This window comes from Cryobacterium sp. M96, from assembly GCF_002929845.1.
In the GTDB taxonomy this organism is placed as follows: Bacteria; Actinomycetota; Actinomycetes; order Actinomycetales; family Microbacteriaceae; genus Cryobacterium; species Cryobacterium sandaracinum.
Genome location: NZ_PJJS01000039.1, coordinates 1 through 56,849 on the forward strand (window position 1 = coordinate 1; position 56,849 = coordinate 56,849).

The following is a 56,849-nucleotide window of genomic DNA, read 5'->3' on the forward strand; positions in this document are numbered from 1 at the left end:
GCTACAATCACCACAGACCCCATACCGGCATCGGCGGCAAATCACCCATCAACCGTGCTCACAACGTCAGTGGGAACAACAAATGTTGGTCCCACCGACGTTGTGAGCGCGATCGGGGGGAACAACACCTAGCCCTCGGTAGGGGCTGGTCTACTAGATGCTGCGGTGGTCGCGTACCGCAAGTTCAAGGGCCTCGAGGCCGGGCGCGAGGGCGGCATCCACCGCCATCGGATCGGTGATATTAAGTTGCTGCATCTCGCGACGACTCTCCGGTGCGGTGTTGATTTCATGTTCGCCAGCCTCGAGCGCAGCGATGAGGTCGGTGATGACGTCCTCGAGCGGTCGACGTCCCCACCCGAGCTCGGCACCGGCGGTCTGTGAGGTCATCATCGCCGTGTCGGTCGCGCCCGGATAGACGGTTGCCACATGCACACCCGTTCCGATCAACTCTCGGCGAAGCGACTCGCCAAACTGCGAAATACCCGATTTCGTTGCAGCATAGATCGAGTAGAACGGCATGCCGACGAGCGCAATCCCGCTTGAGATGTTCACAAGGATGCTGCCGCGTTCTTTCCCGCTGTGCCGAAGCGCGGGAAGCAGGGTCTTGGTCAACAGAATCGGAGCAGTGAGATTCAGATCGATCATCGAGTGGACATCCGCATCGCTTGTCAATTCGAGCCTGCCCGCGCGCACATTTCCGGCGTTATTGACGAGAAGATCAACGATGCTCCACGACGAGACCAAGTCTGCGATCCGCTCAACAGCGCCAGGCTGAGTTAAGTCTTCAACCAGGACCTCAGTGGTTCCGCCTTTGGCGGCCACGAGCCGCGCAGTTTCTGCGAGAGTGTCCAACTGCCGACCGACGAGCAGCAGATGACCCCCACGGCGACCAAATTCGAGGGCGAGTGCCCGACCAATGCCCTGCCCCGCGCCCGTGATGATTCCGTGCCTTTTGGTGAGGTCCAAATTACTGAGATCCATGGACTGGCTACTTTCCGTTGATTGTGACTGGCTGACGGCAGCGGGTATCTCCGACTACTCTCAGACGTACTTCCACCACAACCGGACACCACCGTCTTTTATTCACGATCCAGCGACCGCTTATCCCAATGTCACCGGGGCAACCTGCAGAGTCTCGTTGCTGATCTGACCGAGGCAACCGATAGACAGCCATTGCTCCGGCGGCCGCGTCTTTGGTTGGGGGTCTGACCAGTAATGGAACGGTACCGAGGCTACGTCCGCGATGCTCGGCCGCAGCCCCACCGTCTCATATCCCATGGGTGGCGAGTTCAGGTGGTGAGAGCAACACCCTGAGTTCTGTGGGGTGTTGTCGATGGCTCGACCGTGGTCGCCTTTGAGCGTCCGTTTGTCGTTTTGGGATGGGCTGGACGCGGGGCTATCGGTGGCCGTCGCGGCGCAGGCTGCTGGGGTGTCGCGACCGACTGGGTATCGTTGGTCAAGCCAGCATCAGAAGGTGCTGCCATCACCGGTTCAGGATTTCAGTGTTGCCCGTGCCGGACTCTTATCGTTGCGAGAGCGCGAAGAGATCGGATTCCAGCTCGCCCGCGGTCAAGGGGTGCGCCGCATCGCCGCGGCTCTGGGCCGGGCGCCATCAACGATCAGCCGGGAGGTGGCCAGAAACAAGGTCACTGGCCGCTACGTGCCGTCGCTCGCGCAGGAGCAAACCTGGGCGCGGGCTCGCCGGCCCAGAGCCCAGAAGCTGGACGGGTTAGCGTTACGGGAACAGGTCACCACGATGCTCACCGATCGGTTCAGCCCGGAACAAGTCGCGGGCCGACTGAAAGTCGAGCATCCGGAGAATCCGGAGATGCAGGTGTCACACGAGACGATCTACCAGGCCCTCTACGTGCAGGGCCGCGGATCGTTGCGCCTGGAAGTTGCCACCGCGTTGCGCTCAGGGCGCGTAACACGGCGGCCGCAGAGGCCGGAGGGTCCGCGGCCGCAGAGATTCCGGGAGATGGTGATGATCTCCGACCGCCCGCTGGAGATCGAGGACCGCGCCGTTCCTGGGCACTGGGAGGGCGACCTGATCATCGGCTCGACCTCGTCGAAGTCCGCGATCGGAACACTCGTCGAACGGACCACGGGATACGTGATGCTGCTGCATCTGCCCGGGGATCACACCGCTCGCACGGTGGCCGACGCGATGATCGTCGCGATGAACACTCTCCCGGAACAGCTGCGCCGTTCGACCACCTGGGATCAGGGAGCGGAGATGTCCCGACACCAGGAAATCACGATGGCGACCGGGATGCCGATCTATTTCTGCGATCCGCACTCGCCCTGGCAGCGTGGCAGCAACGAGAACACCAACGGGCTCCTGCGCGAGTACTTTCCGAAGGGTACCGACCTGTCCTTCCACGGGCCCGGGATACTGGAAAACGTTGCCGCGGAGCTCAACCGCCGGCCCCGCAAACGCCATGGCTACCGAACGCCCGCAGAAGTCCTCGCCACGCTAATCTCGAACCCAACAAATCAAACCGGTGTTGCAGACACCACTTGAATCCGCCGGTTTTGAGGCGCGTAGGTTACGAGACACTTCGCCTATAGACCGGATCGCTATGAGGGAGGGCTCCGCGTCCAATTCTCAGAGTCCCGCAAGAGGAACCCGCTACAGGAGGCATCACCGAGGCATGACGAATCGCTATGCCGTGCCGTCCTCAGTGGTGGAATTATCATGTGGCAGGCTCTATGGAATGACTGCTCATGAAATTCCCGCCGCTTCGCCCGACACCGAGGCAGGCGCGGCGTTGTGGGTTGCCTACGCCGCAGCTCGTCCTGATGCCGTGCGAACCTGCCCCGAGTACACCGTGGAGCACTTCGGCGACTCGGTGCGCTTGGCCGACGAACTGCTGCGGGATGTTACTCACGGAGCTAAGCGGGCCACTGCGGAGCTCGCCGCCGCGTTCGCCGCAGACGGCGACAAATTGCCCAGAATCGGCTCGCACTGGATCGCTTGTGACAGCACGGGAGCCCCGCGCATTATCGTGCGCAGCACCGAATTTCGCCTGGGCACGTTCAGCAGCGCCGACGAATCATTCGCATGGGATGAGGGCGAGGACGACCGCTCTCTGGCCAGCTGGCGGAGCCAGCACGCGAAATACTGGACTCGTACTTGCGCCGCGCGAGGCGCCGTCTGGAGCGAGGACGACGAGATCGTATACGAGCGATTCCGCGTTGTGTGGCCGCTCGCCTTGGCCGACTGAAGTGTAAGACATGCCTTCACCTCAACGTGAGTGTGTCCCGCAAACGGTTCGCTCGGACGAGGTGGGAAGAAACTACGCGGCGAGGCGTCAGCTGACTCGCTCTCTGGTACGTCTGAAGATTCACAAACGCCAGTCCTTCGCCCAACAATAGAACGATCGTGACCCCTTCAGGCGGCTTGGACGACGCCGCGTTAGCCGGAGGTCGCTCGAACCACAAGCTCGGCGCCTCCTCCCTGCCTGTAACACATCGAGGCGGCGCTGAGCGCCGCCCGGGCTTCGCACCCGTGCATGTCCAGGCAGTACGCGCATCCATTGATCTGCGACGCGTGAATTTTCACCAGCGCCGGCAGAGCTTCACCCAGGTTTCCCGCGTGGATGTATTTCTCTAGGGCGAACATCGGTTTCTAGGCCTCGGGATCGACATCACCGACGGAGAGGCGTTGCTCAAATGACATTGTCGTTACCTTTCTGTCAGTGTTCATGGTGCTTGTACGTAGAGCGACCGCTATTGCGCATGTCGTCCGATGAAGTCATCGATCAGATGCGCAACGGTGTCCAGCTGCTCATCCAAGGCGAAGTGCCCGGTGTCAAGCAGGTGCAGCTCAGCAGCGGGAAGATCATCGAGGTATGCTCGTGCGCCTGCTTCAGAGAAGAACTGATCGTTGCGCCCCCAAGGCACAAGCATGGGGGGCTGATGTTCGCGCATCCACGCTTGCCACGCTGGATACAACACAACGTTGGACTGGTAGTCATAGAGCAGGTCGAGCATGATCTGGTCTCGCCCGGATTGATCGAGCCAGTGCTGATCCAAAGTCCATGAGTCAGGATCGACGAGCTCTGGGTGCGCGGTCCCTTCGAGATGCTGGGAGCGCGTCGCCGCAGCTGTTAGCGCTCCGCGGATAGCGGTCTCCACCCCCTCTTGATCTGCCCAGTACCGAACCACAGACTGCATATTCGGCCCCAGCCCCGCCTCGTAGGCGTTGCCATTTTGCGCGATGACCCCCTGTATCCAATCCGGATGTCGCGCCGCGATGCGATACCCGATAGGAGCGCCAAAGTCGAAAACGTACATGAAGAACGCGTCAATGTTAAGGGTCACCAGAAACGCTTCGACGACCTCGGCAATGTGATCAAAAGAGTAAACAAAGTCACCGCCGCCGGTGCTCGAGGCAGGAGCGCTGCTGTAACCGAACCCCGGATAATCCGGTGCGATGAGATGCACCCGGTCGCTGAGCCGATCCATCAGGCGCGCGTACTGGTGCGACGCAGCAGGGAACCCATGCAAAAGCACGAGCGTCGGCCCATCCACCGGACCCGCTTCCCGATAGAAGATCTCCAACCCATCGACTGTGACAGTGCGATGCCGCACCCCCGTGAGCTGATCAGTTTCCGTGGTGAATTCGGCCATACTGTCCTCGTTTCGCCTGCTTGTAACTACAATTCAGACTTTCACCCGCGGTACTTCATGTCAACACGCCCACAAAGTGGTGCCATTTCGCTCTCCCAGACGAGATAGAAGATGACCACGTTTACCCCCCAACTCACCTCTACCCGGACTGCGGCGTACACCGTAATCGACCTCACAACTGACACGCGAGCCACCGACCTGATGTAATGTTCGGCTTCACTTCAGCGTCCATCGTCATCATCTGCGCCATGTCCGGGTCAGGATTACTGACCCGACTGGATCGTCGAGCTAGCAGCAACAGTTCACTCGGACTGAGTCGGAGAACGCACCTATCTGACAAGGTCGTGGGGCTGGTCTCGACCTCTTGAGTGCGCACGGTCTTTAATATCTTTGACGTGAACGGTGACACCCAACTCGCGTATCGTCTGCCCATCGACCAAGCCGATCCACTACCACCGATGGCGTCCACTTTAACCCGTGTCTGCCCGTGCCAGGACGGCGGTGTCAGCCACCGTTCCCGCGAATGTCGCCATCTGATCCGTGGTCGTTTTCCAAGACTGCCGACAATCACAGAGGTGCTCACGCTCGCCGTTTGTCTGCATTGGTGGTCACGAATGGCTAGATTTTCGTCAGGGCCTCGCCCTTATGCATCGCCACGTGGTCGGTCGTGTCGCTCGTGATCTCGTACTGCGGATCATCGGGACTGCAGCGGTGAGTGTGCCCTTTGTATTCCACGTCTATCGTATGAATTTTCGCGATGGTGCCGTGCACATGGCCGGCCTCGGAGTTCCAGCGCACGTGATCGCCGACTGAGAATTTTTTTGTCATTGGTATGCCTTCCACTGCCATAATCTTGCTGGATCTTTCGAGCGTATTCGCTGCACCATCTTGCTTCGAATTGGCACCCTCGGGTTTCACCCTTCCGGTGGATACCAGAGGCGGTTACCATCGACTTTCGCGAAGCTGGTGAGGGTGTGGGGCTTGGTCGAGGTCAGGCTCATGATGTCGGCAACCTGCAGACCGCGAGCCAGCAACGCGTCTCCGATCAGTGATCGGTGACAACGCCAGGGCACGGCCTCGGCACACATGATCGCCACCGTCTGCTTCTTCGTCAGCGCCACCAACTCGTCAACGCCGGCAACGAACTCGGGCGTTTGCATGTAGTCGGCGTAGTTGCGGAAGCTTCTGTTACGCCACGCTCCGTTGATAGATGCTTCTGCCGCCGGAGTATGCCGTAACCCGCCTAGCTCGGGAAGTCGCTGATACTCAATACCTGCCTCCGGCATGCTTGTGTCGAGTTCGTGCTCCCCAAATTGTGGGTTGTGACGAGACCCGGGAACGGTGCGAACGTCGATGAGTCGTTCGACACCATTTGCTTTCAACATTCCAACGAACTCATCAACGGGATGAGTGGAATGCCCGATCGTGCACACACAGATTCCAGCCATACTCCCATTGAACCGCACGTGCTGAAGCCCGCATCAGAAATGTCAGATTTATGCGCCCGACACTCGGCTCCGCGATAAAGGGCGCAGCCTCGTATGGTGGCATCGCTCTGTTGCCGTCCTGAAGCCATCGGTAACCTGATCAGTGACGAAGCTTCTTCGTTCCAGCCCGCCGGTTCACGCGGAAAAGGTGTTGTTCCCTTTGACGTTGTGAGCACGGTCGATGGGTGATTTGCCGCCGATGCCGGTATGCGGTCTGTGGTCTGTGGTCTGTGGTCTGTGGTCTGTGGTCTGTGGTCTGTGGTCTGTGGTCTGTGGTCTGTGGTCTGTGGTCTGTGGTGATTGTAGCTATGGATCCAGTCTTGGTAGGTGGGACAGATCGATGCCCGTAGTACTCGTTGAATCAGGGCTCCACGCTCGGCATACAGTGTTTGTTAGCGCTCACTGATGACGAGCTTGGTGAAGCGGCATAGGCGGCGCCCTCGCTGGCGATGCCGACCTTCCCCCGCCGTCGACCAACCGGTCCTCCACTCCGAACAGGTATGCATCGACCATGTTTTCGTGCACTTTTGTTGAGGGCAGCAGCGTGATGTTCACGCTGCTGCCCTGACCGATCAACCGCCGGATCGCCGGGATGCCCTCCGTGATCATCAGATTGGGCCGGTCGGCCGCGGCCCATAACCGCTGCGGTAAGTGCGCCCGTTCCCGCGGTGTTGTGGGCCAAGTCGGGTGCCACCTCCATCAGGTATCGTCGCCAGCATCCGTGCCTTCATACACGCCTCGTAGCAGGTCCGCCGCCTGCCGCAGATCGATGAGGACCAAAAATCTTGTACACGAATTGGGGAGCCAAGGCCGTAGCATCCGCTGACGACTCGGTGTGAGCCCGAGCCAGTGCGTGACTACAGTCGGTTGAGCCGACGATCACCTTCTCGAAGATCGACGGGTTCGAGATGACCGTTCAATCCACCCTCACGCATCATCCGCTCGCACTTGCCGGAAATAAGCCAGCTTCATCGACTGTAGTCGAGCCAAATTACTCTGCCCTGAAGCCCCAATATCGCTGATCGGGCTACGTACCCTGTGGAAGGTGATATCGAAACCTCAGTGTATTTCTCGTCACGGAGAGGTTTCCCCGCTGGAAGGTAACCCGAGGGTGGCCCTAGCCTCGCGGATCATTTGGTGGGTGAAGCCCCACTCGTTGTCGTACCAGGCCATGATCTTAATCAGGGTGCCGTCCACCACCTGCGTCAGATCAAGGTTCACCACGGCGGCGCGTGAATCGCCGATGATGTCGGAGGAGACCATCGGGTCCGCCGAAACGCCGAGGATGCCTTGATACCGGGGCGTCTTCGCCTCCTCGATGAACACAGCGTTGACCTCCTCTACGCTGGTTGGGCGGGAAGTGACAATGACAATGTCGGCAATGGAACCAACCTCGATCGGGGCGCGGATCGCAACCCCGGCGAAGAGCCCGGTCAACTCCGGCAATGCCCGGATTGTCGCCTGTGCAGCACCGGTAGGAGCGGGCACCAAGTTCGCTCCACCCGCCCGCCCACGTCGGAAATTGTCACTCGGAGAGTCGACCAGGCGCTGGGTCGCGGTGTATGCATGAATTGTGGTCATGATCGCACGCTCCACCCCCAGACGCCTTGTCGCGATCTCGATGACCGGTGTGATGCAGTTCGTCGTGCAACTGGCGCAGGAGATGATCTGCGGATGCCCATCCGGCCGGTTCACCCCGTGCACAACCGTCGGGACGGATTCGGACTTCGTCGGGGCAGACAAGATGACGAACGACGCGCCCGCCTGAATATGCTTGGTCAGGTCCTCCGCCCGAGTGAAAGCACCAGTGCACTCCAGCACTAGATCGACTCCGAGCTCCCGCCACGGCAGCGCCGCTGGGTCCCGTTCGGCAAGAACAACCACCCGGTGGCCGTCGATGACAAGTGCATCAGCCTCCACAACAATCTGACGGTGGTACCGGCCGTAGACCGTGTCATACCGCAGCAGGTAGGCAAGATTCTCAATTGACGCCACATCGTTGACCGCAACAAGTTCCAGATTCTCTGAATCGAGCAGAATTTTTAATGCAGCCCGCCCGATTCGACCCAACCCATTGATCGCCACTTTCGGCATCTGAGATCCTCCTGATTTCCAATCATTTTCACGTCGCAGGTTTTGCACGAAAAAATAGATTCCTATTTCATGCTGCGCCTCCCCAACAGCTTTCGTCAACAAGCGAGAGCACATCACCGGGATCACTTGTCGGTGCAGGTACCCGAGTGTTTGATGGAATCACGTCAGTCTCGCGGCTGTATGTGCTCACTCTTGGTGGCGGCTACGTTGGCCCGTACACCGCACGGGGTTGCCAAAGCACCTGTTCTCGGCACCAACGACAATCACCCGGTTACATCCCCGTGAGTGGTGTGGTTTCCGGCTTCTAAGTGTTGCTACGTCAACGTAAAGAGCCACCGGGGAGTTCCAAGGGGTCGTAGCAACACCGTTTGAAGGAGGTGCTGTTAGTGGCGTCGAGGTTGGTCATGAAGGTCCGCGAGAACTTGTTCTGGGATCGGGTTCGGGAAGGCATGTCGGCATCGGCCGCGCGTGAATCTATAGGAATGGGTCGCAAACAGGGATATCGATGGATCAAAGCCGCTGGCGGACGGATACCCATTCCGACGGTTGCGTCTTCGGGACGTTTTCTAGGCCAAGAGGAACGTCTGCGCATCGCGGATCTGAGGTTGGGTGGTGCAGATGTCCGGGCAATCGCGCAGGATCTGGGTCGTGCCGCGTCGTCGATCAGTCGGGAGCTGCGCCGGAACGCACACTCGGCAACGCGCAGCTATCGGTCCTGTGCCGCACAGAAACGATGTGAGATCAGAGCGTGCCGGCCCAAACCCGGCAGGCTCGATGTCCGGCAGCTTGCCGCTGTCGTTGAGGAACGCTTGCGGAAGAGCTGGAGTCCGCAGCAGATCAGCGACGACCTCGCAGCCGCGTTCGCCGGCCAGGACGAACTGCAGGTATCCCACGAGACGATCTATCAAAGCCTCTACGTGCAAAACCGCGGTTACGTCGGAGTCCGCCCGCACCGGCACCTACGACGAGGGCGATCAGCTCGAAAATCGCGAGCCGCACATCTCATTACCCCCGGTCGAATTCGCGACAAGGCGCTGTTGAGTGAACGGCCCGCTGAGGCCAACGACCGAGTGATTCCCGGGCATTGGGAGGGCGATCTCATCGTTGGCTCGGCGTCAGGATCCGCGATCGCGACCCTCGTTGAACGCACGACCCGATTCGTCGTCTTGGTCCACCTGCCCAACGGCCATAGCGCCGCGGCGCTCCATGACGCGCTCATCGGCGCCCTCAACCTCATGCCCGTGATGCTGCGGCGGTCATTGACCTGCGATCAGGAAAGCGAACTGGCACGGCACGTTGAGATCACGAAAGGGACGGGCGTTCCCGTCTTCTTCCTCGATCCGCACTCGCCCTGGCAACGCGGCACGAACGAGAACACCAATGGCCTCCCGCGTCACTACTTCCCCAAAGGCACCGATTTGAACGCGCACAGCGCCCGACGACTCCTCGAAGTCGCCACCGAACTCAACGAACGGCCCCGCAAAACCCTCAACCGAAGCACCCCAGCCGACCTGCTCAGCAGGCTAACCTCGAAGAAAGAAATAACTCCCGTTGCTTCCACTCCTTGAAACCGCCCATGAGTTGCGACACAAATAGGTTTCGAGATACGAAAGCGCAACGGGGTGCTCGGATGCCTCGACCTGTTGGCTCGGCATAAAACGCCGCATGCTCAACGAGCACCGTCGGTGCATCGAGGCTAAGCTCGAGGCGGTTCAGTTCACGGATGTCGTCGACGAGTGGGAGGCGAATGAGCTCTCAACGCCGGGATGGCTATACGGACTTACGCTCGTATGCTGCGATCGGTGACGGACGCACGGTGGCGTTGGTCGCACTGGATGGCGGCATCGATTGGCTTCCCATATCGGCACTCAACTCTACCCCTGTGTTCGCGCGGCTGCTGGACGCACGAGAGGGCGGCAGCATTGAGCTCGCGCCCGCGGGGACCTACACCGTCACGCGCCGGTATGTCCCCGGAACCAATGTGCTGGAGACCACCTTCACAACGGATGCGGGTGTCGCCCGAGTCACGGATGCTCTCGTTAACGGATTCGCCGGCCGGCTTCCGTGGGTGGAGCTGGCGAGGCGTGTCGATGGCATCCGTGGTGCCGTGCGTTTCCGATGGCGCGTTACTCCCGGTACGTGCCTTTCGACTGCATCGCCATGGGTCGACACGACGATTCACGGAAAGGTCATCCGCGTTGGAAGCGTGACGATTGCGGTGCGCGGACTGGCGCATGGACCGCGCGGGGGTGGCAGCCGCGCACTGGCCGGAAGCTTTACGACGGCGGCGAAGTCCCGCCACCTCATCACGGTTGCGGGTACCGCGAACGAACCGGTTCATGTGCCGGTGCCCGAGTTGACTGACGAGAGTGTGAACCGCACGATCGCGAGCTGGCAATTGTGGTCGCGTGACTTCAACTACGACGGGCCATGGGCGGACGCTGTCCAGCGCAGTGCTCTGGCTCTCAAACTACTGATCTACAGCCCGACGGGAGCGATTGCGGCGGCGCCGACGACATCGCTTCCCGAGAACCTCCGTGGCGGTAAGAACTGGGACTACCGCTTCGCGTGGGTGCGGGATACGGCGTATACGGTGCGTTCTCTCGTTCGTTTCGGCCTTCGTGAGGAGACCCACGCGGCGGTCGCATGGCTGCTTCGCACGATCAGGGAGTGCGGCCCGGAGTTGCACATTCTTTACACACTGGACGGCGCTGTTCCCGGTGATGTTGTAACCCTTGACGTGCCGGGGTGGCGCGGAATTGGGCCGGTCACCATTGGTAATCGCGCAGCCAACCAGCTGCAGCTCGGGGTATACGGTGACCTGTTCAATGTCATGCGTGTGTACGTCGAGGCCGGAAATGTGCTCGATGTGGATACGGGCTTACTGCTGGCTTCACTCGCCAACCACGTGGCGGACATCTGGCGACAGTCGGACTCCGGGATATGGGAACTCACCGAGCAGCGCCACTACACCTCGTCGAAGATGGGATGCTGGCAGGCCCTCACCGACGCGACGCGCCTCTGCGAGATGGGCCAGATCCCGGGAGACCCCACACACTGGCGATCCGAATCCGAACTCATCGCAGCGTGGGTACGCGAGAACTGCTGGTCCGAAGCGCAAAAGAGCTTCACGGCCTGGGCGGGCGGCGACGATCTGGATGCATCCGTACTCCTCCACGCGGCCAGCGGGTTCGACCGAAGTTCGCGGATGTCGTCGACGATAGACGCAATTCGTACGGAACTTGGCGATGGTCCACTCACGTATCGCTACACCGGGGCCGCCCACGAGGAGGGAGCATTTGTTGCCTGCTCGTTCTGGTTGGCATCCGCACTCGCATGCGTCGGTCGCAATGACGAGTCCGTTGTGCTCATGGACGAGCTCATTGATTTGGCGAACGATGTGGGTCTCTACTCGGAGATAATCGATCCGAGCGACAACGCCTTTCTAGGTAACCTGCCACAAGGGCTGAGTCACCTCGCACTCCTCAATGCCGCAATCACAATCGAGGAACTCACCCGCGACTGAAGAACGGAGTGGGTTGGCGTCCTTGAGTGTCCGTTTGAATCGCAAATACGCTACCGGACAGCGGATACGCCTCTAACTGTGCTTGCGTCAGGTTTTCGCGCGCGCTTGCAACATACAGCATGGAGAGGTCGGCGCCACCAAATGCAACAGAGGTGAGGTTCAGTGCCGGTATATCGATGGCGAAGACCTCAGCGCCATTCGAGTTGTAGTGCACGACCTTGCCGCCCCCGTACAGCGCGCCCCAGAAATTTCCGTCCGTATCGATCGTGAGGCCGTCGTGCGGTGCGCCGCGGGTGAACACATTCACATCCGTGATGTCGCCGTTCGCGCTGTACGCGCCCGTGTAGATCGTGCCGACACTCGTGTCTGTAAAGAAGATGCGACGACCGTCCAGGGACCATTCCAGCCCGTTCGCGACACCGATACCGCCCCGGAGCAGACGCACGTCCCCATCACCGGAAACCGAGTAGAACGCGCCGACCGGATCGTCATTGAAAAGGTTCATCGACCCAGTGATCCACCGGCCCGCTGGATCAACCTTTCCTTCATTGAGCCGGAGACCAAGGCGACTGTGATGGATCTCTGCGACTGTTCGGATCAAGTGACCCGAGGAATCCGTCACGACGATTCGATCTGCGAGCGACACGATGAAACCCGGGCGTCCTCCTATTTCTGCAACGGAAAATGAGGCCACAGGTGGGGGCAGCGTGATCGTGTCGTCAGCCGAGCCGTCCGCGGACATGCACAGCGGACTTCGGTGGATGAGCCCCGCAGTGATGTCGCACCAGAGCATTGCGGGATGGTCCCCGCGAGCATCCCAGATCAGGCTTTCCCCCAGGATCGCGCCGGTGCTCCTGAATACCTCCGGGTCTCCAACGGCATTGCCCACTTGATCACCACAGCATTGTTGAACGGCGATGTCAAGGAATAGAAAATTGTTGAGTGCGCGGCGTACGGTGAAATCATGGATCTTGGTATCAAGGGAAAAATAGCGCTCGTCTCCGGCGGCGACTCGGGGATCGGCTGGCACACCGCTCACCGACTACTTGCCGAAGGCGTCACGGTAGTCATCACCGATCAGTACCAGGACAAACTGGATGCGGCGGCCGAGCAGCTGAACGCGAAACCGAATCAGCTGTACGCATTCACTGCCGATATCACCAGTGTCGACTCGATCGCGTCCCTTCGAGACAGGGTGCTTGACGCGGTCGGCGACATCGATATCTTGGTGCAGTCAGCAGGTATTACCGGCGCCCAAGGCCTCTTCCATGAGCTGACGGACGAGGGCTGGATGGAAACGCTCCTCGTCGACCTGATGGGCCCGGTGCGGCTCGTCAGCGCCTTCCTGCCGTCACTTCGCAAGGGCGGCTGGGGCCGGCTCGTGTTTCTGGCGTCCGAGGACGGGGTGCAACCATACGACGACGAACTGCCGTACTGCTCGGCGAAAGCCGGCGTCCTCGCGCTTGCCAAAGGCTTGTCTCGCAGCTACGCCATGGAAGGGTTGCTGGTCAACTGTGTGTCACCGGCGTTCATCCATACCCCGATGACGGACGCGATGATGAAGAAGCGGGCACACAAGCTTGGCATTTCGATTCCGGATGCGATCACCACCTTCCTCGATGAAAAGCGCCCATCCATAGAGCTAAAGCGCCGCGGCACACCGGACGAAGTGGCCAGCGTGGTCGCGTTCCTTTGCTCAGATCTCGCTAGCTTCGTCAACGGAGCGAACTACCGCGTCGACTCCGGCTCTGTAGCCACGATCTAAAGCCCCGCCCCACGAAAGGAACATCATGGCGACCGACCAATACTCCCTCATGGATCCGCGCACACGTTACCCCTCCATTTCTCCACCCATCCAGCAACAGCCAGAGCCGGGCATCCAAGCGAACATGGACCCGGTGCCAGACCTCGGAGAGACAAGTTACCGCGGCTCTGGGCGGCTTACCGGACGCAAGGCGCTCATCACTGGTGGAGACTCCGGAATCGGCGGTGCAGTCGCCATCGCATTCGCCCGGGAGGGCGCCGATGTTGCAATCTCCTATCTGCCGGAAGAGGAAGAGGATGCTCGCCACATCGTCGGCCTGATCAAAGAGGCCGGCCGTACTGCTGTCGCATTCCCTGGTGACCTAAAAGACAAAAATTACTGCCGGGAACTGGTCGAAGCTGCCGTCACCGGGCTGGGCGGCCTGGACATCGTCGTGAGCAACGCCGGAAAACAGGTCTTCGTCGAAAAACTGGAAGACATCAGTGACGAGCAATTCGAGGACACCATGCGCACGAATGTGTTCGCGATGTTCTGGATCATCAAGGCAGCCGTACCGCATCTGAAGCCCGGCTCGACCATCATCGCCACGGCATCCTTGGAGGCCTACCACCAGCTACCGTTCCTTCTCGACTATGCGACCACGAAAGGCGCCATCAACAACTTTTCAAAGGCGCTCGCGCAGCAACTCGCGCCCCGCGGCATCCGCGTCAACGCAGTGGCTCCCGGCCCCACCTGGACGGCGTTACAAGTGACGCAGGGGTATCCGCCCGAGAAACTGCCCGAGTACGGCAAGGACAACCCACTCGGCCGCTCCGGACAACCAGCCGAACTCGCGCCCGCCTATGTATTCCTCGCCTCCGGAGAGTCCAGTTTCGTCATCGGAGAAACACTCAACGTCAACGGAGGAATGCCGACACCCTAGAAAGTATCGGGCGCAGCGGTTCAATCGGGGATAGATCAACTAATCGGCCACGTATCTACGTCAGCTTCGGCTCTCGAAAACGGGACCCACGACTGATGGGCGTTCAGATCCTGCGAGGAACACCCTGCTATTAGAGGTCAGACGCGGGTCTCCCACAGATCCGATGTTCTGGCAACGGCAGCTTTTCAGTGAGGTTCGACTAGGACCGTTGCATAACGTTCCCCAGCATCCGACGGCGGTTTCAAATGGTGGAAGCAACAGGGATCTTCCCCATCAGCACCGCCATAAAAATCCGACAGCCCCAACCGTCGGCTCTGGCTGCTTGACCATCATCATGGACGCCATATCATTTTCTACTGCCGGATACGTCGGCCGAGTTTCGGGCCCTGGTGACCAGTCTTGGCATGCGCTCCTCGATGGGTCGCACGGGCGTGTGCTGGGACAACAGCATGGCCAAGAGTTTTTTCTCGACGCTCAAGAACGAGCGCGTCTACCGCACCGCATACGCGACGAAATCACAAGCTCGAAGCTCCGTTATCCGGTATATTGCAGGCTTTTACAACAGCCGACTCCGCTACTCCGCGCTGGGATATCGCCGGCCTTATAACGTCCTCGATAAATCTGCTCACATTGGGCGAGCAGAAGAGCCGCTCGGTCAAGGTCGACTTCGCCCGCGACGCTCTCGAGGATCTGCACGGCCACGTCGAACGCCTCAGTTAGAATCTGCGCCCGGTGACAGCCGTTCTCGACGTCACCCTTGTGCAGCGACAGCTCAGCGATGCCAAGGGCTGCCGCCGAGTCGTGAGCATCGAATCCACCGAGCGCGATGCGTACACGGAAGTCAACGGCTGTTCCCGCCCGCGCGACATCCACTCCGGGAAGGGGCGGCAGGATCACGCTACTCGCCGCGAGCTCGATAAGGCCCAGCGCGTCGGACACTGCACGCGCCCCGTCAGCTCCGATCTTGAGAGCTAACAGGATAGGCGAGATCCCGTCGATGTACGCGCGGACGGGCGAGCCGGAATCCCCCAGGTGCTCCGTGAGGCTCATGCGTCGTGCCGCGGAGACAGTGGCCACTCGGGAACGCTCAGCCGACGCCACGATAGGCGCAGGTCCTGGGGCGGCGTCGAAACAGCCATGTACCAAAGCTACCGTCCGCACCCCGAAGGCGAGGGCGTGGAGGGGTTGAGGCCGGGAGTAACCAGAACGTGCGCAGGTATCGGTAGTAGAACAACGCCCCTGCTGGGTGCCCGGCCGTGTTGAAGGAACCGACCTCCAGGCCGCTCTCCAGGCAACTGCGAGTCACTTACGGTGCCGACATCAGGGACCTGCGGTGGGCAGCAGTCGCCGGATAGCTCGCCCGTGAAGACTGCTGGACCATCTCCACCAACTTGATCAGCCTCCACTGGCCGATGACCCTGTGGTCAATCGGTATCACTGATCCATAGCTTCGTCGGCAGTCTTATTGGCCGACCCTAAGCCTCGGAGACACTGGACGTCCATTGCGTATCCAAAACGACGGGACGCGCAACCGAGTTTTGCGCGGAGCTCAAACCTAGACCGGAGTCTAGAGCGGAGGCGGGTGTAACTCGACAAGGCGAAAGACCTTTGCAATATCAATAAAATACTGATCAGCGGTTATTTTAAAGTAGGGCGGCTGGGACTTGAACCCAGGACCGACGGATTATGAGTCCGCTGCTCTAACCAGCTGAGCTACCGCCCCAATCGACGCAACTGCTCTGACGAGTGTGCGACCGATTCTGTGGTGATCGGGTGGTTCACCGGGTTCAACGATACAGGCTCGAAAGGCGGGCTCGCCCGCCTACTCCGCGCCGCGGGCGGCCGCGTCGGAAGTGACCGCGTCGATAACCGGTTCCCCGCGATACAGGCACTCAAACGTGTTCAGGGTGCGGTTGATGTCGTGCACACCGATGAGCCGGAGGGAACTGTTTTTGAGCGCGTTCAGGTCGTCGGGTGCGGCCGTCAGAACTGTCGTGAGCTTGTCGGCGAGGTCCTGAGCGTTTCCGGGCTCGAACAGGTAGCCGTTCTGGCCATCGTGCACGAGGTGTGGGAGCGCCATGGCGTTGGCGGCCACGATCGGCAATCCAGACGCCATCGCCTCCATAGTCGCGATGCTCTGCAACTCCGCGATCGACGGCATCGCGAACACCGTCGAGCGGGTGTAGGCGGTCGCCAGTTCGGCATCCGTCACATAACCCGTGAACGTGACCCGACCACTGAGTCCGAGCGCCTGCGACAGATGTTCAAGGTTGCGCTTCTGGTCGCCGCCACCGACGATCTCCACCTTCACATTGAGGTCGGGCGAGAGCAGGACCACGGCCTGCAGCAGCACGTCGATCTGTTTCTCGCCGGTCACGCGGCCAACGAAAAGGATGCGGTTCTCGGTGCGTGGCGCGAAAGTCGGCGAGTAGTTGTGGGCGTCGATGCCACATGAGATCGCCAGCACGCCCTCGAGGCCGGTGTAGCGCTCCAGGAACTGGGCGGCTCGCAGGGTCGGTGTGGTGACCGCTTCCGCCCGGCCGTAGGTACGCCTCGCAGCCCGCCAGGCGGCCTTGATGAGGCGATCGTGCAGGCCCTTTGGGACAAGGGTGAATTCCAGCATGTTCTCTGGCATGAAGTGGTTCGTGCCGATGATGCGGATGCCGCGCTTCGCTGCCTCGATCGTGACGGCACGACCCACGTTGATGTGGGACTGGAAATGGACGACATCCGGCTTGACCGTATCAAGGATTTTCCGGGTCTCTCGCGGAATGAACCACGGCAGGGCGTACCGCAGCCAATCGTGCGGGTACCAGCGCCAGCTCTGCAGACGGTGCACGACCATCGGCTGGCCTTCATGCACCTCGGTCCACGTGCCGAACTTGCGTGACGCGGCTGGAGCCATGATGTGCACTTCGTGCCCGCGGCCCACCATCCCGGCGGCAAGACGCTCGGCGAACCGGGCCGCGCCGTTCACGTCGGGGGCAAAGGTGTCCGCCGCGATCAGGATGCGGAGAGGCTTCTTCGCCGGCTCGCGGGGGCACGACTCGCTCGGCAAATCGGTCAAATCTGACAAAAGACAATGTCCCAACGTAAGTGAGCCGGAGTTCGTCATCCGGCGAGAAATCATGTTTTCGACGGCGCGTACGCTGACGAAGTCTTCTAGAACCCTATTCTAATCCGGTGCTGCAACAGCCATACCGGGGGCGGCGCGCCCACGCGGACGCCCAACGGAGTGCTTGGAGCGCCGTCAGTCGTCGGCGAGAGGGTGATACCGGGCCAACAGGAAGACCCCGACGATGGCGACGACACCCGCGACGAGGAAGGCGACAGCCGCCCACGGCGGAGCCTGTTCGATCTCGCCCAGAACGACGATGCCGATGCCGACGGCGATCAGCGGATCGATCACGGTGAGTCCGGCGATGACCAGGTCCGGCGGGCCGGACGCGTAAGCGTTTTGCACGAAGTAGGCGCCGAGCACCGCCGCCAGCAAAAGCCCGATGACGCAGGTCAGGGTCAGCCACTCGAAGTTGCCGTTCTGGGTTCGGTTGATGACGACCTTGGCCAGCGTCGCGACGAACCCGTAGAGCACCCCGGCGCCGACAATGTAGAACATCGCCTTGAACTGGGTACGCAGCTTGAGGAACGCGACGCCGAAGAGGGACAACACGACGCCGAGCACGATCAGGATCGTGATCAGGTTGCCGTCGGTGACTGGTTTGTCCACGGCGGTGAACGCGGCCACTGTGACGAAAAGGGCCACGCCGCCGACGCACATCGCGATCGCGATCTTCGACGCGCGGTTTACGGGGACCCGGGTGATGCGGGAGTTCAGGATGGACGTGATCACGAGGGCGACAGCGCCGAGCGGTTGAACCATGATGATGGGGGCGAAGGCCAGACTGGAGAGCTGGAAAACGATCGCCAGCCCGAGCATTATCGTGCCGAAGACCCAGGAAGGCCGACCGAGCAGCAGCATCAACTGGCGCGGGTTGAGTCCCCCGGTGACCTCAGCCGTTTTGGCCTCGACCTTCGTGACGCCGCGATGCTGGAATTGAGCTCCCAGCGACAGGAATACGGCACCCACCAGAGCGAGTGGAATCCCTATTGCCTGACGTGGATTGATTGCGATTTCCGCAGCCAGGTCGGTCAGGTCGGGGTTCACTCAAACGAGCCTATCGAGAACCAGCCCGTTATCCTTGAAGAATGGCCGTTCGTTCGATAGCAATTTCAGGAGATCCCGTTCTCCACTTCCCCGCCCTTCCCGTCACTGATTTCGACGATGATCTGCATGAACTCGTGCGGGACATGTTCGAGACAATGGATGCCGCGCCCGGCGTCGGTCTGGCGGCGCCGCAGGTGGGAGTGCCGCTCCGGCTCTTCACCTACAACTACCTCGATGACGACGGCCACCTGTGGCGTGGCGCGGCCATCAACCCGGAACTGTGGATCACCCCGGTTCCCTCGGGCGAGGCCGACGAGAACGAGGACGTCGAGGGCTGCCTGTCTTATCCGGGCGAACGCTTCCCGCTGCTACGCTCCCCCTCCGCCAGCCTGCGCGCGGTGGACCTTGAGCAGAAGCCCTTCGAGATTCACGCCGAAGACTGGCTGGCCCGCATCTTCCAGCACGAGTACGACCACCTCGACGGCACCCTGTACGTGGATCGCCTCGAGCACTTCTACGCCAAGATCGCCTTCAAGGTGACCCGCAAGCGTGGCTGGGGCACGCCCGGGCTCAGCTGGATGCCCGGCGTCGACAACCTTGAAGATTGACCAGGTAGGCCCGGCCTGATCCGCTGGCCCGGCGAAAGAATCAGCTGCGGTCGAGGTCCACTCCGTGGATGCCGTTGTGGAAGCGCAATGACGGGAAGATGGCCGTGACCGTGAACCCGACGCCGGGCACGGTCCCGGCGTTGAAGATGCCACCGAACATCGCGGTGCGCTCGCGCATCTGGGTGATGCCTGCCCCGGCTACGTTCGCACTCAGCGCCTTGAGGTCGTCGTCGATCGTGTACTTCGTGCGCGCGGCGAAGTCGGCGGCGTCGGCACTGTCCCGGCGAGCCACCGCACGGATGCCGTCATCCGCGACCAGCAGCTGCAGCCCGTCCTGAGTCCACGAGATCGTGACCCGAGCCTCCGTGCCTCGTCCTCCATGAGTGAGGGTGTTGGCCAGCGCGCTCTGCAGGATACGGATGACGGCCAGCTCGGCGCCCGGCTTGAGCGGGAACCGCTCGCCTGACTCGGTGAAGACCACGGTGACGCCCGCGTCACGCATGACTCGGAACAGGTCCTTCGCCGACTGCAGGCCCGGCTGGGCGGCGGAGACAGATTCACCCTCGCGCACGATCGTCAGCACGCGGCGCATGTCGGCCAGCGCCACCCGGCCATCGTCGACCAATGCCGTCGCCACCCGCACGGCGCTGGACGGGTCGCTCTCGGCCGTGTAGCGGGCACCTTCGGCACGGGTGATCAGCCGCGCGACGGACAGCACGGCCACGTCCTGAAGATCCCGGATGATGCCGAGCCGGCCCTGTTGTTCGGCAAGAGACAGTTGCAGGTCAATGCGTAGCCGTTCGGCCGCCGTGCGGTCGAAGACCACGCGCCGGGCCCGGACAAGGGTGACCAGCCAGAGGGCGAGCAGCCCGACGACGAGCACGGCCAGAACGGTGCTCACGGTGAGCCAGGACTCCACGGATGCCGCCTTTTCTGCGACCGCGTCGCACGGAAGTGAACGGGATACAAAAAAGGCCACCAGGGGTGGAGCCCTTGGTGGCCTTTCGCTCCCCGACTTGGACTCGAACCAAGAACCTGCGCATTAACAGTGCGCTGCTCTGCCAATTGAGCTATCGAGGAATGTCGCTTGAACAGCTCTATTACTTTATCAAAAGTTGGTGATCTGCCAAATCGGCGTCAACCGTCAGTAGCCGATTTGAGGGTCAACGACCCCGACGTACCGCCCATCCGCAAGGAAGGCACCCACATTCAGGCGAATCCGCTCGGCCAGGAGCGGGGCGGTCATCTCGGGCGTGTCGGCCGAATGCGGCGTGATCAAGCACCGCGCCTCGGCCCAGAGCGGATGCCCCTGCGGCAACGGCTCCGGATCCGTCACGTCGAGGGCCGCGCCGGCGATGGTTCCTGCGGCCAGCGCTGCCACCAGAGCGTCCGTGTCGACGAGCGGGCCGCGGGCGATGTTGACGAGCACGGTCTCGGGCCGCATCAGCTCGAGTTCGGCCCGGCCGATCAGGTGGCGGGTGCCGCCCGTGAGCGCAGCCGCCACGACGACGACGTCGCTGGTCTGGAGAACGCCGGAGAGGGCGTCCGTCACCACCGTCTGAGCCGCACCGGGCACCGGCTCGGTGCTGCGGCGCACCACTGTGACGTGGGTGCCGAACGGCGCGAGCAGGCGGATCAGCTCACGGGCGATCCCACCAGCGCCGATGATGGTCACGTTGAGGCCGTAGAGCGAGCGCCCCTCGGACAGCGTGCTCCAGCCCTCGGCCCGAGCGCGCTTCGGCAGCACCCGCAACAGCGCCAGGGTGAGAGCCAGGGCGTGTTCGGCGACGGGCTGCGCGTACGCGCCCTTCGCGCTGGTCCAGAGAAGGTCCGGGCGGTCCAGGCCGGCAAGCACCCCACTGAAGGCGTCGACGCCCGCCCAGGGGAGCTGCACCCACCCGATGCCGGGATACGCGTGCAGGGTGGCGCGCAGCTCGTCGGCCCGGCCGTAGTCCAGCCAGATCAGTCCGCGGGTCTCGCCGGAGAGCTCCGTCACGGTTCCCCCGGCAGCCTCGACCGCCCGGGAGAAGGCCGGTTCCGGCCGCGGCAGGATGGTGATCGGACCGGGGGCCGGTCGTCGGTGCGCCGGAAGGGGCGTGACCTCGTCGGTGAGAACGGCCTGGTGTTGCACGGATTCAGTTTTCGATGACATGTTCGTCGGATTCACTCTCGTAATCGTAGTTGTCGTCGTCGTTCTCCTCGTCCGGCGCCTCCCCCATCAGAGCCGCAGCCAGGCCGGCGACATACGGATGCCACGGGTCGTCGAACACCTCGTCGATCGTGCCCAGCCCCACCAGCACGCCCTGGTGCAGCACGGCGATTCGGTCTGCGACCCGGCGAAGCACGCTGAGATCGGAACTGATCACCAGCGCCGAGAAGGCCCGCTCGCGCTGCAGCTCGCCGATCAGGTCGACCACGGCGTCCCGGACGGTGGCATCGACGCCGGCCGTCGGCTCGTCCGCGATCAGGACCGACGGCCCGAATACCAGCGCCCGGGCCAGCGCCACCCGCTGACGCTGACCATTGCTCAGCTCGTAGGGGAATTTGGTGAGCACCGACAACGGAAGCCGCACCGCGTCGACCATGGTCGCCACTTGCTCGTCGAGGATGTGCCGGTCGTAGCGCCGGTCTCGGTCGAGCACGGGCACGGCCACGATCTCCGCCACCGTCAGAGTCGAGGGCAGCGTGTCGGCGGCATCCTGGGCGAGGTGCCCCACCCCGAAGGTGAGCCGGGCCAGCTTGCGCCGACGGATGCCGCGGAGCCGGTACCCGAGCACCGTCGCCTCTCCCCCGGTGATCTCTGGTCGAACGTCGCCGGTGCCTCCGCCGCCGTGGCTGAACGCGGCGCCCGACAGAACCCGGGCCAGCGTGCTCTTGCCCGAACCGCTCTGCCCGAGAAGTCCGAGCACCTCGCCGACCCCGACCTGCAGGGTAAGGCCACGCACGGCCGTGAATGCGCCGCTGGCACCGTGCGGCGGGTACTCGACCGTCAGGTCACTGGTGGAGATCGGACTTGTCGGACTTGTCGGACTTGTCGGTGCGGCGCCGCGGATCATGTGTCTATCCTGCCTCACGCAGTCGGCGCAGTCCCTCCCGGCGCAGGGCCTGCTCGGCCGGGTCCGGCACGGGCAGGGAGGCCAGGAGCCGCTGGGTGTAGGGATCCTTGGGTGCACCGAGAACCTCGGCGCTGGTGCCCTCCTCGACAAGTTTTCCTCGGTACAGCACCGCGATCCGGTCCGCGACGAGGTCGACGACAGCCAGGTCATGACTGATGAACAGCGCGGCAAAGCCGAACTCCCGCTGGAGTTCGGCGAACAGCTCCAGCACCCGCGCCTGCACGGAGACGTCGAGAGCGCTGGTGGGCTCGTCGGCGATCAGCAGGGGCGGCTCCAGGGCGAGCGCCCGCGCCAGGCTCGCGCGCTGGCGCTGGCCGCCGCTCAGCTCGTGCGGGTAACGGTCGCCGTAGGCACGCGGCAGCTGCACGGCCTCGAGGAGCTCGTTGACCCGCGGGCGAGCATGGGCGGCGTTCTTCGCCCGACCGTGCACCACCAGCGGTTCAGCGACGCAGTCGGCGATGGTCAGCAGCGGGTTGAAACTCGACGCCGGGTCTTGGAAGACGAACCCGATGTCGCTGCGGAACTTCCGGAACGCACGCTCCTTGAACCCGTTCATCTCGTGGCCCATCACGGTCAGAGAGCCACCGGTCACCCGGGTCAGGCCGGCGATGGCCCGCCCGATCGTGGTCTTGCCAGAACCGCTCTCCCCCACCAGACCGAGAACCTCACCGGGCCGGATCAGGAAGCTCACGCCGTCGACGGCGGTGAAACCGGACCGGCCGAGCCGGCCGGGGTATTCGATTCGGAGCTGGTCGGCGACGACGACCGGCGCCTGCTGCTCCCAGCCGGCCGCGCGGGCCGTGGCACGGGCGGCGGCGTGCACGACCCCCTGGCCCACGTGAGGCACGGCGGCGAGCAGCTTCTTCGTGTAGTCGTTCTGCGGCGAGCGGAAGAGGGTTTGAGCATCCGCCTCTTCGACGACCTTGCCCTGGTACATCACCGCAACCCGGTCGGCGAGGTCTGCGACCACGCCCATGTTGTGGGTGATGAGCACGATCGCCGTGCCGAATTCATCGCGGCAGCGGCGCAGTAAGTCCAGGATCTCGGCCTGCACGGTCACGTCGAGCGCCGTGGTCGGCTCGTCGGCGACGATCAGGCCGGGGTCGAGCACCAGGGCCATGGCGATCACGACGCGCTGCTTCTGGCCGCCGGAGAACTGGTGCGGGTAGTAGTCGACGCGGGTTTCCGCGTCGGGGATACCGACCCGCCCGAGGATCTCGATGGCCTTCTTACGGGCTTCCTTGCGACTGAACTGGCCGTGCGCGCGGATGCCCTCCATGATTTGCCAACCCACCGTGAAGACGGGGTTCAGCGCGGTCGAGGGTTCTTGGAACACCATGGAGACGTCGGTGCCGCGAACCTGCCGCAGCTGGGCTGTGCTGAGCGCGATGACGTTGCTCTCGCTCGAGCCGTCCTTGCTGCTGAGGATGACGGCCCCGGAGGCGGTCGCCGTCTCCGGCAGCAGCCCGAGGATGGTCTTGGCGGTGACGGTCTTGCCGCTCCCGCTCTCGCCGACGATGGCCAGGACCTCGCCGGGAGCGACCCGCAGGGTGACGCCGTCAACGGCCCGAACGGCTCCGGCGTCGGTCGCGAACGAAATGCCCAGATCGGTGATGGTGAGCACGTCGGTCATGGTCGGTCCTCGAGTCCTTCGGTGGGATGGGTTGCGGTGCCTTCCAGTCCGCCGAGCCCGCCGGGGCCGGCGACGAGGGTGCCACCGGGAACGACCGAGGTCTGCGCGACGATCCCGGCCGACTGGCCGACTGCGCGGCGTCCGCGCAGGCGGGGATCGGCCAGGTCGTTGAGGCTTTCGCCGACCAGCGTAATGCCGAGCACGACGAGCACGATGGCCAGGCCGGGGAACAGTGACGTCCACCAGATGCCGCTGGTGACGTCCGAGAGGGCCTTGTTGAGGTCGTAGCCCCACTCGGAGGCGGCCGTCGGTTCAATGCCGAACCCGAGAAAGCCGAGGCCCGCGAGGGTCAGGATGGCCTCCGACGAGTTCAGGGTGAAGATCAGCGGAAGGGTGCGGGTGGCATTGCGGAACACGTGCCGGAACATGATCCGGCCGCTGCCGGCACCCAGCACGCGTGCGGATTCCACGTAGGCCTCCGCCTTGATCCGCACCGTTTCGGCGCGGATCACTCGGAAGTACTGCGGGATGAAGACCACGGTGATCGAGATCGCCGCCGCCAGCACACCGCCGATCAGGTTGGACTTGCCCCCGGAGATGACGATCGACATCACGATGGCGAGAAGCAGCGATGGGAACGCGTAGACGGCGTCGGAGACGACCACCAGGATCCGGTCGAGCCAGCCGCCGAAATAGCCCGACACCAGTCCGAGGAACACCCCGGCGAAGATCGACAGCAGGACGGCCACAATGATCACGAACAGGGCGGTCTGGGCACCCCACAGCACTCGGGAGAGCACGTCGTAGCCGCTGACGGTGGTGCCCAGCGGATGCGCGCCCCCGGGCGGCTGCTGGGCTCCGAAGGCGCCGTCGGCGTCGCGCAGTTGGCTGAAGCCGTAGGGCGCGAGCACGGGGGCGAAAATGGCGGTCAGCACAAAGAGAGTGGTGATCACCAGGCCGGCGACCAGCATCCCGCGCTGGAGTCCGATGCTCTGCCTGAGCTGGTGCACGACGGGGAGGCGGGACCAGACGCTGCGCTTCTGCCGGGCGGAGATCACGGTGGCGTCACTCATCTCAGTACCTCACTCTCGGGTCGATCAGTGCGGCGATGATATCGACGACGAAGTTGGAGAGGGCGACGATCACGGCGAGCAGGGCGACGATCCCCTGCACGGCCACGAAGTCCCGGGCCTTGAGGAACTCGGAGAGCATGAAGCCCAGGCCCTTCCATTCGAAGGTGGTCTCGGTCAGCACGGCGCCGCCGAGCAGCAGGGCGATCTGGAGGCCGATCACGGTGATGATCGGGATCAGGGCCGGCCGGTAGGCGTGCTTCCGCACCAGGCGGAACTCGCTCACCCCACGCGAGCGAGCGGCGTCGACGTAATCGGTGCCGAGGGTTCCGATCACGTTGGTGCGCACGAGGCGGAGGAAGACCCCCGCAGTGAGCAGCCCGAGCGTCAGCGCGGGGAGCACGGCATGCTCGAGAACGTCCCCGAGCACGGTCGGGTCCCCGGTCAGGATGGCGTCGATCGTGTACAGGCCGGTCTGGTTCGGCAACAGCTGCATCTGCAGCTCGGAACCGGTCGAGGCCCGCCCGGAGACGGGAAGCACGTCGAGGTAGACGGCGAAGACGAGTTTGAACAACAGCCCGGAGAAGAACACCGGCGTGGCGTAGCAGAGGATCGCGAAAACCCGGAGGAAGGCGTCCGCGGATTTGTCCCGCCAATAGGCGGCGACCATGCCCAGGGGAATCCCGACGATGAACGCGACGACGAGGGCGTAGAACACGAGCTCGAACGTGGCCAGCCCATAGGTGACCAGGATTTCGGAGACGGGACGGTTGGTGCTGATGGTCGTGCCGAAGTTGCCGGTGAACACCTGGCCCAGGTACTCGATGTACTGCACGAAGATGGGCCGGTCGTAGCCGGCGGCCTGGATGCGCTCGGCCAGCTGTTCGGGCCCGAGACGCCCGCCGAGAGCGGCCGTGATCGGGTCACCGGTCGTGCGCATCAGCCAGAAGACCATGGACACGAGGATGAAGATGGTGGGAAAGATCAGCAGAAAACGGATCAGGATGTACCGGCCGATCCCGCCGTCAGTTGCGGGACGTTTCTTGCGTCCCGTCGCGCGGGGCGACGGGGGGCGCGTGGTCACAGTGGTCATTCCTGCCTAACGATAGGACTGTGCGATTAGAACGTGACGGGGGCACCCAGCGCGCAAGCGGCTGGATGCCCCCGGGTTTCAAATTAGAAAATGCTAACCGGTTGACGAACTAACCTTTGACCAGTGCCGCGTAACGGAACTTGAACGACGCGTCGAGCGTGTCGCTGGTTCCGGTCACATCGGGGCCGGTGACGGCAACCTGGGCGCCCTGGAGCAGCGGCACGGTCGACAGCTGCGCGGCGACCTTGTCCTGGATCTCCTCGATCAGCTTCGTGCGCTCGGCGGGATCGGCGGTGACGGCCTGCTTCAGGATCAGGGCGTCGACCACCGTGTCGCTGTAGTGGTTCTTGAGGAAGCCGCCTTCGAGGAAGAACGGGGTCAGGTAGTTGTCGGCGTCAGAGTAGTCCGGGAACCAACCGAGCTGGTAGATGGGGTAGACATCCGTCGTGCGGTCCTTCGAGTACTGAACCCACTCGGTGGTCTGCAGGTCGACGGTGAAGAGGCCCGAGGCTTCCAGCTGGTCTTTGACCAGGGCGTACTCGTCGCCGGACGACGGGCCGTAGTGGTCGTTACTGTACTGGAGGTTGAGCTTTACCGGACCGGTCACGCCGGCGGACTTGAGGGTTGCCGCGGCCTTGTCGACGTCGGGGGCACCCTCACCGTCGCCGTAGAGGCCCTTGAGGGACTCGGTGGCACCGGTCAGTCCGGCGGGAACGTAGGAGTACACCGGGGTGTACGTGCCCTTGTAGACCTGCTCGGCGATTTCGTCGCGGTCGACCAGGTCGGCCACGGCCTGGCGCACGGCAAGGGCCTTGGCCGGGTCGGCCTCGGCGGTCTTGGCGCCGAACGGCTGGGTGTCGAAGTTGAAGACGATGTAGCGGAGTTCGCCGCCGGGTCCGTCGACGACCTTGACCTTGTCGTTGCCGCGCAGGTCCTCGATGTCGGTGGCCGACAGGCTACGGAACGCCACGTCGATATCACCCTGCTGCACTTCGAGCTTCAGATTGGAGGCGTCGGCGTAGTACTTCACGTTGACGACGTCGGTCTTGGCCGCGCCCAGGAGACCCTCGTAGTCCGAGTTGGCCTTGTAGCCGACCAGGTTGTTGAAGTCGTAGCTGGTGATGACGTACTGGCCGGCGAACGCGTTGGCGTCGACGATGTCCTGGTCCGGCGTGAGCTTCGTGGCCGAGAAGGTGTCCTCGTCGACGATGGGGCCAGCCGGGCTGGACAGGATCTGCGGGAAGATCTGGTCGTCCGCCTGCTTGAGGGTGAAGACAACCGTGGTGTCATCGGGGGCCGCGACGCTGTCCAGGTTGTAGAGCAGCGAGGAGGGGCCGTTGTCGTCCGCGATCGCCAGCTGGCGGTCGAAGGTGAACTTGACGTCGGAGGAGGTGAGTTCGTTGCCGTTGGCCCACTTCAGACCGGGCTTGAGGGTGACCGTGTACTCGTTGGGGCTGGTGAACGCGGCGGCCGTGGCGATGTCGGGCTCGACGTCCGGACTGCCGTAGGGCGTGTTCATCAAGAATGGGAAGACCTGGTTCTGCACCGCGAACGAGCCGTTGTCGTAGGAACCGGCCGGGTCGAGCGACGTGATCTTGTCGGTCGTGCCGATCGTGATGGCTTCGCCACCCGAGCTGGTCTCGTCGTCGGTTCCGCCGGCGGAGCAGCCCGCCAGGGTCAACGCGGCGACCGCGACAACCGCGGCGGCACTGAGCCCTCTCGCGCGTGAAGTGGATGAGAATGCCATAGCCGTGAGCCTCTTCCTCTAGAAAACCGATGCCGGGCGCAGGAATCGTGCACGGCCAGCATTGCTGTAGGAAAAGAAATAGCACAGAATGCGCGGTGTCCCGGCGCAATACGATGCATCTTTATCGAGCTGCAACCAAGGAGGAGCCGGGCGAGACGAGCCCGGTCTAATCCTCCCGGAGGTTGCGGCGCTCGGCCTCGACTCGCACCAGCTCCCGCTGGAGTGCCACATAGACGTCGCGATTGGTCGCATCCGCGCGCTGGAGCCGACCGAGCAGTTCGGCTTTCTGGCGAAGCAGGTCCCGGTCGATCAGGGCCACGGTGATGTCGCGCACGTAGCGGCCGATTTCGCGTTCGGACCGTTCGGGCAGGGAAGCCATCGCCAACTCCTTGACCAGGTTTTCCAGCGTGGCCGGGACCTCGGCGACGATGCGGTCGAGCCAGTCGACGGCGTCGTGGTGGGGCGCGGTGGCCGCGATGGCGTCGCGCACCACTGCCAGGGAGGTGTTCACGAAGTTCGTGGCCGCGGCGCGCTGGATCAGATCCACCCCGACGACGGTAGGGCGCTGCAGCATGGCCATCAGGCCGTCGCGTTCCAGCCGGGTGACGGGGTCGGTCGCCAGCTCGATCATGGAGAACGGCTGCTCCCGGGGCACCGGCTCGTTCTCCCCCGGCCGAGCTCCCGGAGTGGCCGTACCGATGCTCCGGGAGCGCGACAGGGCGGCGGAGACGGCCTTGCCGACCTCGCCGAGCTCCATGCCGAGCATGCGCGCCAGCTCGTGCGTGTAACCGGGTCGCAGGGTCGGGTCACGGATGTCGCCGACGATCGGCGCCGCGGCGCGAAGCGCGGCGACGCGACCCTCCACCGTGTCGAGGTTGTATTGGCCGAGCAACTGCCGGATCATGAATTCGAACATGGGCTTTTTCGAGTCGATCAGTCGGCGCACGGCGTCATCGCCGCGGTGCAGTCGCAGGTCGCACGGGTCCAGTCCCTCGGGCGCGACGGCCACGTACGTCTGGGCGGAGAAACGCTGCTCCTCGCTGAATGCGCGCACGGCGGCCTTCTGGCCGGCGGCATCCGGATCGAACGTGAACACGACCTCGCCGACCCCGCTGTCGTCGCCGAGCACGCGACGCAGCACCTTGATGTGATCGACCCCGAAGGATGTGCCGCAGGTGGCGACCGCGGTCGTCACCCCGGCAAGGTGGCAGGCCATGACGTCGGTGTAGCCCTCCACGACGACGACCTGGTGGCCTCGGGAAATGTCGCGTTTGGCGAGGTCAAGCCCGTAGAGCACCTGGGACTTGTGGTAGATCGGCGTTTCGGGGGTATTCAGATATTTGGGTCCCTTGTCGTCGTCGAGGAGCCGACGCGCCCCGAAGCCGATGGTCTGCCCGGTGATGTCCCGGATCGGCCAGACCAGGCGGCCGCGGAACCGGTCGTACACGCCGCGGTCGCCGCTGGAAACGAGACCGGACAGCGTGAGTTCCTCGGTGGAGAACCCCCTGGCGCGCAGGTGGTTGGTGAGCTCGTCCCAGCTTTTCGGGGCGAAGCCGACCCCGAACCGGGCGGCCGCGAGGGAGTCGAAGCCGCGTTCGCCGAGGAAAGTACGCCCGACCAGGGCGCCGGGGCTGCCGAGGCGTTCCACGAAGAAGTCGGCCGCGGCCTGGTTGGCGGCGTACAGGCGGGCCCGATTGGTGTGGTCGGGAGCCTCGCCGGCGCCGCCCTCGTAGTGCAACTCGATACCGACCCGGCCGGCGAGCCGTTCGACGGCCTCACTGAAACTGACGTGGTCCATTTTCTGCAGAAAGGAGTAGACGTCGCCGCTCTCGCCGCAACCGAAGCAGTGGTAGAAACCGACCTGTGGGCGCACGTGGAAGCTTGGGCTGCGCTCGTCGTGAAAGGGGCACAGCCCCTTCATCGATCCCACGCCGGCGGACTTGAGACTCACGTAGTCGCCGACGATGTCGGCGATGTTGGTGCGGGCCTTGACCTCTTCGATGTCGTTTTGTCGAATCAGGCCTGCCATAGCTGAATGTTAGTCCTGCCCGTGTCGGTGTTCGGTGTGGTGTCGTCGTTCTGTGCGGTGCTGCCCGTGCTGTCCGTGCTGTTGTTCGCGCGGGTCAGTGCTTTACCAGGCGTTCGTACCAGGCCAGCGCGGACTGGTCGGTAAGGCTGGCGACCTGGTCGACGACGACGCGTTTGCGGGCTGCGGCGTCGGCGGCTGCGTGCCAGTCCTCCCGGTATCCCGCGTCGAGGTGTTCGTCCCCCGTCGCGTGCAGCGTGCGCGCCAACAGGGTGAGCACCTGCCTCTGCTCCACATAGATGGGCTTGCGGGTCTGTCGCGTCATCACGAAGGTCGCCACGATGCCCTTGAGCACGGCGATCTCCGCCTCGACCTCCCGCGGCACGACCACGTGTGCGCCGAACCGAATCAGGTCGCCCCCCGGGTTGGCGTCGCGGGTGGCGCGCACGGCGGCACCGCTGAAGCGGCCGATCAGCTGGCTGGTCAAGTTCTTCAGCAGGCCTTGGTCGCGGCGGCTGCCCGACCAGGTCTCAAGCCAGGCGTTGAGCGAGTCCAGCCGGTCGAAGGCGTCGGCCAGGTCCTCCTCGGAGAGACCATCGCCGGTCCACTCGGTCATCGTGGCCAGAAGCGACTCGTGGTTGGTCCGGCTGCCGAGCTGGCCGACGTCGATGTAGCCGTTGACGACGGCGTCCTCGAAATCGTGCACGGAATACGCGATGTCGTCGGAGAGGTCCATCACCTGCGCCTCGATGCAGCGCCGGCGCTCCGCGGCGCCGGAGCGCATCCACTCGAAGGCCTCCCTGTCGTCCGGGTAGAAGCCGTACTTGGCGCGGCCGCTCGGATCGGCGACCGACGAGTCGGCCGGCCAGGGGTATTTGCAGCTCGCGTCGAGGCTCGCCCGGGTGAGATTGAGCCCATAGCTGCGGCCGTGACGGCCGAAGACCTTGGGTTCGAGTCGGGTGAGCAGGCGGAGCGTCTGCGCGTTACCCTCGAAGCCGCCGATGTCTGCGGACCAGGTGTTGAGGGCCTTCTCGCCGTTGTGGCCGAAGGGCGGATGGCCGATGTCGTGCGCCAGGCAGGCGGTGTCGACGATGTCCGGGTCGAGGCCCAGCCGCAGAGCGAGTTCGCGCCCGACCTGGGCGACCTCGAGAGAATGGGTGAGTCGGTTGCGCGCGAAATCGAGACCGGCGGCCGGGCTCAGCACCTGGGTCTTCGCGGCCAACCGGCGCAGAGCGCTCGAGTGCAAAAGCCGGGCCCGGTCGCGAGCGAAATCGCTGCGCCTGGAGCCGTGCTCCTCAGGCAGCCAGCGTTCCTCGTCGTGCCTGCTGTATCCGGTCTCATTAGCCACCGCTTGTGTCCCCTTCACCTTCGGTCAGATTGGCGCGTTCCGCCGACACCAGCTCCTGGGAGTCGAGCCAGTGTTCAGGAAGTGAGGTTTTCTTCGGGCTGCCGGCCCGACCCCGGGGCCCCTCGGCGCCCTCGCCGGGGTAGTCCTGATCGCCGTCGAGGGTGCCCAGCAGATCGTCGAGCTGCGCGAGCGAGACGACCGAGGCCAGGCTCGCCCGCAGGTCGCCGCCGACCGGGTAGCCCTTGAAATACCAGGCCACATGCTTGCGGATGTCCCGGCAGGCTCGCTCCTCGCTCTCGAAGAATTCGGTCAAGAGCACCGCGTGGCGGCGGAAGGCGTCGGCGACCTGGCCCAGGTTGGGCTGGATCCTGGCAGCCGCCGCGCCGAACTCGCCGCCGCGGAAAGCCGCGGCGAGGTCACCAAACAGCCAGGGGCGGCCCAGGCAGCCACGCCCGACGACGACGCCGTCACAGCCGGTCTCCGCGACCATGCGCAGGGCGTCCTCGGCGGACCAGATGTCACCGTTGCCGAGCACGGGCACGCTGGTGACGGTTTTCTTGAGGGTCGCGATGGCGGACCAGTCGGCCTGGCCGGAGTAGTACTCGGCGGCCGTGCGGGCATGCAGGGCGATGGCCGCGACACCGGCGCCCTCGGCCGCCTTGCCGGCCTCCAGATAGGTCAGATGATCGGAGTCGATGCCCTTGCGCATCTTGACGGTGACCGGCACGTCACCGGCCGCGGTGACGGCACCCTCGACGATCTGACGGAAGAGCCCGAGCTTCCAGGGCAGGGCGGCGCCGCCGCCCTTGCGGGTGACCTTGGGAACCGGGCAGCCGAAGTTGAGGTCGATGTGGTCGGCCCGGTCCTCGGCCACAAGCAGGGTGACCGCCTCGGCGACGGTCTTCGGGTCCACGCCGTACAGCTGGATTGAGCGGGTCTTTTCGCTCTCGTGATGGTTGATCAGTCGCATCGACTCCGGCGTGCGTTCGACCAGCGCACGGGAGGTTATCATCTCGCTGACATAGAGGCCTGCGCCGTATTCACGGCACAGACGACGAAACGCCGTGTTGGTAATCCCTGCCATGGGCGCGAGAACGACGGGCACGTCGAGCGTGAGCGGGCCGATCGTGAGGTTCGCCGGGCTGGTCTGGGTTACGGAAGTCATCCGTTCAATTCTCCCCCACGCCGGGACGCCTACCTGACGACCCGGCTAGACGCCGCAGGAGCCGCCGCCGCAGCATCCGCCGGCCGCGGCTTGGCCGAGAAGTTCGATCGTGGGAACGGACGCGGCCTCGGCGGGGGCGACCGGGGCGGTGGTGTCTGGTGCGTCGCTCATTTGTTCTTCTCCTCGGATTTTTCGGTGTGCGCCTGGCGGAGGGCCTGGGCGAAGGTGTCGGGGTCCTGGGCGCCGGAGATCCCGTATTTGCCGTCGATGACGAAGAAGGGCACCCCCTGGATGCCGTAGGCGCTGGCCTGAGCGACGTCGGCCTTGACATCCGCGAGGAAGTCGTGGGCGGTCAGGGCGCGGATGACGTCGTCACGGTCCAGGCCGATTTCGGCGGCGAGGTCTGCGAGGTCGGCGATCCGGCCGACGTGGCGGCCGTCGACGAAGTAGGCCTTAAGCAGTCGTTCTTTCATGTCGAGCTGGCGGCCGTGCGCCTTCGCGTAGTGCAGCAGCTCGTGCGAGATGACAGTGTTGGTCTGATGCACGGAGTCGTAGTCGTAGTGCAGCCCGACGCTCTCGGCAATGCCGGTGACGTGCTCGAGCATCTGCTCGACCTCGGCGACCGGCAGGCCCTTGCGCTGACTGAGGTAGTCGACGGGGCTGCCATCGAAGTCGACCGGGGTATCCGGGGCGAGTTCAAAGCTGTGATACTCAACCTCGACGTTCCCGTCGAACAGGGCCGCCCCGGCCTCGAACTTGCGCTTTCCGATGTAGCACCAGGGGCACTGAACGTCGGACCAGATGTCTACTTTAATGGCTTCACTCACTGTGAGGTCAACCGATGGAGCCCCACGTTGTATTCCCGGCCTAGACGGTCGGCGCGTCCACGGCGCCGCCGTAGCGGCGGTTACGGGCCGCGTAGAGCTCGATCGCCCGCCACAGGTCCCCACGGCCGAAGTCCGGCCAGAGGGTGTCCAAAAACACCATCTCCGCGTAGGCGCTCTGCCAGAGCAGAAAGTTGCTGGTGCGCTGCTCCCCCGAACTGCGCAGGAACAGGTCCACGTCGGGGAGGTCCGCGGTGTACAGGTACCGCTGGATCGACTTCTCGGTGATCCCGGCGGGCTTCAGCCTGCCTGCGGCCACGTCCTCAGCCAAGGCGCGCACGGCATCCGCGATCTCGGTGCGCCCGCCGTAGTTCACGCACATGGTGAGGGTGAGCACGTCGTTCCCGGTGGTCAGCCGTTCGGCGAACTGCAGTTCCTTGATGACGGATGCCCACAGCCGGGGCTTGCGTCCGGCCCACCGCACGCGCACCCCCCATTCGTTGAGCTGATCGCGCCGGCGGTGCAGGACGTCCCGGTTGAATCCCATCAGGAAGCGAACCTCGTCGGGTGACCGCTTCCAGTTCTCGGTGGAGAACGCGTAGACGCTCAGGTGTTTGACGCCGATCTGGATGGCCCCGGCGACGACGTCGAGAAGCGCAGCCTCCCCCGCCTTGTGGCCTTCCACCCGAGGCAGCCCGCGCGCGTTCGCCCACCGGCCGTTGCCGTCCATCACGACCGCCACGTGCTCGGGAACGGCCTGCTTCGGCAGGGCGGGCGGGTACAGGCCCGTCCAGTCCAAGGGTTTGAACGGCACCGCATCCTTGTGGGTCAGGGGCTTCTGGCCGAAGGGATTGAGGAAGGGCGCAGGGGTCATCGACTCACGTGTTCCAACGATCGAAGGCCGCGCCCGAGGTGCCACTGCGTGTAGGCGGCGACAACCCCGGTGGCCTGGGCTCTGGTCTGGGGAGGGGTGGATTTGGTGTGCTCCCAGTCGCCGGTCAGGAGGGAGCCGAGCAGGGTGATGGTGGCCGGATCGAGCCTCGGCGAACCAGGGGCTGCGCAATCGTCGCAGACGATCCCGCCAGCCTGCACAACCATCGCTGAGTGGGCTCCCCGGGCTCCGCACCGTGCGCAGTCCTGGAAACTGGGTGCCCAGCCGGCCATCGACAGTGCTCGGAGCAGATAGGAGTCGAGGGTAAGGCCGGCGCCGTGCTCACGGCGGGAGAGCGACCGGAGGGCACCCACGAGCAGCAGGTACTGCTGCAGCGAACCCTCCGCCTCGGTGAGCTTGTCGGCGGTTTCGACCATGGCGCTGGCCGCCGTGTAGCTCGGGTAGTCGGCCGTGATCAGGGCTCCGTAAGAAGCGATGGACTCCGCCTGCGTGATGACGTCGAGGCTCCGCCCCTCCCAAAGCTGCACGTCGGCGACCATGAACGGTTCGAGCCGGGCCCCGAATTTCGACGCGGTGCGGCGCACACCCTTGGCTACCGCGCGCACCTTCCCGTGCTGGCGCGTGAGCATGGTGACGATGCGGTCGGCTTCGCCCAGTTTCTGGGTGCGCAGCACGACGACATCATCACGGTAGACAGGCACCCCTGAATTCTCCCACCTGGCGGGAGCGCGGGGTCGTCAAGCGCGCCGATACCCACCGTTTCAGTGGTTTCATTAGGGGTGCCCTCCACCTCATTCTTCATCCCGCTCTGGCTCGACCTCACGGCCGTGGCCATCGGAGCCGTGCAGGGCGCCATGTTCGCCGGTCGCTTCACCGACCGCCGCTTCGACCTGCTCGGCATCGCGCTGATCGGCGTCACCGTGGGGCTCGGCGGCGGTTTGCTCCGCGATATCCTGCTGGGCGGCGTGCCGGCCGCGCTGCAGAGTAACTGGTACCTGCCGGTGTGCGCGGGGGCGGCTCTGCTCGGCATGCTGCTGCAGAGCCTGTTCAACCGGCTCGGCCCGTTCATCATCGCCCTCGACGCCGTGACCATCGGGCTGTTCGGCGCCCTCGGCACGAGCAAGGCACTCGCCGTCGGCCTGCCGGAGATCCCCGCCCTGTTCGTCGGGGTCGTCACGGCGGTGGGTGGGTCGGCCCTGCGGGACATGATGCTGAACGTGCCGATCGCCGTGATGCACGTCGGCTCGTTCTACGCCGTCGCGGCCGGGGTCGGCAGCGGCCTGCTCGTGGTGCTCTTCATGCTGCAGGTGCCCATCACCATCGCCGGGATCGCCTGCGTCGTGGTGACGACGGTCATCCGGATCCTCGCCGCGCGATACGGCTGGAGCCTGCCGCAGCAGCGCGCGATCGGCAGTTGGCCCCGGTGGCGGCGCGACAATATCGTCGCCTTCCGGCGGCGCAGGAACCGCGGCGCCTGAGGCCCCGAACGGGCCCGAAACTGGTCCACAAACGACGGATTCCGCTCTCGCCTTTCATTGCGTCCCGGGTCAGACTGGTAAGAAGATCTCACGTCGTTTGGAGGAACCTCATGAACATGATGAAGGGCAACGTGCCCGATTCGATGCCGGATTTGATGCCGGTCCTGTCCCGAGGCAAGCACAGAAACCCACGTTCCGGCGCCTGTTTCATGGAGTTCGCCTCCTATCTCGCCGGAGTGGCCTGGAGTGACCACCCTGCCTGCACTCATCCGTTACTCGCCTCCGTCGCTCGGATGGTGAACGACTGCACGTCGGACACCGCCCGGGCCCGGCTGGTCCCGCTGATCCCGTCGGTGATCGGTCTGCGCGGGGACAACGCACGGGTGCGCTTGCTGATCGCTCTGCGGGCGGCCACATCCGCGCTCCCGGTCACGAGTGCAGACCACCAACGGGCCCTTGCCGTGGGGATCCTCAACTGCGAACGGTACCTGACCGAGGCCAACGGCACCATTCCCGACGACGTCGCCCTGCGCATCCGCAATTCGTTTGACGCGGCACCGGCGACCGAACGGTGGGCGCGAGACTTCATCGCCTCGATGGGATCCTGGTCTCGGAGCAAGTTCACGGACCGCACGGCGGAGACCATCATCCGGGTGTCCGTGCAGGGCATCGCGGAAGCGTGCGTTCCCGACCCGGACGGCCAGCTCTACGACCTGCTCGCCGGCGCGATCGACGACTGCACGATGGTGCTGACCCCTGCGCCCAAGGCACGACCGGCCAGGGCGACTGCCGACCCGACTCACGTGGCTCCGACGCACCGGGCGAAGACGAAGGACACGGCGCGGGTCTAGAGCCGGACTGACAGCACGCAGCCGAGAACCATCGCTCCGGCCGAGCGCCTCCCCCGGGGAAGGCACTCGGCCGGGCTGACGATTTTCTGCTCACGCGCCGACTGAGTTCACGTGCCGGCTGAGTTCACGTGCCGGCTGAGTTCACGTGCCGGCTGAGGCTACCCGGGGTCAGGCGGTCGCGTCCGCCAGAGACCGCTTGCCGGCCTCGGCGCGGATGCCGCGGTTGACCGCCGACACCACCGACTTGAGCGAGGCGGTCGAGATGTCCGCGTCGATGCCGACGCCCCAGAACCGCGTGCCGTTGACGTCGAGTTCGACGTAGGCCGCGGCGAGGGCGTCGCCGCCTGCCGACATGGCGTGCTCGACGAAGTCGTAGAGGGTGATGGCGATGCCGCGTTCGGCCATCACGCCGAGGAACGCCGCGATCGGGCCGTTGCCCGCGCCGACCGCGCTGGACACGGTCGTGTCGTCGCGCAGGTCAACGGACAGTTCGACCGAACCGGAGAGGTCGCTCGAGGTGCGCGTGGCGTGCAGCTCGAACCGACCCCACTTGGCGTCGGGCGTGGTGTGGCTGGCCGGCAGGTACTCGTCGTTGAAGATCTCCCAGATCTGCTCACTGGTGACCTCGCCGCCCTCCTGGTCGGTCTTGGACTGCACGACGCCGGAGAATTCGATCTGCAGCTTGCGCGGCAGGTCCAGGGCGTGGTCGGTCTTGAGCAGGTAGGCCACGCCGCCCTTGCCGGACTGGGAGTTGACCCGGATCACGGCTTCGTAGCTGCGTCCGAGGTCCTTCGGGTCGATCGGCAGGTATGGGACCGCCCAGAGCAGGTCGTCGACGCCGCAGTCCTGCGTGGCGGCATCCACTGCCATGGCCTCGAAGCCCTTCTTGATGGCGTCCTGGTGCGAGCCGCTGAACGCGGTGAAGACCAGGTCGCCGGCCCAGGGGCTGCGCTCGGGCACAGGCAGCTGGTTGCAGTACTCCGCGGTGCGCTTGACCTCGTCGATGTTGCTGAAGTCGATCTGCGGGTCGATGCCCTGGGTGAACAGGTTGACGCCCAACGCCACCAGGTCGACGTTGCCCGTGCGCTCCCCGTTGCCGAACAGGCAGCCTTCGATGCGGTCGGCCCCGGCCAGGTAGCCCAATTCCGCGGCCGCGATGGCTGTGCCGCGGTCGTTGTGCGGGTGCAGGGAGATGAGCACGTTCTCGCGGTGGGCGAGGTGGCGGGACATCCACTCGATGGAGTCGGCGTAGACGTTGGGTGTGGCCATCTCGACGGTCGCGGGCAGGTTGATGATGACCTTGCGCTCCGGCGTGGGCTCGAGGACCTCCAGCACCCGGTTGCAGACGTCGACGGCGAATCCCAGCTCGGTACCGGTGTAGCTCTCCGGGGAGTACTCGTAGTAGACCGTGGTGCCGGGGACGGATGCCTCGGCGGCGCGGCAGAGACGCGCGCCGGCCAACGCGATGTCGATGATGCCCTGCTTGTCTTCGCGGAACACGACCTTGCGCTGCAGCACGCTGGTGGAGTTGTAGAGGTGGACGATGGCCTGCCTGGCGCCCGCGATCGACTCGTAGGTGCGCCGGATCAGGTGCTCGCGCGCCTGGGTGAGCACCTGGATGGTCACGTCGTCTGGAATGGCATTTCCGTCGATCAGGCTGCGCACGAAGTCGAAGTCGGTCTGGCTGGCCGACGGGAAGCCGACCTCGATCTCCTTGTAGCCCATCCGCACGAGCATGTCGAACATGATGCGCTTGCGCTCGGGGCTCATCGGATCGATCAGCGCCTGGTTGCCATCCCGCAGGTCGACGGCGCACCAGCGCGGGGCCGCGGTGATGTGCTTGTCCGGCCAGGTGCGGTCGGGCAGCTCGATCGTGAACTGCTCCTGATACGGGCGATACTTGTGAATCGGCATCTGGGATGCGGTCTGATTGTTTTTCATGATCTGGGATCTCCTCGCGAATGGTGGGTAGCCAACGACGAACTCCGCGACGAGGGAGGCCTCAGATTAGGACTCGTCGCGGCAGCGAAGAAGCAGCTCACCGAAAAACATAAGTGCAGGCTACCACCCTCGGCAGCACCCTCGGCAGCGGATCGGGTCACGCCACCCGATCGCATCCGGCGTTGCACGAATTCGACGGAGAATTTCGGGAAATGGCAGGTTTCCGGCTGTCCGTGGCCGATACAGGCAAAATCTCCGTCGAATTCGTTCGGGGTGCTGGCGGTTCGGGGTGCTGGCGGAGTGCCGGCTAGAAACCGAGGCGGCCCAGCTGTTTCGGGTCGCGCTGCCACTCCTTGGCGACCTTGACCCGGAGCGAGAGGAAGACCCGCTTTCCCACCAGCGGTTCGATCTGTTTGCGGGCGCGCACACCAACATCCTTCAACCGGCTGCCGGATTTGCCGATGATGATGCCCTTCTGGCTGTCGCGCTCGACGAACAGGTTCGCGTAGATCTCGACCAGTTCCTGGTCGTCGCGTTCGATGATGTCGTCAATCGTCACGGCGATCGAGTGCGGCAGCTCGTCGGTGACGCCCTCGAGCGCCGCCTCCCGGATGTACTCCGAGATGCGAGACTCGAGGCTCTCGTCGGTGACCGCGTCGGCCGGGTAGAGCGGGGCATCCGACAAGGGCAGCAGGCGCAGCAGCTCTGCGCTGAGGATATCGAGCTGGATGCGGCTGGTCGCCGAGATCGGCACGATCGCCTCCCAGTCACGCAGCTGTGACACGGCGAGGAGCTGGTTGGCGACACTGGTTTTGGAGGACATGTCGATCTTGGTCACGATGGCCACCTTGCGGGCCCGCGGAAAGTTGTCCAGCTGCTCGTTGATGAACCGGTCGCCCGGGCCGATCGGCTCGTTGGCCGGAATGCAGAGGCCCACCACGTCCACGCCGGACAGCGTCGACTGCACGAGGCTGTTCAGTCGTTCGCCCAGCAGGGTGCGCGGCTTGTGGATACCCGGGGTGTCGACCAGAATCAGCTGACCGTTCTTCTGGTGCACGATGCCGCGGATGGCGCGCCGGGTGGTCTGCGGCTTCGACGACGTGATCGCGACCTTCTCCCCGACCAGCGCGTTCGTCAGCGTGGATTTGCCCACGTTGGGGCGTCCCACGAACGACACGAACCCCGCTCGGAATCCTTCTACTTCAGTCATGACCGTTCACTCTCTCATCGTCCGACACTCCGAGGAATGCGTTCTGCGCGTCTATCAGCGCTTGGTCTCGTTCAACCAGCACGGTGCTGATTCGTTTGCGGCGGCCTTCGGTGCGTTCGGCGGTGAGGACCAACCCGCTCGCCCTGGCGACCGAGCCCGCCACCGGCAAGCGCCCGAGGGCCTTGGCCAGCAGGCCACCCACCGAATCAACCTCGTCGTCGTCCAGTTCCAGGTCGAACAGTTCACCGAGCTCGTCGACCGGAAGCCGCGCGCTCACCCGGAAGCGACCGTCGCCGAGTACCTCGACCTCCACAACGTCGCGGTCGTACTCGTCGGAGATGTCTCCCACGAGTTCCTCGATCAGGTCTTCAAGGGTAACCAGTCCGGCGATGCCACCATACTCGTCGACCACCATCGCGAGGTGGTTTGACTCGAGCTGCATCTGGCGGAGCAGCGCGTCGGCTTTCTTCGACTCGGGCACGAAGACGGCCGGTCGCTCGAGCTCCCGCACCGTGAGGCTCTCCGCGTTCGGCGGCCGCTCGTAGACGAGCCGGGCCACATCGCGCAGGTACAGGATGCCCGTGACGTCATCCACTTCGCCGTCGATGACCGGCACCCGGGAGAAGCCCTTACTCAGGAACAGGCCCATCGCCGCGCCCATCGATGAGTCCGCTTCGATGGTGACCATGTCGGTGCGCGGAATCATCACCTCGCGCACGACGGTCTCGTTGAACTCGAAGATCGAGTGGATCAGTTCCCGGTCGTCCTCCTCGAGTACATCGAGCTCGGTGGCCTCGTCGACCATGCTGAGCAGCTGGTCCTCCGACGTGAACGTGGCCAGCCGGGTGCGCCCGGGGGTGACCCGGTTGCCGAGGGCGACAAGCGCGTTGGCGATGGGGCCGAGGAGCACCCGGAGGAAGTGCACCAGCGGGGCGGTCGCGGAGAGCAACTCCACGGGGTGGGCCCGGCCCACGCTGCGCGGGCTGGCGCCGACGAGCACGAAGGAGACCGCGGTCATCAGCAGGGAGGACAGTAGCAGTGCCAGCCACAGCTCCTCGATCGTGGTCGCGAAGACGAGGGTCACCAGCACGGCCGCCGTGGTCTCGGCGATGATCCGTACAAAATTGATCGTGTTCAGGTGCGCCCCGGTGTCGGCGGCGATCGCCGTCAGGGAGCGCTTGGCACGGGACTTCTCGGCCAGGTCAAGAATGTCGGCCCGGGATTGGCTCGTGACGGCGGAGTCCACCGCGGCCATCAGGCCGCCGAAGGCGACCAACAGGATGGCCGCCGTGAGAAACCACCCGATCATCGGTCGCGGAGGCGTTCCTGCAGGGCGAAGCCGATCAGGATGTCTCGCTGGATGCCGAACATTTCCTTCTCCTCGGCGGGTTCCACGTGGTCGAATCCGAGCAGGTGCAGCACGCCGTGCGTGGTGAGCAGCAGGAGTTCCTCGAGGGCGCTGTGCCCGGCTGTCTCGGCCTGGCCCTGGGCCACCTGCGGGCAGAGCACGATATCGCCGAGCAGCCCCGGCGGGGTCTCGGCGTCTTCGGTGCCCGGGCGCAATTCGTCCATCGGGAAGCTGAGCACGTCGGTGGGGCCCGGCTCATCCATCCATTGCACGTGCAGCTGCTCCATCGCACCCTCGTCGACGAGGACGATCGCCAGTTCGGCGTCAGAGTGCACGTGCATGGAGTCCAGAGCGTAGGCGGCCAGACGCAGGATGGCGGCCTCATCGACCGGGATAGTCGATTCGTTGTTGATTTCGATGCTCAAGAGGATCTCCGTTTCGGAAGGCGGTCGCGGGGAGTGTTGGGGCGGCCGGGTCCGCGACCTGCGAATTCCCGCGCCTGATCGCTTTCGTAGCGCTCGGCCTGCTTCTGCGCGTCGTATGCGGTCCAGGCGTCGACGATCCGGCCGACCAGGGAGTGCCGCACGACGTCGGCACTGCTCAGACGCACGAAACGGATGTCGTCGACCCCGTCGAGCACCCGGCTCACCAAGCGCAGCCCGCTCGAGCCCGCCGGAAGGTCAATCTGAGTGATGTCCCCGGTCACGACCATTTTCGAGCCGAACCCCAACCGGGTGAGGAACATCTTCATCTGTTCGGCAGTGGTGTTCTGCGCCTCATCGAGCACGACAAAGGAGGAGTTGAGCGTGCGGCCGCGCATATAGGCGAGCGGGGCCACCTCGATGGTTCCGGCTGCGAGCAGTTTGGGCACGAGTTCCGGGTCCATCATCTCGTTCAGGGCGTCGTACAGGGGGCGCAGGTACGGGTCGATCTTCTCGGTGAGGCTGCCCGGCAGGAAGCCGAGTCGTTCCCCGGCCTCGACGGCCGGGCGGGTGAGGATGATCCGTTCGACCTCCTTGCGCTGCAGCGCCTGCACGGCCTTGGCCATTGCCAGGTAGGTCTTGCCGGTTCCGGCCGGCCCGATCCCGAACACGATGGTGTCGGTGTCGATGGCGTCCACGTATTCCTTCTGCCCGATGGTCTTGGGGCGGATGCTCTTGCCGCGGGAGCTGAGGATGGCCGGGCCCAGACGTTCGGAAGGGCTCGTGGAGCTGTCCGTGTCGAGCATCCGTGAGGAGGTGCTCACCTCGGACTCGGCGAGGTCACGCCCGCCGCGCACCATGAGCAGGAGCTCCTCGATCAGGCGACGCGCCGCCTCGACGTGCTCGGTCTCACCGATCAGGGTGACCTCGTTGCCGCGCACGTGCACGCTGACGCCGGGGTGTTCCTTCTCGACGGCGGCGAGCAGACGGTCGTCGGCGCCGAGCAGGCGCACCATGGCAATGCCGTCGACCGTGATGTGCACCTCGGCCTGGCCCGGCCCGGGCTCACCGGAAACCAAGCGTTCCCTCCCCGAGGGTTCCGCCGGCGGCCTGCGGAGCGAGCAGGTGAGCGTGGACGTGGAAAACGGTCTGCCCGACGCTGGCGCCGGTATTGAACACGAGCCGAAACTGGCCGTTGGACAGCCGGGCCGCCACAGCATCCGCCACCTCGATGAGTTCGGTCAGCAGCCCGGGGTCGCCGGCCGCGAGCTCGACCACGTTGCTGTACTCGGATGTTTTCGGCGTGATGACGACATGCACGGGCGCCTGCGGGGCGATATCGGTGAAGGCGATGATCCGTTCGGTTTCGGCGACGATGGTCGCCGGGACCTCGCGCGCGGCGATGCGAGTGAAGATGGACGGTTCTTGGCCGGTGGAAGACATGTCTCTATCTTAAGCTCACGCGCTACCAGCGGCCGAGCGTCACGTTCAGGATGGAGAGGGCGGCCGGGCCGGCGGTGGAGGTGCGCAGCACATTGTCGCCCAGGCGCACCCGGGTGGCGCCTGCCTGCTCGAGCAGGGTCAGCTCGGCCGGGGAGATGCCGCCCTCGGGTCCGACGACGAGCAGGATATCCCGGTCGTCGGTCGGCGCCGCCTGCGAGGTCAGCCGTTCGCTCGCGGTGGGCTCCAGCAGCAGCATCCGGGTAGTGCCGGCCAGCTCGGCCAGCATTTTGGTGCTCGCCGGTTCCCCGACCGTGGGCAGCCACGCGCGAATCGACTGTTTCGAGGCCTCGCGCACGATGCTGGACCAGCGATCCCGGCCCTTCTTGATTTTGGCTCCCTCCCAGCGCGTCACGGAGCGGGATGCGGCCCACGGGATCACCCCGTCGATGCCGAGCTCCGTGGCCGCCTGCACAGCCAATTCGTCCCGGTCTCCCTTGGCGAGAGCCTGGACCAGACGGATGCGCGGCGTCAGCAGCGCGGTCACGGTCACCGTCTCAACGCGCAGGGTCAGCAGCCTCGCATCTGCGTCAACGACGGTGGCGGCGAGCATGAGCCCGGCCCCGTTCCCGATCTGCAGGCGCTCGCCCGGGCGCACCCGGCTGACGGTGACCGCGTGCCGGGCCTCGGCGCCGCCGATGCCGATGACCGCCCCCGGCACGCAATCGGCGGCGTGGAGCGCCTCATCGATGAAGAAGTGTGCCATCGACGCCTAGCCGCGAAACCGATCGCGCAGCTTGGCGAAAAGTCCCTGCTGAAAGGCGCTGAGGGCAGGAACCGGCGCCTTGTGGCGGGCCGCAAAGGCCTCGATCAGCTCCCGCTCCTTGTGGTCGAGACGGGTCGGCGTGACCACGTGCACGCCGACCTTCAGGTCGCCGCGTCCGTTCCCGCGCAGACGGGTTACGCCGCGGTCCTTGACCGTGATGATCTCGGCGCTCTGCGTGCCCGGCCTGAGCTCGACCTCGATGTCGCCGTCGAGCGCCTTGACGGTCGCGGATCTGCCGAGGATGGCATCCGTCATCGGCACCTCGAGGGTGCAGAGCAGGTCGTCGCCGTCACGGCTGAACACGTCGTGGTGGCGCACCTTCATCTCAAGGTAGAGGTCGCCGTTGGGACCGCCGGCCGGACCAGCCTCGCCGCTGCCGGGCATCTGCAGGCGCAGGCCCGTGTCGACCCCCGCCGGGATGTCGACGGGGACCGTGCGACGCGCTCGCACGCGGCCCTGGCCCTGGCAGGTGACGCAGGGAGTGGCGATGATCGTGCCGTAGCCGCGGCAGGAACCGCAGGGGCTGCTCGTCATGACATTGCCGAGCAGCGACCGCACGGCGCGCTGGATGGTGCCGGTGCCGTGGCAGATGTCGCAGGTGACGGGCGCGGTGCCCGGCTGGCAGCACGTGCCGCTGCAGGTCGCGCACATGATGGCCGTGTCGACCTCGAGCTCCCGGTGCGTGCCGAAGATGATCTCATCGAGGTCGAGGTCGACCCGGATCAGGGCATCCTGGCCGCGCTCTCGGCGCGACCGAGGCCCGCGGCTGGATCCCCCGCCGCCGAAGAAGGTCTCGAAAATGTCGCCGAAGTTGCCGAAGTTGCCGTCGAAACCGGCGCCTCCGCCGCCGCCCGAGCGGCCGTTGCCGCCACGGTCGTAGTTGTCGCGTTGCTTGACGTCGCTGAGCACGTCGTAGGCGTGCGTGACGGATTTGAAGCGCTCGGATGCATCCGCGCCCGGGTTCACGTCGGGGTGCAGCTGCCGGGCCAGCCTGCGGTAGGCCTTCTTGATCTCGTCGGTCGAGGCGTCGCGGGCAACGCCGAGTACTTCGTAATGGTCAGCCAAAGCTGGCTCTCCTAGGTCTGTTCTGAAATGTGGTGTTCCGCCGGCTTCTGGGCCGAGGGGAACTGGTCAATTCTCGCCGAGAAGGCGTGAAAGGTAGCGGGCGACCGCACGGACGGCCGCCATGTTGTTCGAGTAGTCCATCCGAGTGGGGCCGAGTACGCCGAGGCGCGCCAGATTGCCGCCCTGCGAGGAGTAGCCGCTGGTGAGCACGGATGTCTCGGCCAGACCGAACGGGGCATTCTCCCGGCCGATACTGACGGACACGCCGTGCTGGTCAGAGGCCATCTCGCCGAACAGCCGCAGAAGCACGACCTGTTCCTCGATGGCCTCGAGCACCGGGAAAATGCTGCCGGTGAAGTCTTCCTCAGTGCGCACGAGGTTGGCGGCGCCGGCCATCACGAGCCGGTCCTGCCTGTTCGCGCCGACCTGGTCCCGCAGGGTGCCGGTGATCAGATCCACCGCCTCCTGCTGCTCGATCGGGCCGAGGCCGGAGCCGGCGGTGAGAGAGCTGCCGGTAAGGGTGCTGGCGGCCTCGCTCATGCCGAGCCCGACCAGGGCAGAATTCAACCGGGTGCGCAGTTCGATCAGAACGGGTTCAGCCAGGGGCCGGGGCAGGTCGACGACGCGTTGCTCGACCCGTCCGGCATCCGTGATCAGAACCGACAGGAGGCGAGTCTCGGACAGGGGCACCAGTTCGATGTGGCGCACCTTCGCGCGGGACAGCGACGGATACTGCACCAGGGCGACCTGATGGGTGAGCTGCGAGAGCAGCCGCACGCTGCGGGCCAGCACCTCGTCAAGGTCGGCCGACTGACCGAGGAACGTCTCGATGGCTTGGCGCTGCGCCGCCGAGAGCGGGCGCAGATCGGCGAGATGGTCGACGAACAGGCGGTAGCCCTTATCGGTGGGGATGCGGCCCGACGAGGTGTGCGGAGCCGCGATCAACTCTTCCTCTTCGAGCAAGGCCATGTCGTTGCGGATCGTGGCCGCCGAGACCCCGAAGGAATGCCGGTCGACGATAGATTTGGAACCGACGGGTTCGCGGGAGGCTACATAGTCCTGAACGATCACACGCAGGACTTCGAGACTGCGATCGGACACCATAGCGCTCGCCTCCTCCCAGCGTCGCGAGTGCAGCATCGATTGGCACTCGCGGTATGTGACTGCCAATCATACCGCGACCGGCTGGGCTTACCCATTGCTCCCCAATGTTGGGGCGCAGTAACTTAGGCATGTAGCACCTCTTCCCCGGTGCACTGAAAGGCATGATCATGAGTAATTTCACTGGTCCCGGACCCGATGATCCGTACCAGGGCCAACGGCCGCCGCAACCGCCCTACCAGCCTGCCGCCCCGGGACCGTCGGCACCCCTGACGGAGGCGGATGACCGCCAATGGGCGTCCCTCGCACATCTGGGCGGGATCCTCATGTTCGTGCCGTCCCTGGTGCTGTGGCTGCTCTTCAAGGACCGCGGACCTCTGACCAACGTCGAGGCGAAGGAAGCGCTCAACTTTCAGATCACGCTTCTGATCGGCTACTTCGCGATCAACTTTATTGCGACGGTCATCGGCTTTCTCACATTCGGCATCGGCGGCGTCATCGGCGGTCTCGCCGGGGTGCTGTACATCCTCGGTGTTGTCTTCTCGGTGCTCGGCTACCTCCAGGCGAAGGACGGCAACCACTACCGGTACCCGTTCGCCCTGCGCCTGATCAAGTAGCCCGGCGCACTCGGTTTTTCTTCAGAAGGAGCACCAATGACCAATTCCACCCCACCACCGCCGCCCAACCCGAACCAGGCTCCCACCCCGATGAACCCGGCCGACGAGAAACTGTGGGCCACCCTCGTGCACGTCGGCGGCATTCTGTTCTATTTCGTGCCGGCCCTGATCGGCTACATCGTGCTCAAGGACCGCGGCCCGTTCATCCGGGCACACACCGCGACCGCACTGAACTTCCAGCTCACGCTCCTGATCGCCTACGCGGTCGGCGGCGTCCTGACGATCATCCTCGTCGGCTACCTCGTTCTCCTGGCTGCCTCCGTTCTGATGGTCGTGTTCGGCATCTTGGCCGCCTTGGCCGCAAACCGGGGCGAGTACTACACGTATCCGCTGTCGATCAAGTTCGTGAACTGAGTTCAGTCGGCGAGCAGGCGGCGCACGACGGCATCCGCCAGGAGGCGTCCTCTGAGGGTCAGTTCGATCGAGCCGAAGAGGGCTGCTTTCGCGTCGATGAGTTCGTCGGCGATGAGTCCCGCCACCTCGTGGCGCCTGAGCGGGCTGAGCGAGTCGATGGGGATACCCTCGCGGATTCGGGTGAGCAAGAGCACCCGCTCCACCTCCTGAGTGGCCGCATCGAGGGTCTCCCGCCCGGCGGCCGGTGAGTCGCCGGCGCGAATCCGATCGCCGTAGGCCGACGGATGCTTGACGTTCCACCAGCGCACCCCACCGATGTGGCTGTGGGCTCCGGGCCCCACACCCCACCAGTCCTGGCTGCGCCAGTAGGCGAGGTTGTGGCGCGAGCGGTGCGCGTCATCCGTCGCCCAGTTGCTGACCTCATACCAGCCGTAGCCTGCCGAGGACAGTAGGTCGTCGGCCAGCTCATAGAACTCGGCCTGAACGTCGTCATCGACAGGGGCCAGTTCGCCGCGCTTGATCTGGCGGGCCAGCTTGGTGCCCTCCTCGACGATAAGCGAGTAGGCGCTGACGTGGGTGGGAGCCTGCCGGATGGCGTGCTCGAGGCTGGTGCGCCAATCGACGAGGGTCTCCCCCGGTGTGCCGTAGATCAGGTCGAGGGACACGTCGAGGCCGGCCTCGCGCGCCCACTGCACCACAAGCGGCACCCGCTCGGGGTCGTGGGTGCGCTCGAGGGTGGCCAGCACGCTCGGTACCGCGGACTGCATGCCGAAGGATACCCGGGTGAAGCCGGACTCGGCGAGGCGGCCGAGGTAGGCGGCGTCGACGGAGTCGGGGTTCGCCTCGGTGGTCACCTCGGCGCCGGGTGCGATCCCCCAGGTGGAGCGCACGGCCTCCAGCATCCGCACCAGGTCGTCGGCCGGGAGCAGGGTGGGGGTGCCGCCGCCGAAGAAGACGGTCGCCGCCTGGCGGGCCGGCACGCCCGACTGAGTCAGGATCCGGCCGGCCGACTGGACCTCGGTGATCGCCTGGCCGGCATAGTCATGCTGGTTTGCGCCGCGCAACTCGGTGGCGGTATAGGTGTTGAAGTCGCAGTAGCCGCAGCGGACCCGGCAGAACGGCACGTGCAGGTAGACGCCGAAATCGCGCTGGGCTGCTCCCACGGCGGCCGAGGCCGGCAGCAGTCCGTCGCTGGGTGCGGAGTCGCCGAGGGGAAGGGCACTGCCCATGCGGTTAGACCGCGCCGATCGGATGCAGCGCGCGTAGGTACCGAGCGGTGATTTTGGCCTGTTGCCGCCGCACGAACGGCCAGCCCAGCCGGTAGAACCAGTTGCCGGGGCGGGAGAAGGCGCGGATGGTCAGCCAGACCGAGTCGTCCTCGCGTCTGTCGACGATGAACGATTCCTCGCCGCTGGCCGGGTGCCCGGCCATGGTGCCGTATGCGAAGCCGAGGCGGTCGGGTTCATCGATCACGTAGACCACGCGCACGGGGGCGTCGATGGTGAAGGGGCCTAACTTGCTCGTGAGGTGCGCGGACATGCCGTTGACGATGTAGGGCGTGCCGTCCTCGGCGAAGACGGCCTCGTCCGGCTCGGGCTTCTGGTCGCGGGCGGCCTGGCCGTCGGCGTCGAAGACGAGTCCCGTGTACTGCTGGCCGGTGCCGTCCAGCAGGTCGGTGACGGTCATTCCGCTCCCCCGCTGCACGCCCCAGGTCATCAGCGACTTCGAGGCCAGCTGGAAGCGCTCCTCACCGCTGCCAAGGCGCACGGTGCGCTCGAGGGGCCGGTAGCCCTTGGGTGGGAACCGGAGCAAGTCCGGGGCGAGGGTGCCGCCGATGGACGCGTAGGTGACGGCGGTATCGGTGAAGGTGGCGCGGCGCATCCGTCTACTTCTTCTTCGGGGGCTCGTCACCGGACAGGGCGGCGATGAACGCCTCCTGGGGAACCTCGACCCGGCCGACCATCTTCATGCGCTTCTTGCCCTCCTTCTGCTTCTCCAGCAGCTTGCGCTTGCGGGAGATGTCGCCGCCGTAGCACTTGGCGAGAACATCCTTGCGGATGGCACTGATGGACTCGCGGGCGATGATGCGGGCGCCGATCGCGGCCTGGATGGGCACGTCGAACTGCTGGCGCGGGATGAGCTTGCGCAGCCTTCCCGTCATCAGCACGCCGTAGTCGTAGGCCTTGTCGCGGTGCACAATCGCGCTGAACGCGTCGACCTGTTCGCCCTGCAGCAGGATGTCGACCTTGACCAGGTCGGCCTCCTGAGAGCCGATGGGTTCGTAGTCGAGCGAGCCGTAGCCGGCGGTGCGGCTCTTGAGATTGTCGAAGAAGTCGAACACGATCTCACCGAGCGGCATCGTGTAGCGGATCTCGACCCGGTCCTCGCCGAGGTAGTCCATGCCGAGCAGGGTGCCGCGGCGGCTCTGGCAGAGCTCCATGATCACGCCGACGTAGTCCTTGGGTGCGAGGATGGCCGCCTTCACGATCGGCTCCTCGACCTTGGCGATCTTCCCGTTCGGGAACTCGCTCGGGTTGGTGACCGTGACAGACTTCTTGTCGTCGGTGGTGACCTCGTAGATCACACTGGGCGCCGTGGTGATCAGGTCGAGGCCGAACTCCCGGTCGAGCCGCTCGGTGATGATTTCCAGGTGCAGCAGCCCGAGGAAACCACAGCGGAAACCGAAACCGAGGGCGACGGATGTCTCGGGCTCGTACACGAGGGACGCGTCGGAGAGTTTGAGCTTGTCGAGGGCCTCCCGGAGGGCCGGGTAGTCGCTGCCGTCGATCGGGTAGAGGCCCGAGAAGACCATGGGCTTCGGCTCGGTGTAGCCCGGAAGGGCGACGGTGGCGGGGCGGAGCGCGGTGGTCACCGTGTCGCCGACCTTCGACTGGCGCACATCCTTCACGCCCGTGATCAGGTAGCCGACCTCGCCGACGCCGAGGCCCTTGCTGGTGGTGGGCTCGGGCGAGGTGACGCCGATCTCGAGGATCTCGTGCGTGGCACGGGTCGACATCATCTGGATCTTCTCGCGCGGGCCCAGCTTGCCGTCGATCATGCGCACATAGGTGACGACGCCACGGTAGCTGTCGTAGACCGAGTCGAAGATCATCGCGCGGGCCGGGGCGGCCGGGTCGCCGACCGGGGCCGGGATGAGGCGGGTGGCGCGGTCGAGGAGTTCGGCGACACCGACACCGGTCTTGCCGGAAACCCGGAGCACGTCGTCGGGACTGCCACCGATCAGGCTGGCGAGCTCCTTCGCGTATTTGTCGGGGTCGGCAGCCGGCAGGTCGATCTTGTTCAGCACCGGGATGATGGTGAGGTCGTTCTCCAGCGCCAGGTAGAGGTTGGCGAGGGTCTGCGCCTCGATCCCCTGGGCGGCGTCGACGAGGAGGATTGCTCCCTCGCACGCGGCCAGGCTGCGAGACACCTCGTAGGTGAAGTCCACGTGGCCGGGGGTGTCGATCATGTTCAGGGCGTAGGTCTGCCCGTCGAGTTCCCACGGCATACGAACGGCCTGGCTTTTGATGGTGATGCCGCGCTCGCGCTCGATGTCCATCCGGTCAAGGTATTGGGCGCGCATCGAACGGTCATCGACGACGCCGGTGATCTGCAGCATCCGGTCGGCCAACGTGGACTTGCCGTGGTCGATGTGGGCGATGATGCAGAAATTGCGGATGAACTCGGGCGGGGTGGCGGCCGGTTCAAGCGCCGTGAGGGGTCTCGGTGACATGGTCTTGCAATTCTCCCATAGGTGGCTGGGTCCCGGTTTCGCCGTTGCCGCGCATCGTTCCAGGCTTGCGCGCGGGAACGGCCGCGCCCGGCGGCTCGCAGCGAACCACTGCCGTGAACCACTGCCGTGAACCACTGCCGTGGCTCTTCGGCGGGTAGTGTGGCCAATTCAGGAGATCCGACCGGGCGAGGCCGGACATCCGCACCGGTTCCGCACTGGTCCGCGGTGGCCCGGCCACCCGTGCGACGGATGTCCTGAGTTGGCCACAGACGCAGCGCCCGGCCGAGCACTCACCCACGGAAGAGCCAGAAGTGATTGACGCGAACCGGGTGCTGTCACTGCTGATCTGGTGCGGCTACTCCCTGATGTCTATCATCGGTATCGTCGTCACCCTCTCGTGCGGCTGCTCACCAGGAGGAATGAATGACACCCGCCGTCCCGGTTCTTTTCGTGCACGGGATCCGCACGTCGGGCACCATGTGGCGACGACAGCTGTCCATGCTGGGCGAGGCCGGGCATCCGGCACTCGCGATCGATCTGCCGGGGCACGGCGCCCGCATGGACGAAACGTTCACCGTGGCGGGCGCCCTGGCCGCCATCGACGAGGGCGTCGCTGCTCTGGGCGGCCGGGTGCTGCTGGTCGGCCTCTCCCTCGGCGGCTACTACGCCATCGAGTACGCCGCGCGCCACCCGCAGAAGGTGGCCGGGCTGGTCGCCGCGGGAAGCTGCGCGCTCCCGGCCGGCTGGCTGCTGGACGCCTACCGGGGCCTGGCCCGGCTGATCCGCCGACTGCCCGACCAGGGACTGTGGCTCCACACCACACTCGTGCGGGTGCTCCTCCCATCGGCAGGGGCCGCCGACACGCTCGCCGGCGGTGTGCCGCTGACGGTGATGGATGCCGGGCTCGGCGCCACCGGCAGCCTCCGCCCGCTGGACAGCCTGGCTCGCTATCCCGGCCCGGTGTGGCTGGTCAACGGTTCTCTGGATCAGTTCCGGCTGCATGAGCGCCGCTTCCTCGCCGCCTGCCGGGACGGGCGCCTCGTGATCGTCCCCCGGGCGTCGCACCTCGTCAGCCTGGCCCAACCGGAACGCTTCGCCGCGGTGCTGAGCGGCATCCTCACGGAGGTTGCGATCGACTGGCCCGGGCCGATTGTCGACCTGAACGAATAACTGGTATCGTTGCCTGTTGGCTTGCGTGTTGGGTCCCACCCCACACGATAATTGCCGTACGGCGCCCTCTACCGCCAAGCGGCCCATCCGAAAAAGAATCTAACGAAAGCGTATAAACGTGGCAAACATCAAGTCGCAGATCAAGCGTATCGGCACCAACAAAAAGGCCCAGGAGCGCAACAAGTCGGTCAAGAGCGAGTTCAAGCGCGCTGTCCGCGCGACGCGCCTGGCGATCGCCTCGGGCGACAAGGACAAGGCTGTTGCCAGCCTCGCCGTTGCCTCGAAAAAGCTCGACAAGGCCGTCAGCAAGGGCGTCATCCACCAGAACCAGGCCGCGAACAAGAAGTCCGCGATCGCGAAGTCGGTCAACGCCCTCGTCTAGTCTGCGCCCGACCGGGATCAGGATCGTTCACCGGCCCTGACCGGCGTACACAACAGCCCCTGCCATCTCGGCGGGGGCTTTCGTGTATCCGGGCAGAGGCTCGAACCGTCGGGGACCGGTCACCTGAAATTCATCACGGCCGGGCCCGGTCAGGCGCAGCAGCATCGCCCTGACGGCGGTCCTGGCAGCCGTCGCCTATCTGCCGCTCGCCGCGCTGATCGTGTCGTGCGCGCCGAGTCCGCCCAGGCCCACACCTCTCAGTTCGGGCATCAGTCGGCGCGCACCACAGTGAGCGACCCCTCCCTGGCGCGGAGCTCACCGTCGAGGGTAAAGAGGCGCGCGAAAGCCGGGTCTGGTCAGCTCTCACCGCGGCGGGCGATCACACCGATGAGCCGCTCGAGAGCGAAGACGGGGTCGCGCTCGGCACCCTTCACTGCGGCATCCGTTTCGGCCAGCGCCACGACGCAGCGGGCGAGACCCTCGTCGGACCAGCTGCGCAGGTCACGTTGGGCCCGCTCGACCTGCCAGGGGGCGAGGCCGAACTGGGAGGCAAGCTGGGCCGAGCCGCCGCGCACCCCGCAGAGCTTCGCCATGGTGCGGATCTTCATGGCGAACGCGGCCACCACCGGGACCGGGTCGGCGCCGGAGGACAGGGCGTGGCGCAGGATGACGAGCGCCTCCCCCTGATGCCCGGCGATGGCGGCATCGGCTACCTTGAACGCGTTGGCCTCGACCCTACCGCCGTAGTAGCGGTCCACGGTCGTCTCGGTCACTTCGGTGCCGACATCGGCGATGAGCTGCTGGCAGGCCGCGGAGAGTTCGGCCAGATCGCCGGAGAACGCGGCGACCAGGGACCGCAGCGCGCTGGGAGTGACCCGCTTGCCGGCCGTCTTGAATTCCGCGGAGGCGAAGTCGTGCCGGTCGGAGTCTTTCTTCAGCTCGGTGCAGACGACCTCGATGGCGCCGCCGACGCCCGAACGGATGGTGTCGAGCAGCTTCTTGCCGCGCACGCCGCCGCCGTGCCGGAGCACGACGTAGGTGTCCTCGGCCGGGTTCTGCAGGTAGTCCAGGGCCTCCGCGAGGAACGTGTCGCTGCACTTCTCGACGGAGCTGACGCGGATCAGCCGCGGTTCGCCGAAGAGGGACGGGCTGGCCATGGTGAGCAGTTCGCCGGGCGCATAGCTGTCGGCCTGCACGTCGCTGATCTCCAGGCTGGGGTCTTCGAGTTTGAGGAAGTCCCGCAGCTGGCGGATCGCGCGTTCGGCCAGGAACACTTCGGTTCCGGAGACCAGGATGATCGGCGCCGGCCGCACCTGGTGCCAGGCCAGCTGCGGGATGGCGGCCGACTTCGGCACAGCGCGGGGCGCGGTCCGGCCGGATGAAGCTGTGCGTGCGGCCACTCGGGGTTCCTTCGATTGAGGCTGTGCGGAATCCATTAAGACTATCCGGGGTCGGTGTCCGGCACGGTCTCGTTCCGCACGGTCTCGCTCCAGACCGTCAGCGCACCACCACCTGGCCCCGGAGCGATCACCAGCAGTCCCTGCTGATCGGTGCGGAGGGGCAGTGTGCCCGCGGCCGCAAGAATGTCCAGGACCGTGTCGGTGGGATGGCCGTAGCCGTTCTCCCTGCCTACCGAAATCAGCCCCACCGTTGCCCGAAGATCGGCATAGAGCTCCGGGCTTTGGTCTGCCGACCCGTGGTGGGCGACCTTGACGACATCCACCTCGCCCGGGCTGGAGCTGCGCCTGAGCGCGTCCTGGGATTCCTCGCCGAGATCCCCGAGGAACAGGGAACGGATGCCGCGACCGTCGAATCCGATCGTCACGCTCCCCTCGTTTCCGGTCTGCATCACCGCTGAGCCCCGCACCGGCCAGAGGATCTCCCAGCGCAGCTCCCCGAGGGTGCCCGTGTCGCCGCGGGCAGCGCCCCGCAGTTCGGCACCGCCCGCGGCGAGGGCATCGTGCAGTCGCTCATCGTCGGCGTTCTCCGGGATGCCGACCAGCGCCGTGTCGACGCGGCCGATCACGGCGGCGACCCCGCCGATGTGGTCCAGGTCGTAGTGGGTCAGCACGAGGATGTCGATTCGGTCGATCCCCAGCGTGTCGAGGCAGTCGGCGAGCAGGGCCGGGTCGGGCCCCACGTCGACGAGCGCGTACCGGTCGCGGTCGCGCACGACGACCGCATCACCCTGCCCGATGTCGCAGGCCGCGATCTGCCAGTCCGCGGGGAAGGCCACGGCCCGGCCGACGCCTGCCCCGATCAGGCTGCCCGCGTAGCTTCCGGCGGCGAGAACCAGCACCGCGATCGCCGCGATCGGCCAGCGCGCCCGAACCTGCCCCCGGCCCCGCATCACCAGCGCCACCGCGGCCACCGTCAGTAGAACGGTCACGAGAACACCGAGCGGGCCGCCCAGCCAGGGTAGGCGGCTGCCGGGCAGCTCTGCGGATGTTCGGGCGATCGACGCGATCCAGGCGGCCGGCAGCCAGGCCAGGTAGAGCACTCCCCCGGCGACACCGGGCAGCCAGGGCAAGAGCAGGCACGCGATCAGACCGATGACGGTGGCGGCCGGGGCTGCCGGACCGGCCAGCAGATTCGCGGGCACCCCGTAGAGCGGGAGGGTGGGAGTGAGCAGAACGAGCACCGGCTGACAGGCCAACTGCGCGGCCAGCGGGATGGCGATCACGGCGGCGAGCCAGGTGGGCAGCCACCGATGCAGCATTCGGGTCAGCGGCCCGGCCAGCACGAGTAGGCCGGCCGTGGCCAGAACCGACAAAGCGAACCCGTAACTGCGGGCCAGCCATGGGTCGGCCGCCAGCAGTAGGATCACGACGAGTGCGAGCAACGGCACACCTCGGCCCGGCCGACCGGAGGCAATCCCGAGCAGCAGGATCGTCGCCATCAGAGCGGCACGCAGCACACTGGGTTCGGGCGTCACGAGCACCACGAACCCGAGCAGGGTGAGGAGCGAGATCGCGATCCGGATGCCGCGGCGCAGTCCCAGAAACCCGGTCAGCAGCATGACGCCCGCGATCACCACGGCGCAGTTCGCTCCAGACACGGCCGTGAGGTGGCTGAGCGAACTCGTCTTCATGGCCGCGTCGAGGTCTGCCTCAACCGAGCTCGTGTCACCAATGGCCAGGCCGGGCAGCAGGTCACCGCCGTCGCCGGGCAGATCGCCCGCGGCGGTCGTGAACAGGGTGCGCAGTTCCCCGGCCCAGCCGAGCCACCAGGGTGGTGTCACGAGGAGCTCGGGCGGACCACGCCCAAACACCAGGGCGGATGCCGCATCCCCGGCCGCCGTGAGCCGAAGGGTGGCGTCCAGCCGCACGACACTGCCGATCTGAAGCGCGGTCGTCTGTCCGCTCGCAGTCTCCGCGAACACGACCACCGGAACCGACAGACCCCGCCCAGCACCCTTCCGGGCGACCTCGCCCTGGTCGATCCCGGTCAGGGTGCCGCGGAAGCGCACCCGGGCGGACGCTCCGGAGTCAGAGCCAGCCGGGCCGAAGAGTGCGGGAGCACCGAACGACTGGGTCTGCACCGGGATTGACGCCACCGTGAGGAGCACGGTCACTGACTCCTGCCGGGCGGCGCTCTCCCGCACGGTTTCCGGCAGCCGCCCGGGCGCAGCGACCGTGACCGCGGATGCCATCAGCGCGGCCGCAGCGCAACAGACCAGGCCGACACCCCAGGCCGACACCCCCCGGGCGCGGAGCAGTCGACGCGCCACAACCAGACCCACGCCCAGTGCGGCGGCCCATAACGCGGCCTGAGCGCCGGGTGCCCACCCGGGGAAGGCGATGAGCAACCAGGCCGCCAGCCAGGCGGTCGCCGCGGGGAAAACCAAGCGCAGGTCGAGCCCGGTCATGCCGTGATCCGGGCGGCGAGCTACGATGTCGCGCGTAAAATCCATACCGGGAGGCTAGGTGCGCCCGCGGCTCCCCCCGGTGGCCACCGGAATCTGTGCCCGGTTGACGCGGGACCGGGGGTGTGGAGGCGTGCCCGGTGACCTCGCCACCGGTCCGCGGCGACGGAGCGGCTCGTGAAAAACGACACGCTTCAGCCCGCGAGCAGGCCGCCGACAGCGCCCATTGCCGCCAGTCGGTCAGTTTTCAAGCACCGGATACGCTCGCCGCACCGATGCGTCAGGACTTCAGGCACCCTCCGTTCACGGCCACTCTCACACGGTGATCAGGGCTTTGAGCCCCTCGAACGTCTTCTCACCGATACCGGTGACATTGCGCAGGTCCTCGACGGCCGCGAACGGCCCGTTGGCGTCGCGGAAGTCCAGAATGCGCTGGGCCATGGCCGGGCCGATGCGCGGCAGGGTGTCGAGGTCGGCCAGGCTGGCCGTGTTGAGGTTGACCAGGACCGCCGGGCCGCCGCCACCTGGGTCGGATGCGCCGCCGAGGGATGCACCGCTGCCCGGCGGCGGTCCCTCGGGGACTTCGCCGAGCTGGGGCAGGTAGAGCTGCTCGCCGTCGCTGACCTTGCGAGCGAGATTGGTGCCGGCCGGATCGGCGGTCTCGGTCAGCCCGCCGGCGGCGGCCACGGCATCCATCACCCGGGCGCCGGTGGAGAGTTCGAAGAGACCGGGACGCCGCACGGCGCCGAGCACATGAACGAAGATGAGGGCACCGGATGCCGAGGCTGCCCCCGAGGAACTCGGGTCCGGGCCGCTGTCGGCTCCACCGGAACCCGAACCCGCGGTCGGGTGCGCCGGGGACACCACCTG

52 protein-coding genes, 2 tRNA genes and 2 pseudogenes (1 of these 56 running past the window's edge) are annotated in these 56,849 nt (G+C 65.3%); 14 read left to right on the forward strand and 42 right to left on the reverse strand.

Annotated elements, in window-relative coordinates:
- Positions 1-153 precede the first annotated feature (153 nt).
- The gene (locus CXY79_RS04515) at positions 154-981 is read right to left on the reverse strand and encodes an SDR family oxidoreductase (protein ID WP_198412294.1); all 828 of its coding nucleotides are present in this window, start codon (positions 979-981) and stop codon (positions 154-156) included.
- Positions 982-1,402: 421 nt separating this feature from the next.
- On the opposite strand from CXY79_RS04515, the gene CXY79_RS04520 reads away from it, so the two are divergent.
- Positions 1,403-2,524 carry an IS30 family transposase gene (locus tag CXY79_RS04520; protein ID WP_369827932.1) on the forward strand — a complete coding sequence of 374 codons (1,122 nt, stop codon included), beginning with the start codon at positions 1,403-1,405 and terminating at the stop codon, positions 2,522-2,524.
- 193 nt (positions 2,525-2,717) lie between these two features.
- Positions 2,718-3,227 (forward strand): ASCH domain-containing protein, encoded by a 510-nt coding sequence (locus CXY79_RS04525; RefSeq protein WP_104099964.1) that lies wholly within the window; start codon positions 2,718-2,720, stop codon positions 3,225-3,227.
- A 191-nt stretch (positions 3,228-3,418) separates the two neighbouring features.
- Here the strand turns inward: CXY79_RS04525 and CXY79_RS16885 are convergent, their stop codons facing one another.
- The 6 genes and pseudogenes from CXY79_RS16885 to CXY79_RS04560 all read right to left on the reverse strand — a co-directional run bounded on the left by CXY79_RS16885 (position 3,419) and on the right by CXY79_RS04560 (position 8,216).
- Positions 3,419-3,625: a carboxymuconolactone decarboxylase family protein gene (locus CXY79_RS16885; protein WP_104099965.1), complete on the reverse strand. Its 207-nt coding sequence runs from the start codon at positions 3,623-3,625 to the stop codon at positions 3,419-3,421.
- Positions 3,626-3,732: 107 nt separating this feature from the next.
- Positions 3,733-4,635, reverse strand: a complete 903-nt coding sequence (locus tag CXY79_RS04535) for an alpha/beta fold hydrolase (protein ID WP_104099966.1) — start codon at positions 4,633-4,635, stop codon at positions 3,733-3,735.
- A gap of 618 nt (positions 4,636-5,253) precedes the next feature.
- Positions 5,254-5,463: a DUF2945 domain-containing protein gene (locus CXY79_RS04540; RefSeq protein WP_104099967.1), complete on the reverse strand. Its 210-nt coding sequence runs from the start codon at positions 5,461-5,463 to the stop codon at positions 5,254-5,256.
- 86 nt (positions 5,464-5,549) lie between these two features.
- On the reverse strand, positions 5,550-6,083 hold the full coding sequence (locus CXY79_RS04545) for a DUF488 family protein (protein WP_104099968.1): 534 nt from the start codon (positions 6,081-6,083) through the stop codon (positions 5,550-5,552).
- A 174-nt stretch (positions 6,084-6,257) separates the two neighbouring features.
- Positions 6,258-6,451, reverse strand: a pseudogene (locus tag CXY79_RS04550) (hypothetical protein); the annotation flags it as partial.
- Positions 6,452-7,196: 745 nt separating this feature from the next.
- Complete coding sequence (locus CXY79_RS04560) at positions 7,197-8,216, reverse strand: type I glyceraldehyde-3-phosphate dehydrogenase (protein WP_104099970.1); 1,020 nt, start codon at positions 8,214-8,216, stop codon at positions 7,197-7,199.
- 368 nt (positions 8,217-8,584) lie between these two features.
- Here CXY79_RS04560 and CXY79_RS04565 point away from each other — a divergent pair, with 368 nt between their 5' ends.
- Positions 8,585-9,784, forward strand: a complete 1,200-nt coding sequence (locus CXY79_RS04565) for an IS30 family transposase (RefSeq protein ID WP_369827933.1) — start codon at positions 8,585-8,587, stop codon at positions 9,782-9,784.
- Positions 9,785-9,963: 179 nt separating this feature from the next.
- Positions 9,964-11,742: a glycoside hydrolase family 15 protein gene (locus tag CXY79_RS04570; protein ID WP_104099971.1), complete on the forward strand. Its 1,779-nt coding sequence runs from the start codon at positions 9,964-9,966 to the stop codon at positions 11,740-11,742.
- On the opposite strand, the gene CXY79_RS04575 is transcribed toward CXY79_RS04570, so the two are convergent.
- The gene (locus tag CXY79_RS04575; protein ID WP_233191244.1) at positions 11,729-12,772 is read right to left on the reverse strand and encodes an SMP-30/gluconolactonase/LRE family protein; all 1,044 of its coding nucleotides are present in this window, start codon (positions 12,770-12,772) and stop codon (positions 11,729-11,731) included. The two genes, CXY79_RS04570 and CXY79_RS04575, sit on opposite strands and share 14 nt — an antisense overlap.
- On the opposite strand from CXY79_RS04575, the gene CXY79_RS04580 reads away from it, so the two are divergent.
- From CXY79_RS04580 to CXY79_RS04590, 3 genes and pseudogenes are all read left to right on the forward strand, one after another.
- Positions 12,707-13,507 carry an SDR family NAD(P)-dependent oxidoreductase gene (locus CXY79_RS04580; RefSeq protein WP_104099972.1) on the forward strand — a complete coding sequence of 267 codons (801 nt, stop codon included), beginning with the start codon at positions 12,707-12,709 and terminating at the stop codon, positions 13,505-13,507. The two genes, CXY79_RS04575 and CXY79_RS04580, sit on opposite strands and share 66 nt — an antisense overlap.
- Before the next feature lie 25 nt (positions 13,508-13,532).
- The gene (locus CXY79_RS04585; protein WP_104099973.1) at positions 13,533-14,429 is read left to right on the forward strand and encodes an SDR family oxidoreductase; all 897 of its coding nucleotides are present in this window, start codon (positions 13,533-13,535) and stop codon (positions 14,427-14,429) included.
- 365 nt (positions 14,430-14,794) lie between these two features.
- Positions 14,795-15,040 (forward strand): annotated as a pseudogene (locus CXY79_RS04590) (integrase core domain-containing protein); the annotation flags it as partial.
- Here the strand turns inward: CXY79_RS04590 and CXY79_RS15635 are convergent.
- The 4 genes from CXY79_RS15635 to CXY79_RS04605 form a co-directional block, all read right to left on the reverse strand.
- Positions 14,964-15,479 (reverse strand): hypothetical protein, encoded by a 516-nt coding sequence (locus CXY79_RS15635; RefSeq protein WP_146068088.1) that lies wholly within the window; start codon positions 15,477-15,479, stop codon positions 14,964-14,966. The pseudogene CXY79_RS04590 and the gene CXY79_RS15635 sit on opposite strands and share 77 nt — an antisense overlap.
- Before the next feature lie 599 nt (positions 15,480-16,078).
- Positions 16,079-16,152: transfer RNA gene (locus tag CXY79_RS04595), tRNA-Ile, on the reverse strand.
- Between the two features lie 99 nt (positions 16,153-16,251).
- Entirely contained in the window at positions 16,252-17,496 is a 1,245-nt protein-coding gene (locus CXY79_RS04600; protein WP_369827935.1) for a glycosyltransferase, read from the reverse strand.
- Between the two features lie 183 nt (positions 17,497-17,679).
- Positions 17,680-18,594 (reverse strand): DMT family transporter, encoded by a 915-nt coding sequence (locus CXY79_RS04605; RefSeq protein WP_104099975.1) that lies wholly within the window; start codon positions 18,592-18,594, stop codon positions 17,680-17,682.
- 41 nt (positions 18,595-18,635) lie between these two features.
- Between CXY79_RS04605 and def the strand changes: the two genes are divergently transcribed.
- The gene (gene def, locus CXY79_RS04610; RefSeq protein WP_104099976.1) at positions 18,636-19,202 is read left to right on the forward strand and encodes a peptide deformylase; all 567 of its coding nucleotides are present in this window, start codon (positions 18,636-18,638) and stop codon (positions 19,200-19,202) included.
- A 40-nt stretch (positions 19,203-19,242) separates the two neighbouring features.
- Here def and CXY79_RS04615 read toward each other — a convergent pair whose 3' ends face one another.
- The 15 genes from CXY79_RS04615 to recO all read right to left on the reverse strand — a co-directional run bounded on the left by CXY79_RS04615 (position 19,243) and on the right by recO (position 34,817).
- Positions 19,243-20,121 carry a sensor histidine kinase gene (locus CXY79_RS04615; RefSeq protein ID WP_104099977.1) on the reverse strand — a complete coding sequence of 293 codons (879 nt, stop codon included), beginning with the start codon at positions 20,119-20,121 and terminating at the stop codon, positions 19,243-19,245.
- A gap of 88 nt (positions 20,122-20,209) precedes the next feature.
- Positions 20,210-20,282: transfer RNA gene (locus tag CXY79_RS04620), tRNA-Asn, on the reverse strand.
- A 64-nt stretch (positions 20,283-20,346) separates the two neighbouring features.
- Entirely contained in the window at positions 20,347-21,354 is a 1,008-nt protein-coding gene (locus CXY79_RS04625) for a D-isomer specific 2-hydroxyacid dehydrogenase family protein (protein WP_104099978.1), read from the reverse strand.
- Positions 21,338-22,258: an ATP-binding cassette domain-containing protein gene (locus CXY79_RS04630; protein ID WP_104099979.1), complete on the reverse strand. Its 921-nt coding sequence runs from the start codon at positions 22,256-22,258 to the stop codon at positions 21,338-21,340. Before CXY79_RS04630 ends, CXY79_RS04625 begins: the two co-directional genes overlap by 17 nt.
- Positions 22,259-22,262: 4 nt before the next feature.
- The gene (locus CXY79_RS04635) at positions 22,263-23,951 is read right to left on the reverse strand and encodes an ABC transporter ATP-binding protein (RefSeq protein ID WP_104099980.1); all 1,689 of its coding nucleotides are present in this window, start codon (positions 23,949-23,951) and stop codon (positions 22,263-22,265) included.
- A complete protein-coding gene (locus tag CXY79_RS04640; RefSeq protein WP_104099981.1) occupies positions 23,948-25,024 on the reverse strand; it encodes an ABC transporter permease in 1,077 nt (358 codons plus the stop codon). The genes CXY79_RS04635 and CXY79_RS04640 overlap by 4 nt, the downstream gene beginning before the upstream one ends.
- Position 25,025: 1 nt before the next feature.
- Positions 25,026-26,114, reverse strand: coding sequence for an ABC transporter permease (locus CXY79_RS04645; RefSeq protein ID WP_104099982.1), 1,089 nt, complete (start codon positions 26,112-26,114; stop codon positions 25,026-25,028).
- Positions 26,115-26,223: 109 nt separating this feature from the next.
- Positions 26,224-27,861, reverse strand: coding sequence for an ABC transporter substrate-binding protein (locus CXY79_RS04650; RefSeq protein ID WP_104099983.1), 1,638 nt, complete (start codon positions 27,859-27,861; stop codon positions 26,224-26,226).
- Between the two features lie 166 nt (positions 27,862-28,027).
- A complete protein-coding gene (gene dnaG / locus CXY79_RS04655; protein WP_104099984.1) occupies positions 28,028-29,890 on the reverse strand; it encodes a DNA primase in 1,863 nt (620 codons plus the stop codon).
- Positions 29,891-29,984: 94 nt separating this feature from the next.
- Positions 29,985-31,235, reverse strand: a complete 1,251-nt coding sequence (locus tag CXY79_RS04660) for a deoxyguanosinetriphosphate triphosphohydrolase (protein ID WP_174721875.1) — start codon at positions 31,233-31,235, stop codon at positions 29,985-29,987.
- Positions 31,228-32,400 carry a tRNA dihydrouridine synthase DusB gene (dusB, locus tag CXY79_RS04665; protein ID WP_104099986.1) on the reverse strand — a complete coding sequence of 391 codons (1,173 nt, stop codon included), beginning with the start codon at positions 32,398-32,400 and terminating at the stop codon, positions 31,228-31,230. The genes CXY79_RS04660 and dusB overlap by 8 nt, the downstream gene beginning before the upstream one ends.
- A gap of 45 nt (positions 32,401-32,445) precedes the next feature.
- Entirely contained in the window at positions 32,446-32,571 is a 126-nt protein-coding gene (locus CXY79_RS16710; RefSeq protein WP_255409015.1) for a hypothetical protein, read from the reverse strand.
- A complete protein-coding gene (locus tag CXY79_RS04670) occupies positions 32,568-33,227 on the reverse strand; it encodes a DsbA family protein (protein WP_104099987.1) in 660 nt (219 codons plus the stop codon). Before CXY79_RS04670 ends, CXY79_RS16710 begins: the two co-directional genes overlap by 4 nt.
- 40 nt (positions 33,228-33,267) lie before the next feature.
- Positions 33,268-34,098, reverse strand: coding sequence for an isoprenyl transferase (locus tag CXY79_RS04675; protein ID WP_104099988.1), 831 nt, complete (start codon positions 34,096-34,098; stop codon positions 33,268-33,270).
- A complete protein-coding gene (gene recO / locus CXY79_RS04680) occupies positions 34,095-34,817 on the reverse strand; it encodes a DNA repair protein RecO (protein WP_104099989.1) in 723 nt (240 codons plus the stop codon). Before recO ends, CXY79_RS04675 begins: the two co-directional genes overlap by 4 nt.
- A 78-nt stretch (positions 34,818-34,895) precedes the next feature.
- Between recO and CXY79_RS04685 the strand changes: the two genes are divergently transcribed.
- Together CXY79_RS04685 and CXY79_RS04690 are read left to right on the forward strand one after the other, a co-directional pair.
- Positions 34,896-35,594 carry a trimeric intracellular cation channel family protein gene (locus tag CXY79_RS04685; protein ID WP_233191248.1) on the forward strand — a complete coding sequence of 233 codons (699 nt, stop codon included), beginning with the start codon at positions 34,896-34,898 and terminating at the stop codon, positions 35,592-35,594.
- Positions 35,595-35,704: 110 nt separating this feature from the next.
- Positions 35,705-36,445 carry a hypothetical protein gene (locus CXY79_RS04690; RefSeq protein WP_174720215.1) on the forward strand — a complete coding sequence of 247 codons (741 nt, stop codon included), beginning with the start codon at positions 35,705-35,707 and terminating at the stop codon, positions 36,443-36,445.
- Between the two features lie 168 nt (positions 36,446-36,613).
- On the opposite strand, the gene leuA is transcribed toward CXY79_RS04690, so the two are convergent.
- The 9 genes from leuA to hrcA form a co-directional block, all read right to left on the reverse strand.
- Positions 36,614-38,386 (reverse strand): 2-isopropylmalate synthase, encoded by a 1,773-nt coding sequence (gene leuA / locus CXY79_RS04695; RefSeq protein ID WP_104099990.1) that lies wholly within the window; start codon positions 38,384-38,386, stop codon positions 36,614-36,616.
- Between the two features lie 307 nt (positions 38,387-38,693).
- Entirely contained in the window at positions 38,694-39,596 is a 903-nt protein-coding gene (gene era / locus CXY79_RS04705; RefSeq protein WP_104099992.1) for a GTPase Era, read from the reverse strand.
- Complete coding sequence (locus CXY79_RS04710) at positions 39,589-40,905, reverse strand: hemolysin family protein (protein WP_104099993.1); 1,317 nt, start codon at positions 40,903-40,905, stop codon at positions 39,589-39,591. Before CXY79_RS04710 ends, era begins: the two co-directional genes overlap by 8 nt.
- Entirely contained in the window at positions 40,902-41,369 is a 468-nt protein-coding gene (gene ybeY, locus CXY79_RS04715) for an rRNA maturation RNase YbeY (RefSeq protein ID WP_104099994.1), read from the reverse strand. Before ybeY ends, CXY79_RS04710 begins: the two co-directional genes overlap by 4 nt.
- Positions 41,366-42,382: a PhoH family protein gene (locus CXY79_RS04720; protein ID WP_104100031.1), complete on the reverse strand. Its 1,017-nt coding sequence runs from the start codon at positions 42,380-42,382 to the stop codon at positions 41,366-41,368. The genes ybeY and CXY79_RS04720 overlap by 4 nt, the downstream gene beginning before the upstream one ends.
- A gap of 49 nt (positions 42,383-42,431) precedes the next feature.
- Positions 42,432-42,809, reverse strand: a complete 378-nt coding sequence (locus tag CXY79_RS04725; protein ID WP_104099995.1) for an HIT domain-containing protein — start codon at positions 42,807-42,809, stop codon at positions 42,432-42,434.
- A 22-nt stretch (positions 42,810-42,831) separates the two neighbouring features.
- Positions 42,832-43,572 carry a 16S rRNA (uracil(1498)-N(3))-methyltransferase gene (locus CXY79_RS04730; RefSeq protein WP_104099996.1) on the reverse strand — a complete coding sequence of 247 codons (741 nt, stop codon included), beginning with the start codon at positions 43,570-43,572 and terminating at the stop codon, positions 42,832-42,834.
- 6 nt (positions 43,573-43,578) lie between these two features.
- Positions 43,579-44,697 carry a molecular chaperone DnaJ gene (gene dnaJ, locus CXY79_RS04735; RefSeq protein WP_104099997.1) on the reverse strand — a complete coding sequence of 373 codons (1,119 nt, stop codon included), beginning with the start codon at positions 44,695-44,697 and terminating at the stop codon, positions 43,579-43,581.
- 66 nt (positions 44,698-44,763) lie between these two features.
- Entirely contained in the window at positions 44,764-45,801 is a 1,038-nt protein-coding gene (gene hrcA / locus CXY79_RS04740) for a heat-inducible transcriptional repressor HrcA (protein ID WP_104099998.1), read from the reverse strand.
- A gap of 167 nt (positions 45,802-45,968) precedes the next feature.
- Between hrcA and CXY79_RS04745 the strand changes: the two genes are divergently transcribed.
- Together CXY79_RS04745 and CXY79_RS04750 are read left to right on the forward strand one after the other, a co-directional pair.
- Entirely contained in the window at positions 45,969-46,415 is a 447-nt protein-coding gene (locus tag CXY79_RS04745; RefSeq protein WP_104100032.1) for a DUF4870 domain-containing protein, read from the forward strand.
- Between the two features lie 36 nt (positions 46,416-46,451).
- Complete coding sequence (locus tag CXY79_RS04750) at positions 46,452-46,829, forward strand: DUF4870 domain-containing protein (protein WP_233191249.1); 378 nt, start codon at positions 46,452-46,454, stop codon at positions 46,827-46,829.
- A 2-nt stretch (positions 46,830-46,831) separates the two neighbouring features.
- Here CXY79_RS04750 and hemW read toward each other — a convergent pair whose 3' ends face one another.
- The 3 genes from hemW to lepA are packed head-to-tail and all read right to left on the reverse strand — an operon-like array spanning position 46,832 to position 50,562.
- On the reverse strand, positions 46,832-48,058 hold the full coding sequence (gene hemW, locus CXY79_RS04755; protein WP_104099999.1) for a radical SAM family heme chaperone HemW: 1,227 nt from the start codon (positions 48,056-48,058) through the stop codon (positions 46,832-46,834).
- Positions 48,059-48,062: 4 nt separating this feature from the next.
- Positions 48,063-48,710, reverse strand: coding sequence for a DUF1990 family protein (locus tag CXY79_RS04760; protein ID WP_104100000.1), 648 nt, complete (start codon positions 48,708-48,710; stop codon positions 48,063-48,065).
- Between the two features lie 4 nt (positions 48,711-48,714).
- Positions 48,715-50,562 (reverse strand): translation elongation factor 4, encoded by a 1,848-nt coding sequence (gene lepA / locus CXY79_RS04765; protein ID WP_104100001.1) that lies wholly within the window; start codon positions 50,560-50,562, stop codon positions 48,715-48,717.
- A gap of 423 nt (positions 50,563-50,985) precedes the next feature.
- Between lepA and CXY79_RS04770 the strand changes: the two genes are divergently transcribed.
- Together CXY79_RS04770 and rpsT are read left to right on the forward strand one after the other, a co-directional pair.
- Positions 50,986-51,732: an alpha/beta fold hydrolase gene (locus tag CXY79_RS04770; protein ID WP_104100002.1), complete on the forward strand. Its 747-nt coding sequence runs from the start codon at positions 50,986-50,988 to the stop codon at positions 51,730-51,732.
- A 118-nt stretch (positions 51,733-51,850) separates the two neighbouring features.
- The gene (gene rpsT, locus CXY79_RS04775; RefSeq protein ID WP_104100003.1) at positions 51,851-52,114 is read left to right on the forward strand and encodes a 30S ribosomal protein S20; all 264 of its coding nucleotides are present in this window, start codon (positions 51,851-51,853) and stop codon (positions 52,112-52,114) included.
- 356 nt (positions 52,115-52,470) lie between these two features.
- Here rpsT and holA read toward each other — a convergent pair whose 3' ends face one another.
- From holA to CXY79_RS04790, 3 genes are all read right to left on the reverse strand, one after another.
- Positions 52,471-53,514, reverse strand: coding sequence for a DNA polymerase III subunit delta (holA, locus tag CXY79_RS04780; RefSeq protein WP_233191251.1), 1,044 nt, complete (start codon positions 53,512-53,514; stop codon positions 52,471-52,473).
- 41 nt (positions 53,515-53,555) lie between these two features.
- Positions 53,556-56,027 carry a ComEC/Rec2 family competence protein gene (locus tag CXY79_RS04785; protein WP_104100005.1) on the reverse strand — a complete coding sequence of 824 codons (2,472 nt, stop codon included), beginning with the start codon at positions 56,025-56,027 and terminating at the stop codon, positions 53,556-53,558.
- 267 nt (positions 56,028-56,294) lie between these two features.
- Positions 56,295-56,849 carry the 3' portion of a helix-hairpin-helix domain-containing protein gene (locus tag CXY79_RS04790; RefSeq protein WP_104100006.1) on the reverse strand. The gene runs 165 nt beyond the window's last position, so only the last 555 of its 720 coding nucleotides appear in the window; its start codon lies off the right edge, out of view; it ends in the stop codon at positions 56,295-56,297.

Coding starts and splice junctions, on each gene's coding strand:
- CXY79_RS04750 (WP_233191249.1), top strand. CDS start 46,452: ATGACCAATTCCACCCCACCACCGCCGCCCAACCCGAACCAGGCTCCC.
- CXY79_RS04545 (WP_104099968.1), bottom strand. CDS start 6,083: ATGGCTGGAATCTGTGTGTGCACGATCGGGCATTCCACTCATCCCGTT.
- CXY79_RS04535 (WP_104099966.1), bottom strand. CDS start 4,635: ATGGCCGAATTCACCACGGAAACTGATCAGCTCACGGGGGTGCGGCAT.
- hemW (WP_104099999.1), bottom strand. CDS start 48,058: ATGGGCAGTGCCCTTCCCCTCGGCGACTCCGCACCCAGCGACGGACTG.
- CXY79_RS04725 (WP_104099995.1), bottom strand. CDS start 42,809: ATGTCTTCCACCGGCCAAGAACCGTCCATCTTCACTCGCATCGCCGCG.
- CXY79_RS04585 (WP_104099973.1), top strand. CDS start 13,533: ATGGCGACCGACCAATACTCCCTCATGGATCCGCGCACACGTTACCCC.
- CXY79_RS16710 (WP_255409015.1), bottom strand. CDS start 32,571: ATGAGCGACGCACCAGACACCACCGCCCCGGTCGCCCCCGCCGAGGCC.
- CXY79_RS04650 (WP_104099983.1), bottom strand. CDS start 27,861: ATGGCATTCTCATCCACTTCACGCGCGAGAGGGCTCAGTGCCGCCGCG.
- CXY79_RS04540 (WP_104099967.1), bottom strand. CDS start 5,463: ATGACAAAAAAATTCTCAGTCGGCGATCACGTGCGCTGGAACTCCGAG.
- era (WP_104099992.1), bottom strand. CDS start 39,596: ATGACTGAAGTAGAAGGATTCCGAGCGGGGTTCGTGTCGTTCGTGGGA.
- CXY79_RS04720 (WP_104100031.1), bottom strand. CDS start 42,382: ATGGTGCGCCTGCTCGGCGCCGACGACCGTCTGCTCGCCGCCGTCGAG.
- CXY79_RS04675 (WP_104099988.1), bottom strand. CDS start 34,098: ATGACCCCTGCGCCCTTCCTCAATCCCTTCGGCCAGAAGCCCCTGACC.
- CXY79_RS15635 (WP_146068088.1), bottom strand. CDS start 15,479: ATGAGCCTCACGGAGCACCTGGGGGATTCCGGCTCGCCCGTCCGCGCG.
- CXY79_RS04580 (WP_104099972.1), top strand. CDS start 12,707: ATGGATCTTGGTATCAAGGGAAAAATAGCGCTCGTCTCCGGCGGCGAC.
- CXY79_RS04645 (WP_104099982.1), bottom strand. CDS start 26,114: ATGACCACTGTGACCACGCGCCCCCCGTCGCCCCGCGCGACGGGACGC.
- CXY79_RS04635 (WP_104099980.1), bottom strand. CDS start 23,951: ATGACCGACGTGCTCACCATCACCGATCTGGGCATTTCGTTCGCGACC.
- dusB (WP_104099986.1), bottom strand. CDS start 32,400: ATGACTTCCGTAACCCAGACCAGCCCGGCGAACCTCACGATCGGCCCG.
- CXY79_RS04785 (WP_104100005.1), bottom strand. CDS start 56,027: ATGGATTTTACGCGCGACATCGTAGCTCGCCGCCCGGATCACGGCATG.
- CXY79_RS04640 (WP_104099981.1), bottom strand. CDS start 25,024: ATGAGTGACGCCACCGTGATCTCCGCCCGGCAGAAGCGCAGCGTCTGG.
- CXY79_RS16885 (WP_104099965.1), bottom strand. CDS start 3,625: ATGTTCGCCCTAGAGAAATACATCCACGCGGGAAACCTGGGTGAAGCT.
- CXY79_RS04630 (WP_104099979.1), bottom strand. CDS start 22,258: ATGATCCGCGGCGCCGCACCGACAAGTCCGACAAGTCCGACAAGTCCG.
- CXY79_RS04710 (WP_104099993.1), bottom strand. CDS start 40,905: ATGATCGGGTGGTTTCTCACGGCGGCCATCCTGTTGGTCGCCTTCGGC.
- CXY79_RS04525 (WP_104099964.1), top strand. CDS start 2,718: ATGACTGCTCATGAAATTCCCGCCGCTTCGCCCGACACCGAGGCAGGC.
- leuA (WP_104099990.1), bottom strand. CDS start 38,386: ATGAAAAACAATCAGACCGCATCCCAGATGCCGATTCACAAGTATCGC.
- CXY79_RS04690 (WP_174720215.1), top strand. CDS start 35,705: ATGAACATGATGAAGGGCAACGTGCCCGATTCGATGCCGGATTTGATG.
- CXY79_RS04760 (WP_104100000.1), bottom strand. CDS start 48,710: ATGCGCCGCGCCACCTTCACCGATACCGCCGTCACCTACGCGTCCATC.
- CXY79_RS04745 (WP_104100032.1), top strand. CDS start 45,969: ATGAGTAATTTCACTGGTCCCGGACCCGATGATCCGTACCAGGGCCAA.
- lepA (WP_104100001.1), bottom strand. CDS start 50,562: ATGTCACCGAGACCCCTCACGGCGCTTGAACCGGCCGCCACCCCGCCC.
- def (WP_104099976.1), top strand. CDS start 18,636: ATGGCCGTTCGTTCGATAGCAATTTCAGGAGATCCCGTTCTCCACTTC.
- CXY79_RS04515 (WP_198412294.1), bottom strand. CDS start 981: ATGGATCTCAGTAATTTGGACCTCACCAAAAGGCACGGAATCATCACG.
- CXY79_RS04730 (WP_104099996.1), bottom strand. CDS start 43,572: ATGGCACACTTCTTCATCGATGAGGCGCTCCACGCCGCCGATTGCGTG.
- CXY79_RS04570 (WP_104099971.1), top strand. CDS start 9,964: ATGAGCTCTCAACGCCGGGATGGCTATACGGACTTACGCTCGTATGCT.
- dnaG (WP_104099984.1), bottom strand. CDS start 29,890: ATGGCAGGCCTGATTCGACAAAACGACATCGAAGAGGTCAAGGCCCGC.
- CXY79_RS04770 (WP_104100002.1), top strand. CDS start 50,986: ATGACACCCGCCGTCCCGGTTCTTTTCGTGCACGGGATCCGCACGTCG.
- hrcA (WP_104099998.1), bottom strand. CDS start 45,801: ATGGTGTCCGATCGCAGTCTCGAAGTCCTGCGTGTGATCGTTCAGGAC.
- CXY79_RS04560 (WP_104099970.1), bottom strand. CDS start 8,216: ATGCCGAAAGTGGCGATCAATGGGTTGGGTCGAATCGGGCGGGCTGCA.
- CXY79_RS04625 (WP_104099978.1), bottom strand. CDS start 21,354: ATGTCATCGAAAACTGAATCCGTGCAACACCAGGCCGTTCTCACCGAC.